54 protein-coding genes (1 of these 54 only partly in view) are annotated in these 55,311 nt (G+C 71.2%); 21 read left to right on the forward strand and 33 right to left on the reverse strand.

What is annotated here, in order from left to right:
- The first annotated feature begins 141 nt into the window (after positions 1–141).
- Entirely contained in the window at positions 142–699 is a 558-nt protein-coding gene (locus tag ACFV6E_RS09925) for a GNAT family N-acetyltransferase (protein WP_385172364.1), read from the forward strand.
- A 54-nt stretch (positions 700–753) separates the two neighbouring features.
- On the opposite strand, the gene ACFV6E_RS09930 is transcribed toward ACFV6E_RS09925, so the two are convergent.
- From ACFV6E_RS09930 to ACFV6E_RS09970, 9 genes are all read right to left on the reverse strand, one after another.
- Positions 754–2,433, reverse strand: coding sequence for a type IV secretory system conjugative DNA transfer family protein (locus ACFV6E_RS09930; RefSeq protein ID WP_385460337.1), 1,680 nt, complete (start codon positions 2,431–2,433; stop codon positions 754–756).
- Position 2,434: 1 nt separating this feature from the next.
- Entirely contained in the window at positions 2,435–3,859 is a 1,425-nt protein-coding gene (locus ACFV6E_RS09935) for an ATP-binding protein (protein ID WP_385172358.1), read from the reverse strand.
- A gap of 14 nt (positions 3,860–3,873) precedes the next feature.
- A complete protein-coding gene (locus ACFV6E_RS09940) occupies positions 3,874–5,433 on the reverse strand; it encodes an SCO6880 family protein (RefSeq protein ID WP_385172356.1) in 1,560 nt (519 codons plus the stop codon).
- Entirely contained in the window at positions 5,430–6,758 is a 1,329-nt protein-coding gene (locus ACFV6E_RS09945; RefSeq protein ID WP_385460340.1) for a hypothetical protein, read from the reverse strand. Before ACFV6E_RS09945 ends, ACFV6E_RS09940 begins: the two co-directional genes overlap by 4 nt.
- Positions 6,748–7,593: a hypothetical protein gene (locus ACFV6E_RS09950; RefSeq protein ID WP_385460342.1), complete on the reverse strand. Its 846-nt coding sequence runs from the start codon at positions 7,591–7,593 to the stop codon at positions 6,748–6,750. Before ACFV6E_RS09950 ends, ACFV6E_RS09945 begins: the two co-directional genes overlap by 11 nt.
- 234 nt (positions 7,594–7,827) lie before the next feature.
- Positions 7,828–8,136, reverse strand: a complete 309-nt coding sequence (locus ACFV6E_RS09955; protein WP_003991275.1) for a hypothetical protein — start codon at positions 8,134–8,136, stop codon at positions 7,828–7,830.
- A gap of 427 nt (positions 8,137–8,563) precedes the next feature.
- Complete coding sequence (locus ACFV6E_RS09960) at positions 8,564–8,797, reverse strand: DUF397 domain-containing protein (protein WP_385172349.1); 234 nt, start codon at positions 8,795–8,797, stop codon at positions 8,564–8,566.
- On the reverse strand, positions 8,790–8,984 hold the full coding sequence (locus ACFV6E_RS09965) for a DUF397 domain-containing protein (protein ID WP_385460345.1): 195 nt from the start codon (positions 8,982–8,984) through the stop codon (positions 8,790–8,792). Before ACFV6E_RS09965 ends, ACFV6E_RS09960 begins: the two co-directional genes overlap by 8 nt.
- An 11-nt stretch (positions 8,985–8,995) precedes the next feature.
- The gene (locus tag ACFV6E_RS09970; RefSeq protein WP_385460347.1) at positions 8,996–9,841 is read right to left on the reverse strand and encodes a helix-turn-helix domain-containing protein; all 846 of its coding nucleotides are present in this window, start codon (positions 9,839–9,841) and stop codon (positions 8,996–8,998) included.
- 207 nt (positions 9,842–10,048) lie between these two features.
- Here ACFV6E_RS09970 and ACFV6E_RS09975 point away from each other — a divergent pair, with 207 nt between their 5' ends.
- Both ACFV6E_RS09975 and ACFV6E_RS09980 read left to right on the forward strand, forming a co-directional pair.
- Positions 10,049–10,495, forward strand: a complete 447-nt coding sequence (locus ACFV6E_RS09975; protein WP_385172341.1) for an ATP-binding protein — start codon at positions 10,049–10,051, stop codon at positions 10,493–10,495.
- 60 nt (positions 10,496–10,555) lie between these two features.
- Entirely contained in the window at positions 10,556–11,338 is a 783-nt protein-coding gene (locus tag ACFV6E_RS09980; protein WP_385172339.1) for a trypsin-like serine peptidase, read from the forward strand.
- On the opposite strand, the gene ACFV6E_RS09985 is transcribed toward ACFV6E_RS09980, so the two are convergent.
- Positions 11,335–11,736 (reverse strand): VOC family protein, encoded by a 402-nt coding sequence (locus ACFV6E_RS09985; protein WP_385172337.1) that lies wholly within the window; start codon positions 11,734–11,736, stop codon positions 11,335–11,337. The two genes, ACFV6E_RS09980 and ACFV6E_RS09985, sit on opposite strands and share 4 nt — an antisense overlap.
- A 139-nt stretch (positions 11,737–11,875) precedes the next feature.
- Here ACFV6E_RS09985 and ACFV6E_RS09990 point away from each other — a divergent pair, with 139 nt between their 5' ends.
- Positions 11,876–12,925, forward strand: a complete 1,050-nt coding sequence (locus ACFV6E_RS09990) for a helix-turn-helix transcriptional regulator (RefSeq protein WP_385460350.1) — start codon at positions 11,876–11,878, stop codon at positions 12,923–12,925.
- Positions 12,926–12,988: 63 nt separating this feature from the next.
- On the opposite strand, the gene ACFV6E_RS09995 is transcribed toward ACFV6E_RS09990, so the two are convergent.
- On the reverse strand, positions 12,989–13,579 hold the full coding sequence (locus ACFV6E_RS09995) for a hypothetical protein (protein ID WP_385460353.1): 591 nt from the start codon (positions 13,577–13,579) through the stop codon (positions 12,989–12,991).
- Between the two features lie 139 nt (positions 13,580–13,718).
- Between ACFV6E_RS09995 and ACFV6E_RS10000 the strand changes: the two genes are divergently transcribed.
- The 3 genes from ACFV6E_RS10000 to ACFV6E_RS10010 all read left to right on the forward strand — a co-directional run bounded on the left by ACFV6E_RS10000 (position 13,719) and on the right by ACFV6E_RS10010 (position 17,551).
- A complete protein-coding gene (locus ACFV6E_RS10000; RefSeq protein WP_385460355.1) occupies positions 13,719–15,536 on the forward strand; it encodes a serine/threonine-protein kinase in 1,818 nt (605 codons plus the stop codon).
- A gap of 139 nt (positions 15,537–15,675) precedes the next feature.
- On the forward strand, positions 15,676–16,620 hold the full coding sequence (locus ACFV6E_RS10005; RefSeq protein WP_385172367.1) for an NlpC/P60 family protein: 945 nt from the start codon (positions 15,676–15,678) through the stop codon (positions 16,618–16,620).
- Between the two features lie 223 nt (positions 16,621–16,843).
- A complete protein-coding gene (locus ACFV6E_RS10010) occupies positions 16,844–17,551 on the forward strand; it encodes a phosphatase PAP2 family protein (protein WP_385460358.1) in 708 nt (235 codons plus the stop codon).
- Positions 17,552–17,635: 84 nt separating this feature from the next.
- Here ACFV6E_RS10010 and ACFV6E_RS10015 read toward each other — a convergent pair whose 3' ends face one another.
- Positions 17,636–19,216, reverse strand: coding sequence for an FAD-binding oxidoreductase (locus ACFV6E_RS10015; RefSeq protein ID WP_385460361.1), 1,581 nt, complete (start codon positions 19,214–19,216; stop codon positions 17,636–17,638).
- Positions 19,217–19,376: 160 nt separating this feature from the next.
- Positions 19,377–19,547, reverse strand: coding sequence for a hypothetical protein (locus ACFV6E_RS10020; protein ID WP_385172322.1), 171 nt, complete (start codon positions 19,545–19,547; stop codon positions 19,377–19,379).
- Between the two features lie 181 nt (positions 19,548–19,728).
- Between ACFV6E_RS10020 and ACFV6E_RS10025 the strand changes: the two genes are divergently transcribed.
- Both ACFV6E_RS10025 and ACFV6E_RS10030 read left to right on the forward strand, forming a co-directional pair.
- Complete coding sequence (locus tag ACFV6E_RS10025) at positions 19,729–20,571, forward strand: hypothetical protein (RefSeq protein WP_385172319.1); 843 nt, start codon at positions 19,729–19,731, stop codon at positions 20,569–20,571.
- Between the two features lie 118 nt (positions 20,572–20,689).
- A complete protein-coding gene (locus ACFV6E_RS10030) occupies positions 20,690–20,875 on the forward strand; it encodes a hypothetical protein (protein ID WP_385172316.1) in 186 nt (61 codons plus the stop codon).
- 146 nt (positions 20,876–21,021) lie between these two features.
- On the opposite strand, the gene ACFV6E_RS10035 is transcribed toward ACFV6E_RS10030, so the two are convergent.
- On the reverse strand, positions 21,022–21,399 hold the full coding sequence (locus tag ACFV6E_RS10035) for a metal-sensitive transcriptional regulator (RefSeq protein WP_385172313.1): 378 nt from the start codon (positions 21,397–21,399) through the stop codon (positions 21,022–21,024).
- 235 nt (positions 21,400–21,634) lie between these two features.
- On the opposite strand from ACFV6E_RS10035, the gene ACFV6E_RS10040 reads away from it, so the two are divergent.
- Positions 21,635–22,255: a DUF47 domain-containing protein gene (locus ACFV6E_RS10040; protein ID WP_385172311.1), complete on the forward strand. Its 621-nt coding sequence runs from the start codon at positions 21,635–21,637 to the stop codon at positions 22,253–22,255.
- Between the two features lie 7 nt (positions 22,256–22,262).
- Complete coding sequence (locus ACFV6E_RS10045; RefSeq protein ID WP_385172308.1) at positions 22,263–23,261, forward strand: anion permease; 999 nt, start codon at positions 22,263–22,265, stop codon at positions 23,259–23,261.
- A 250-nt stretch (positions 23,262–23,511) separates the two neighbouring features.
- Here the strand turns inward: ACFV6E_RS10045 and pstB are convergent, their stop codons facing one another.
- From pstB to ACFV6E_RS10100, 11 genes are all read right to left on the reverse strand, one after another.
- Positions 23,512–24,288 (reverse strand): phosphate ABC transporter ATP-binding protein PstB, encoded by a 777-nt coding sequence (pstB, locus tag ACFV6E_RS10050; RefSeq protein WP_385168394.1) that lies wholly within the window; start codon positions 24,286–24,288, stop codon positions 23,512–23,514.
- A gap of 49 nt (positions 24,289–24,337) precedes the next feature.
- Entirely contained in the window at positions 24,338–25,396 is a 1,059-nt protein-coding gene (gene pstA / locus ACFV6E_RS10055) for a phosphate ABC transporter permease PstA (RefSeq protein ID WP_385460364.1), read from the reverse strand.
- On the reverse strand, positions 25,393–26,397 hold the full coding sequence (gene pstC / locus ACFV6E_RS10060; RefSeq protein WP_385168399.1) for a phosphate ABC transporter permease subunit PstC: 1,005 nt from the start codon (positions 26,395–26,397) through the stop codon (positions 25,393–25,395). The genes pstA and pstC overlap by 4 nt, the downstream gene beginning before the upstream one ends.
- 119 nt (positions 26,398–26,516) lie before the next feature.
- Entirely contained in the window at positions 26,517–27,644 is a 1,128-nt protein-coding gene (gene pstS / locus ACFV6E_RS10065; protein WP_385168401.1) for a phosphate ABC transporter substrate-binding protein PstS, read from the reverse strand.
- Between the two features lie 406 nt (positions 27,645–28,050).
- Positions 28,051–28,482, reverse strand: a complete 432-nt coding sequence (locus ACFV6E_RS10070; protein WP_385168404.1) for an NUDIX hydrolase — start codon at positions 28,480–28,482, stop codon at positions 28,051–28,053.
- A 97-nt stretch (positions 28,483–28,579) separates the two neighbouring features.
- A complete protein-coding gene (locus ACFV6E_RS10075) occupies positions 28,580–29,794 on the reverse strand; it encodes a CHAD domain-containing protein (RefSeq protein WP_385460367.1) in 1,215 nt (404 codons plus the stop codon).
- Positions 29,775–32,141 carry an RNA degradosome polyphosphate kinase gene (locus tag ACFV6E_RS10080; protein ID WP_385168410.1) on the reverse strand — a complete coding sequence of 789 codons (2,367 nt, stop codon included), beginning with the start codon at positions 32,139–32,141 and terminating at the stop codon, positions 29,775–29,777. The genes ACFV6E_RS10075 and ACFV6E_RS10080 overlap by 20 nt, the downstream gene beginning before the upstream one ends.
- A 293-nt stretch (positions 32,142–32,434) precedes the next feature.
- A complete protein-coding gene (locus tag ACFV6E_RS10085) occupies positions 32,435–33,394 on the reverse strand; it encodes an ABC transporter permease (RefSeq protein WP_385168412.1) in 960 nt (319 codons plus the stop codon).
- Entirely contained in the window at positions 33,391–34,272 is an 882-nt protein-coding gene (locus tag ACFV6E_RS10090) for a hypothetical protein (protein ID WP_385460370.1), read from the reverse strand. The genes ACFV6E_RS10085 and ACFV6E_RS10090 overlap by 4 nt, the downstream gene beginning before the upstream one ends.
- The gene (locus ACFV6E_RS10095) at positions 34,269–35,189 is read right to left on the reverse strand and encodes an ABC transporter ATP-binding protein (RefSeq protein WP_385168417.1); all 921 of its coding nucleotides are present in this window, start codon (positions 35,187–35,189) and stop codon (positions 34,269–34,271) included. The genes ACFV6E_RS10090 and ACFV6E_RS10095 overlap by 4 nt, the downstream gene beginning before the upstream one ends.
- Positions 35,186–35,653: a GntR family transcriptional regulator gene (locus ACFV6E_RS10100; protein ID WP_385460373.1), complete on the reverse strand. Its 468-nt coding sequence runs from the start codon at positions 35,651–35,653 to the stop codon at positions 35,186–35,188. The genes ACFV6E_RS10095 and ACFV6E_RS10100 overlap by 4 nt, the downstream gene beginning before the upstream one ends.
- Positions 35,654–35,796: 143 nt before the next feature.
- Between ACFV6E_RS10100 and ACFV6E_RS10105 the strand changes: the two genes are divergently transcribed.
- The 5 genes from ACFV6E_RS10105 to ACFV6E_RS10125 all read left to right on the forward strand — a co-directional run bounded on the left by ACFV6E_RS10105 (position 35,797) and on the right by ACFV6E_RS10125 (position 40,727).
- The gene (locus ACFV6E_RS10105; RefSeq protein ID WP_385168420.1) at positions 35,797–36,339 is read left to right on the forward strand and encodes an RNA polymerase sigma factor; all 543 of its coding nucleotides are present in this window, start codon (positions 35,797–35,799) and stop codon (positions 36,337–36,339) included.
- Positions 36,336–37,382 (forward strand): zf-HC2 domain-containing protein, encoded by a 1,047-nt coding sequence (locus tag ACFV6E_RS10110; protein WP_385460376.1) that lies wholly within the window; start codon positions 36,336–36,338, stop codon positions 37,380–37,382. The genes ACFV6E_RS10105 and ACFV6E_RS10110 overlap by 4 nt, the downstream gene beginning before the upstream one ends.
- 155 nt (positions 37,383–37,537) lie before the next feature.
- Positions 37,538–38,419 (forward strand): ABC transporter ATP-binding protein, encoded by an 882-nt coding sequence (locus tag ACFV6E_RS10115; RefSeq protein ID WP_385460378.1) that lies wholly within the window; start codon positions 37,538–37,540, stop codon positions 38,417–38,419.
- Positions 38,416–39,972, forward strand: coding sequence for an ABC transporter permease (locus ACFV6E_RS10120; protein ID WP_385460381.1), 1,557 nt, complete (start codon positions 38,416–38,418; stop codon positions 39,970–39,972). The genes ACFV6E_RS10115 and ACFV6E_RS10120 overlap by 4 nt, the downstream gene beginning before the upstream one ends.
- A complete protein-coding gene (locus tag ACFV6E_RS10125; protein WP_385460384.1) occupies positions 39,969–40,727 on the forward strand; it encodes an ABC transporter in 759 nt (252 codons plus the stop codon). Before ACFV6E_RS10120 ends, ACFV6E_RS10125 begins: the two co-directional genes overlap by 4 nt.
- A gap of 110 nt (positions 40,728–40,837) precedes the next feature.
- On the opposite strand, the gene mshD is transcribed toward ACFV6E_RS10125, so the two are convergent.
- On the reverse strand, positions 40,838–41,764 hold the full coding sequence (mshD, locus tag ACFV6E_RS10130) for a mycothiol synthase (RefSeq protein ID WP_385168433.1): 927 nt from the start codon (positions 41,762–41,764) through the stop codon (positions 40,838–40,840).
- 222 nt (positions 41,765–41,986) lie between these two features.
- Between mshD and ACFV6E_RS10135 the strand changes: the two genes are divergently transcribed.
- From ACFV6E_RS10135 to ACFV6E_RS10150, 4 genes are all read left to right on the forward strand, one after another.
- Positions 41,987–43,786: a bifunctional metallophosphatase/5'-nucleotidase gene (locus tag ACFV6E_RS10135; protein ID WP_385460387.1), complete on the forward strand. Its 1,800-nt coding sequence runs from the start codon at positions 41,987–41,989 to the stop codon at positions 43,784–43,786.
- Between the two features lie 291 nt (positions 43,787–44,077).
- Positions 44,078–44,209, forward strand: coding sequence for a hypothetical protein (locus ACFV6E_RS10140; protein WP_385168438.1), 132 nt, complete (start codon positions 44,078–44,080; stop codon positions 44,207–44,209).
- A gap of 97 nt (positions 44,210–44,306) precedes the next feature.
- Entirely contained in the window at positions 44,307–44,444 is a 138-nt protein-coding gene (locus ACFV6E_RS10145) for a hypothetical protein (RefSeq protein ID WP_385168441.1), read from the forward strand.
- A gap of 105 nt (positions 44,445–44,549) precedes the next feature.
- Positions 44,550–46,301: an ABC transporter ATP-binding protein gene (locus tag ACFV6E_RS10150; RefSeq protein ID WP_385460390.1), complete on the forward strand. Its 1,752-nt coding sequence runs from the start codon at positions 44,550–44,552 to the stop codon at positions 46,299–46,301.
- Positions 46,302–46,315: 14 nt separating this feature from the next.
- Here the strand turns inward: ACFV6E_RS10150 and ACFV6E_RS10155 are convergent, their stop codons facing one another.
- The 7 genes from ACFV6E_RS10155 to ACFV6E_RS10185 form a co-directional block, all read right to left on the reverse strand.
- The gene (locus tag ACFV6E_RS10155; RefSeq protein WP_385460393.1) at positions 46,316–47,200 is read right to left on the reverse strand and encodes an immunity 49 family protein; all 885 of its coding nucleotides are present in this window, start codon (positions 47,198–47,200) and stop codon (positions 46,316–46,318) included.
- A gap of 12 nt (positions 47,201–47,212) precedes the next feature.
- Positions 47,213–49,963 (reverse strand): hypothetical protein, encoded by a 2,751-nt coding sequence (locus ACFV6E_RS10160; RefSeq protein WP_385460396.1) that lies wholly within the window; start codon positions 49,961–49,963, stop codon positions 47,213–47,215.
- Entirely contained in the window at positions 49,960–50,382 is a 423-nt protein-coding gene (locus tag ACFV6E_RS10165; protein ID WP_385460399.1) for a DUF6507 family protein, read from the reverse strand. Before ACFV6E_RS10165 ends, ACFV6E_RS10160 begins: the two co-directional genes overlap by 4 nt.
- Before the next feature lie 81 nt (positions 50,383–50,463).
- Positions 50,464–51,924, reverse strand: coding sequence for a sensor histidine kinase (locus tag ACFV6E_RS10170; RefSeq protein WP_385168453.1), 1,461 nt, complete (start codon positions 51,922–51,924; stop codon positions 50,464–50,466).
- Positions 51,921–52,652, reverse strand: coding sequence for a response regulator transcription factor (locus ACFV6E_RS10175; protein ID WP_385168456.1), 732 nt, complete (start codon positions 52,650–52,652; stop codon positions 51,921–51,923). Before ACFV6E_RS10175 ends, ACFV6E_RS10170 begins: the two co-directional genes overlap by 4 nt.
- A gap of 86 nt (positions 52,653–52,738) precedes the next feature.
- Positions 52,739–52,924, reverse strand: coding sequence for a hypothetical protein (locus ACFV6E_RS10180; RefSeq protein WP_385168459.1), 186 nt, complete (start codon positions 52,922–52,924; stop codon positions 52,739–52,741).
- A 46-nt stretch (positions 52,925–52,970) separates the two neighbouring features.
- Entirely contained in the window at positions 52,971–54,224 is a 1,254-nt protein-coding gene (locus tag ACFV6E_RS10185; RefSeq protein WP_385168461.1) for a S1C family serine protease, read from the reverse strand.
- Between the two features lie 422 nt (positions 54,225–54,646).
- On the opposite strand from ACFV6E_RS10185, the gene ACFV6E_RS10190 reads away from it, so the two are divergent.
- Positions 54,647–55,311: the beginning of a trypsin-like serine protease gene (locus ACFV6E_RS10190; protein ID WP_385460402.1), read on the forward strand. Its footprint extends 1,081 nt past the window's final position; only the first 665 of its 1,746 coding nucleotides appear in the window; it begins with the start codon at positions 54,647–54,649; the stop codon falls past the right edge of the window.

The following is a 55,311-nucleotide window of genomic DNA, read 5'->3' on the forward strand; positions in this document are numbered from 1 at the left end:
GAGTAGGACGCCGCCGAACTAAAATTAGTAAAGACAGAAAGCCCCCGCCCGGGTTGACCGGTGCGGGGGCTTTCTGCATTTCAGGGTACTTCCTGTCTTATTGAGATGAGGGTGTAGCGCCCAGGTACTACGGTGACGGGCATGAACCATGTGATCCGCCCGATACGTACCGGGGAGTGGGCAGCGGTCAAGGAGCTTCGGCTCACCGCGCTCCAGGACCCCGCCGCCCCGCTCGCCTTCCTGGAGACGTACGAGGACGCGGTGGGCCGCTCCGACGCGTATTGGCAGGAGCGGACGGACGGGGCCGCGGAGGGGCAGACGGAGCGCCAGCAGTTCGTCGCCGAGGGCCCGGACGGCGTATGGGCGGGATCGGTGACCGTACTGGTCGAGAAGGCCGGGGCGCAGGAGCCCTTCGGTGGCGTCGTCGAGCGGGACCAGGCGCACGTGGTGGGCGTGTTCGTACGGGTCGGGCAGCGGGGGAGCGGACTGATCGGAGCGCTGCTCGATGCGGCCCTGGAGTGGTCTTGGGAGCGCGGGCTCGAGCGCGTGCGCCTGTATGTGCACGAACGCAATCCGCGAGCGGAGGCCGCCTACCGTAAGGCGGGGTTCGTGCCGTCGGGAGGGACGGCGGCGGTGCCCGGGAATTCGGATGACCGGGAGCTGGAACTGGTGATCGAGCGGCCGTCCGGAATGCTTTGACCCGGCAGCCTCCCACATCCTCGGAGGCCCGGCAGCGTTGGACGTAACGCCAGGCTACGGCTGGACCGGGAGGTCGTACTGCGGCCAGCGGGAGCGGCCCTGTTCGCGGGAGCGGAGGAGGGCGAGGGTCGGCAGGCCCCGGTCGGCTCCGTTGGTCAGGAGCTCGGGGAGCTGGGGGAGCGGGGCGACCGCCGCGACGTCGTCCAGGACGAGGGTGAATGGTGGGTCGAGGCGACCGGAGGATGACCGTTCGGCCATGCGCCGGCCGCGCTCGACCACGCTTGAGGCGAGGGCCGTGAGGAGTGGCATAGCTCCCGGGTTCGCCTTGGGATCCTCGATGGCTTCACCTACCACGTAAAGCGTGCCCCCTTCGTTGACGAAGGAATCCAAGGTGAGCGCATCTGTTCGGTTTGGAGTGCAAGATTCGCGGACGTTGACGGTGAACAGCGCGGACAGTGCGCGGGCCGTCAGTTCCTGGGCGATGTCACGTCGTTCGGGGTGGGAGGTGAGCGCTGCCTCCAGCTCGCCGGCGGCGCCGGACGCCGCCTTCGGGTTCGTCCGCAGGGCCCGTACCGCGTCTTGGATCTGGGTGCCCTGGGCCCAGCGGTGGACATGGCGGAAGGCCCTGCCGTCCACGGCGGCGGCGTGCAGATAGCTGCGCAGGAGTGTTTCGGCGACGTCCGCCATCGCCTGGTCGATCTTCGCGGTGGGGCGGACCGGGGCGAGTAGCGCCGCCGCCCTGGCCGCGGCCGTCGGCTTGTCCTCGCAGCCGGCCGCGGGGGACCAGTGGAGGCGGGCCGGGGTGTCGCACAGATGCGAGGGGTCGTAGAGCAGGACGGGGCCGAGTTTTGCGCGGGCGTCCTTGGTCTCCGACCAGACCGCCGGGTCCGAGGTGATGACCAGGGCCGGGCCCTCCGCGTCCCGCACCGCCTGGACCGCGACCGGCCGACGGGTGCCTACGGGGCCCAGGACTACGGGGCCGCGGGGGGCGGGGACGGCGGCAGGTACGGCAGCGGGCACAGCGGAAGGGGCTGCGGCAGCAGGGGCTGCGACGGTAGCGGGAGTTGAGGTAGGGGGAGTGGCGGCCGCGGTGGCTGTCGGTACCGGTGCTGGTGCTGGTGTCGGCGCGGCGGTGGGCTGGGGCGCGCTCCCGGCCTGTACCGCGCCCGACGTCGGCCCGTACGCCTCTGGTCCGCCCGTGAGCCCGTATGCCTCCGTGCTCTCCACCGGACGGGCCTCAGGCGCCGCAGCCCGGCCTGTGTTCGGACCCGCGACCGGACCCGGCACCGGATCCGTGACCGTACCCGCAGCCGGGGCAGGTGCCCCGATGTCGTTGGCCAGGCGTTCCGCCTTCCGCCTGGAGCGGCCCGCCCGCCAGCGGGCGAATGTCCCCAGGACGAAGACGGTGAGGACTAGCAGGACCATCAGCTGGCCGATGAACAGGCCCCAGAAGAGGCCGTAGCCGGAGAGCTGGGAGTCCGGGGTGTCCGGCCAGGCGCCCGGTACGTCGTGCGGCTGGCCGATCAGGTGGCGCATGGCCAGCGGGGTGTGGCTGAGGGTGACGCGGTCGGGCCAGGCGCCGTGGGAGAACCAGCCAGCCAGGCCCGTCGCCGTCCACACCAGCAGGGTCATGCCGAGCAGGAAGGCCAGGACCCCGATGAGCAGGCCGTCGGGGATGCCGCCCTGACCGTCGTGCCGGTGATCGCGGCCGTGGCCGTGGTCGTCCCGTTTCATCTCACGCCACCGTGGACTCGGAGGAGTCGCCGAAGTCGCCCAGGTGCTGTTCCACGAAGGCGGCGGCCCGTTCCTCGGCCTCGAGCTCCGCGGCGAGCAGCGCGTCGTCGCCGAGGTGGTCGGCGGAGGACTCGGTCATCGCGCGGTCGGTGAAGACGAGGGGCCGTTCGGTCTCCGTGATCAGATGCTTGACCACCTGGACGTTGCCGTTCACGTCCCAGACCGCGATGCCCGGGGTCAGCGTCGGGATGATCTCGACCGCCCAGCGGGGCAGGCCCAGGACGCGGCCGGTCGAGCGCGCCTCGTCCGCTTTCTGGGCGTAGATGGTGCGGGTCGAGGCCATCTTCAGGATCGCCGCCGCCTCCTTCGCGGCGGCTCCGTCGACCACGTCGCTGAGGTGGTGCACCACCGCCACGAACGACAGACCGAGCCGCCGGCCGAACTTCAGCAGGCGCTGGAAGAGCTGGGCGACGAAGGGGCTGTTGATGATGTGCCACGCCTCTTCGACCAGGAAGATGCGCTTCTTCCGGTCGGGCCGGATCCAGGTGTGCTCCAGCCACACGCCCACGATGGCCATGAGGATGGGCATCGCGATGGAGTTCCGGTCGATGTGGGACAGGTCGAAGACGATGAGCGGGGCGTCCAGGTCGATGCCGACCGTGGTCGGGCCGTCGAACATACCGCGCAGGTCACCGTCGACCAGCCGGTCCAGGACGAGGGCCACGTCGAGGCCCCAGGCCCGTACGTCGTCCAGGGCGACGTTCATCGCCTCGGCCGACTCGGGTTCGGGGTGGCGCAACTGTTCGACGATGTCGGTGAGAACCGGTTGGCGGTCGAGGATCGATTCATTTACGTAAGCGTGCGCGACCTTCAGCGCGAAGCCGGAGCGCTCGTCGAGACCGTGGCCCATCGCGACCTCGATGATCGTCCGGAGCAGGGCGAGCTGTCCGGTCGTGGTGATCGACGGATCGAGGGGGTTGAGTCGGATGCCCATGTCCAGAGCGGCTGTCGGGTCGAGCCGGATGGGAGTTATGCCCAGCTCTTCGGCGATGAGGTTCCATTCGCCGACTCCGTCCTCGCCCTGCGCGTCGAGCACGACGACCTGGCGGTCCCGGAAGCGGAGCTGCCGCAGTACGTACGTCTTCTCCAGCGCCGACTTGCCGTTGCCTGACTCGCCGAGGACGAGCCAGTGCGGGGCCGGGAGCTGCTGCCCGTACAGCTGGAAGGGGTCGTAGATGTAGCCCTTGCCGGAGTAGACCTCGCGGCCGATGATCACGCCGGAGTCGCCGAGGCCGGGGGCGGCGGTCGGCAGGTAGACGGCCTGGGCCTGGCCTGTCGAGGTGCGTACCGGGAGGCGGGTCGTCTCGACCTTGCCGAAGAGGAAGGAGGTGAAGGCGTCGGTGAGGACGGACAGCGGATCCCGCATCAGAACATCAGCCCCTACCTGCGGATTCCGGTGGCGAACGGCAGTGTGTTCACGAAGGCGCGATGGTGCTCACGATCGCACCACTCCAGTTTCAGGTACGACTTTCCGGCCGATGCGCGGATGGTCCGCTTGTCGCGGGCGAGTGCTTCGGGGGAGCGGGAGGAGACGGTGATGTAGCCGACGAGATTGACACCGGCGGCGCCGCTGGCGAGGTCCTCGCCGCGCTGGTCGAGCCGGTTGTGGGAGGCGATGTCGCGCGGGTCGACGGTGCGGTTCATCTTGGCGGCCCGGCTGGCCTCGGCCTCGTCGTTCGTCTTCTCCGTCAGCATGCGCTCGATGGCGATCTCGGTGGGTTCGAGGTCCATGGTGACGGCGACGGTGCGGATGACGTCCGGGGTGTGCACGAGCAGCGGGGCGAGGAAGTTGACGCCGACCGGAGTCATCGGCCACTCCTTCACCCAGGCCGTGGCGTGGCACCAGGGGGCGCGGGTGGAGGACTCGCGGGTCTTCGCCTGGAGGTACGTCGGCTCCATCGCGTCGAGCTCGGCCGGCCAGGCGTTGCGCTTGGTCATCGCCTGGATGTGGTCGATGGGGTGGTCCGGGTCGTACATGGAGTGCACGAGGGAGGCGAGACGGCCTTGTCCGAGCGGTTGCCGTACACGGATGTCGGCTTCCTGGAGCCGGGAGCAGATGTCCGTCAGCTCGCGGGCCATGACGACGGCGAGTCCGGCGTCGCGGTCGAGTTTCCGGCCGCCCTGCGGCCGGGCGGCGCGGGCCATCGCCTGTGCCTCGGCGGCCAGTTCGCGCGAGTAGTGCATGCAGGCGACGAGGTAGGCGCGGTGCTGCTCGCTGCTGGTGGACACCATGGACTGGAGCTGGTTGTACGACTGCTGCAGCCAGCCGGGTGCCCGCTCGTCGCCGCGCACGGCGACGTCCTTGGCGTGCGCGTCCGGGTCGGCGGGCAGGGTGCGGGCGAGCATCTGGATCCGGGTGACGAAGCCGTCGCCGTTGGCGACGTGCTTCAGCAGGGTGCCGAAGCGGTCGACCAGGGCTTCCTGGTCCTCGCTGTCGCGCAGGCCGACGCCGGGGCCCTCGATCTCGATGGCGGCCGTGACCGTGCGCCGGTCGGCGTGCAGCAGTACGGCGATCTCGTCCGGGCCGAAGGGGGCGGCGAGCCAGCTGATCCGGCCGATGCCCGGCGGTGGTCCGACCTCGACCTCACGGCCGTCGATCCGGGTGCCGGCCTCCATGGTCGCGGAGCGGTAGGCGGTGCCCTGGCGCAGGCTCCGCTTGTAGCTGCGGTTGATTTCGAACCACTTGTAGAACGTCCGCCGCTTGTACGGCACGTAGACCGCGGCGAGGGCCAGCATCGGGAAGCCCGTGAGCAGCACGATGCGGAGGGAGAGGACAGGGACGAGGAGCCCGCACATCATGCCCAGGAACGCGCCCGCGATGATCAGCGCGATCTCGCCGGACTCGCGGTTCCGGCCGACGATCGCGTTCGGCCGGGCGCGGCCGATCAGATATGTACGGCGGGGCGTGACCGGATGGGACACGTGGGACTCGGTCGTCAACGCCCTTCACCTCCCGTGCGATTGGTGCTGCTGTTGCGGGTGTTGCCGGCGTGGGGGGTGTCGATCGGACTGCTGCGCGGTGCGGGAGCGGCGGAGGGGACATTTCCGCCGCCACCGGAGCCTCGCGAGCTGTGCGCGGCTACGCCTCCGGACGCGGGGTTCGCGGGGCGGGACTGCTGGGGGGCCTGGCCGCGGCCGCCCCCGCTGTTGCTGTCCGCGCGGGCGCTGTGGGTCTTGATGCCCTGGGCGACGAGGGTCGCGGGGGAGCTGATGACGGCGGCGGCCTTGCCTTCGGCGCCCTGCATGATGCGGTTGTTGCGGGAGTTGGCGATCTCGTCGCCGAAGCCCGGTACGAAGCGGTAGATCATCGCGCTCGCGAAGATGGCCAGCAGGACGATGGCGAGGCCCGAGACGATGGCGGCCAGCGAGTCGGGGCCGTCGTCGCTGGCCAGCGCGCCGGCCAGGCCGAGCACGATGACGATCACCGGCTTCACCAGGATGACGGCGATCATCACGCCCGCCCAGCGGCGGACGTGGCCCCACAGGTTCTTGTCGACCAGGCCCGCGTAGACGACGACGCCGAGGAGGGCGCCGACGTAGAGCAGGATGGCTCTCAGATACAGCTCCAGGTAGAGGACACCGGCCGCGAGGATGGACACCAGCGACACCAGGATCAGCATGATCGGGCCGCCGCCGATGTCGTTGCCCTTGTCCAGGGCGCCGGCGAACGTCCCGAAGAACGCGTCCGTCTGGTCGCCCGTCGTCTTCGCCAGTACGTCGCTGACGCCGTCCGTGGCGGACACGACCGTGTACAGGATCAGCGGGGTGAACGCGGACGCCAGCACCGTCAGCCAGAGGAAACCGACGGCCTCCGACAGGGCGGTGGTGAAGGGGACGCCTCGCACCGCGCGCTTGGCCACGGCGAGCAGCCACAGCAGCAGCGTCAGGATCGTCGACGCGGCGAAGACCACGGCGTACTGCTGGAGGAACTTCCCGTTCGTGAAGTCGACGTTGGCCGTCTCCTGCACGGCCTCGCTGAGCTTGTTCACGGTCCAGGACGCGGCGTCGGCGCAGCCCTGCGCGAGGGAGGAGAGGGGGTCGAGGGTGGAGGTGAGACTGTTGGACCCGCCTCCGCCGGTTCCGCCGCCGGAGCTGTCACCTTCTTTGCAGTACTTCTTGGCCGGGCCGGCGATCAGAGAACAGGGGTCGTCGCTCGGGGAGGGTGACGGATCGGCGACGGCACGGGTCGCGAGCAGTAGCGCAGCCGCCTGCGCCGCCGCGACGATGCCGGTGAGCTTGAGTGCACGGTGCTGGCTACCGGGCATACGTGAACCCTCCGAACTCCTCGACCGCCTTGCCGATCTCGTCGGCTCCGGAGACGGGGTTGTCTCCGGTGACCGGAGTCGGGCCGGTTTTCTGGCTGGTCTCCAGGACCTTCCAGTCGCCACCGCTCCAGTTGAGTTTCAAGGTCAAGGTGAACCAGCTACCGGTCACGGGGCTGGTCGAACCGTCGCCCGTAAGACCGAACAGTCCGTTGCACCAGACCTCCACGGTCGCCGTATCGGCGGCGGACGACGTGATCTTGGTGCCGACCGGCAGCGTCCGGCTGACGAAAGTGCTGCCGGAGGGCGCTCTGCCGTCCTCTTTGAGTCCGATGTTCTTGAGGAAGTCGGCCGAGTAGTCGGCGTCGAACCCGGACTGGAGCCGGTTCACGGAGCTGGGGTCGGCGACGGTCTGCACGATCACGTGCCGTTCGTCGGTGTTGAACATGCCCTCGGACCCCAGCGAAACCGCGTAATTCGCCGCCGCCGACTGCGCCCCCTGCTGGTCGTGGGCGAAGCCCGACGGGATGCCGCCGTTGCTCGTCTTCACCGGCTGCTCCCCCGTAGCCGACGTCGGGTTGCTGTCCGCCTTGTCGTTGTCGGCGTTGTCCGAAGAGGAATCGCCCCCGCGGTTGGCGAAGGCGATGGCGGCGATGAGCAGCACGATGACGCCGACGACGGTGACCAGGCTCCGGGAGGAGGAGCGGCCGCGGCGGGCGCCGCCGTAGACGTCGCCGGTCCGGTCGGGCAGCCGCGTCCGGGTCTGCCCCGCACCGCCGTATCCGCCGCCGTCACCGCGCGAGGTCTCGCCATACCCGTGATCGTCACCGAGACTCATACCGCGCACGCCCCCTCGACCTCGTACCGAAATGCCGTGTACCGAAATGCCGCGTACCGCAACGCGTAGCAGTACGACGGTAGCCGTGCTGGGAGCCGCGCGGGCGCGGTGTGGTGACTCGACATCAGGGAAACGCAACCTCAGCCGGTGGGCGCGACGGACGGATGGGTCGGAGGGAACCGGGCGGGCCCGGCCGGGACTGATGGTGCGCCAGGCCGGGCGGCCCGGCAGGGCCTAGACAGCCATGCCGTAGACGATGGTGAAGAGCGTGCCCAGTGAGCCGATGATGAAGACTCCGGTCAGGCCCGCGATGATCAGGCCCTTGCCCTGTTCCGCACTGAAGGTGTCCCGCAGGGCCGTCGCACCGATGCGCTGCTTGGCCGCACCCCAGATCGCGATGCCGAGGCAGAGCAGGATGGCGACCGCCATCACGACCTCGATCATCACCTTCGCCTCGTTGCCCAGGCTGCCGAACGGGCCCCAGTCCGGAGCGATCCCGCCGATGATGGTGTTGATGTCGCCCTTGTCGGCCGCGAAAAGCATGTAAGTCACCGCCCCTTGTGGGTTGTTCTCTCCCGCCCCTGCCACTGCGCGCAGAGGTCAGCTCATTCTCGCCGACAAAGGCGCAGTCGGATGTCGACTTGGCGTCATTGATTGGCGAATTTCGTACGTATCTCTTGTCACAGGCCCTCGCGGGGGCCTCACGGGGGCGTGTGGCGGCATGCCGGAGCACTCATGATCACTCTGTGTATCACGGCAGGTCACGCCGGGCAATGAAGTCGAACCGGAACCTGTGGTGTGGTTCCGTCGTTAACCCCTCTTACGCCATGTGCGTCCTGACGGTACGCGCCTGGCGTCGGCGGTTTCGGCCCGTTCTGTGCTGGACGGCAGCCGCCGGTTGAAGGGTAGCGCCGGATCCGGAACACGGGGGTGGCGGTCGCGGGTGCCTGACCGGTGGCCCAGCCGGTGGCTAGGGAGTCTCCTCCAGCCCCTCCACGAAGTGGTCGAATTCTCCCGCCTGCACGCCCAGCACGAAGGCGTCCCACTTCTTCTGAGTGGTGGTCACGACGGTGGCGGGATCGCTGGTCTCGCGGAGGTATACGAGGTCGTCCGGGCCGAAGGCCAGCTCGATCCAGGGACCGGGGCCCGTCGCGTCGTCCGGTGCGGCCCGGACCCATTCGAGATCCGAGGGCACGTCAGCCATGGTCAGGGGTCTCCTTGAGGGTGTGGATGAGGGTGCGGAATGCCGCGGGCGCGGCGCTGAGTATGACCCGGCGGGGGTCGGCGCTCTCCGTGAGGCGGATGGTCCCGGTTCCCGGGGCGGTGGCGACGTGCACGCAGGCCTCTCCCTCGCCGCAGTAGGAAGACTTCTGCCAGGCGGTGGTGGGCATGTCGGTTCCTTTCACAGGTCCTGGAGGATGGTGTTGATCAGATCGCGCGATTTCTCAGGTGTGAGGGCCATGTCCGCCATGCGCCCCAGGAGCACGCGGTACTTGTCGAGCTGCGCCTCGGCGTCGATGAGCGCGGAGCCGTGGGACTGGTCGAGGTGCACTGTGTCCAACTGCGGGACGGGCCCGTGGGCGTACAGGATCGACTGGCCGGAGCCGGGGTAGGCGCCGGCGGCAAAGGGGATGGCCTGGATCGTGATGTGGGCGCGCTCGGTCATCTCGAGGATGTGCCGGAGTTGGCGTTTGGTGACCTCGGGACCGCCGAACTGCATGCGGAGAGCAGCCTCGTGAATGATCGCCAGGTACGGCGTCGGATGGTCTCCGAAGAGGACGGCCTGGCGCTTGATGCGGAACGACAGCCGGTGCTCGACGTCGGGAGGCGAGAGCTCGGGCACGACCTGCCGGATGACCTCACGGGCGTGGTCATGGATCTGGAGCAGCCCCGGGATGTGGGCGGTGACTCCCGCGCGGAGGCGGGCGGCGTGGTGCTCCATCTCGGCCAGGTCGACCAGCCTGCCGGGCAGGAGACCGCGATACTCCTCCCACCAGCCCCGCTTGCGGTCGGGTGTCATGCCCGCGAGAGCCTTGATGAGGGCCTTGTCCGAGCATTCGTAGTGGCAGGCGATGGTGCGCAGGCGGTCGGGGCTCACGCCGTGGCGACCGGCCTCCATGTTGCTGACCTGGTTCTGCTTGATGCCGAGGAGCTGCGCGGCCTGTGTCGAGGTCAGGCCCGCCCGCTCGCGCAGTCTGCGAAGCTCGGCCCCCAACCTGAGTTGACGCCCGGTGGGCGTGCCTCTCATGGCCAACGTCGTTCCCCTTCGGCCCCGCTGTGTCACTCACACGCATGAACACCTAAGTGCTTTGCGTATCTCGGTCTAAGAACTTACTGCTTCGCGCTACCTTCGTCGTAGGCGCCTTACCCGGAAGCACCCCGCTCGACGGAGCGGCTGAGGTCACCGGGTCACGTGAACGAACCGTCCAACTTCGCACCGTGATCGGAGACTTCCATGGCCACCGTATCCCCGCCCTGGGCCTACACCCTCCAACTCCCGCGTGATCCACGCGCGCCGGGCGTCGCCCGGTCGACCCTCCGTACCGTGCTGGCGGCGCACGAACTCGCCGCGTTCGCGCCCACCGCCGAGCTGCTCGCCTCCGAACTGCTCACCAACGCCTACCTGCACACGCAGGGCCCGTACGCCCTCCGTATCCGCTGTGCCGAGCCGGGTCGGCTGCGCGTCGCGGTGTGGGACTCCGACCCTGTCGTCCCCGTCGCGTTCGGGGGCTCGTACCCACAGCCTGTGGACAGCGGCGCGACCGCCGAGCGCGGGCGCGGACTGCACCTCGTACGGGCCTGCGCCGACGCCTGGGGCTCCTACGTACTGGGGGACGCCGGGCGTGAGCGGGGCGGGAAACTGCTGTGGGCGGAGTGCCAGGGAAACCTTCCACGGCAGTGAAACCCCTTGTTCATGGGCTTCCGGAGACATTCCGGGCGCACTAGGGCAGAGTGAGGGGTGATGAAGCGCACCACCCGCCCCTCCGGTACCCGGCGGCATACGGTGTCCGCCGTGGTGCTGATGCTCGCTGCCGTGACCTCCTCCGTGGCGGCGGCCGACGACGGCGACGGGCCGCTCGGGGTGACCGTCGAGGCCGACGACGACGCCCGCAGCGCTCGGGTCGGGGCCCTCTTCCACAGCGCCGACCTCGACAGTGATCACTTCTGCACGGCGTCGGTCGTGCACAGTGCGGGGCGGGACCTGATACTGACCGCCGCGCACTGCCTGGACGGCGGCGGCGCGCTCTTCTTCGTTCCGGGATACCGGGACGGGCGGGCGCCGTACGGGGTCTGGGAGGTCGGGCAGACGTACGTGTCCGACACCTGGTCCGGCACCCGGGACGAGGACAGCGACCTGGCCTTCGCCGCCGTCGGGCGTCTGGCCGGCGCCGGCGTCGAGGACGTCGTCGGCGGCAACGCCTTCGTCACCGGCAGGGCGACCGGATCGACGGCCGTGACGGTCACCGGGTACCCGAAGAAGGCGGACGCGCCGATCACCTGCACGAACAAGCCGACGGCCGCCGCCCACAGCCGTACCACCCACAGCCGCACCACCCAGCAACGCATCGAATGCCCCGGCTTCCCCGGCGGGACCAGTGGCAGCCCCTGGATCAACGGGGACGGGCGGCTCGTCGGGCTGATCGGCGGCCACGAGGAGGGCGGCAGCACCGCCGACGTCTCGTACAGCGTCGTCCTGGGGGCGGAGGCGGCGGCGCTCTACCGGAGGGCGGGCGGCGCGGCCTAGCGCGCGGCGAACTTCGCGATGGCCGCCGGCGTGACCGGGGTGAAGAAGTTGACGAGGTTGCCGTCGGGGTCGCGGAACAGCAGCGCCCGGTTGCCCCAGGGCATCGTGGTGGGCTCGTTGACGAAGTCGGTGACGAAGCCGGTCAGGTTCCGGTGCACCTGGTCCACGTCGTCCACGAGGAACTCGATGATCACGCTGTGGTTCTCCGCGGGACGAGCCGAGCCCGGCGCGAACAGCGGGACCGTACGGGCGCTGCCGATCGCCAGGGTGCCGTGCGCGGTGCCGATCTCGGCGAAGTCCTCGGTCGCCCACGCCGCCCGTATCCCGGTGGCCCGCTCGTAGAAGGCGACCAGGCGCGCGATGTCGCCGGTGATGACGCGGATCGAGACGAAGTCCATGGGTATCTCCCTGCTGGTTTCCGGAGCCGTGTGCTCCCTTGTCCGGAGCGATGTGCTCCCTTTCGCCCTCGCGGGCGCCTCCGCAGGCTAGGAAAGAATGTGGACAGAACTCGTCCGGTATCGCCGTTAGGCTCACGACATGTCCCGTCCCACCGGTCGCGTCCTGGCCCTCCTGGAGCTGTTGCTGTCGGGCGGCACCCGGACGGTGGCCGAGCTCGCCGACCGGCTCGGCGTCGACGGCCGCACCGTGCGGCGCTACGTGGACCAGCTCGTCGACCTGGACGTACCCGTGGAGACGCTGCGCGGCCGCTACGGCGGCTACCGGCTCTCCCCCGGTTACCGGCTGCCCCCGCTCATGTTCAGCGACGACGAGGCGCTGGCCGTGCTGCTCGGCCTGGTCGCAGGGCGCCGGGCGGGGCTGACGACGGCGCAGGACACGGCGGGCGAGACCGCCGCGGCCAAGATCCGGCGGGTGCTGCCCCCGCACGTCGCCCACCGGCTCGGCACGCTCCTGGAGTCCCTCGACTTCACGGACCGGTCCGGCCGGCCCGACGGGTCCGAGCCCCCGGACGCCGGTGTGCTCCTGGCCCTCGCCGACGCGGTGCGCCACCGCCGGCCCGTCCGGATCAGATACGGCGACCGTGCGGGGCGGCGCACCGAGCGCACGTTCCACCCGTACGGGATCGTCGCCCACGCGGGCCGCTGGTACGTCACCGGCAGGGACGCCGACCTCGACGAGGACCGCACCTTCCGGCTCGACCGCGTCGCGGACGTCAGGGCCCTGCCGGGGGCGGGGCCGTTCGAGGAGCCCCCGGGGCCCGGTCCGGTGGAGCGCGTGCTGTCGGGCTTCGCCACCGCCGAGTACCGGTACGAGGTGACCCTGCGCGTCCACGGGACCGTGGAACAGATCCGCGCCCACCTGCCCGCGAGCGTCGCAACCGTCGCGAGCCTGGAGCAACCCGAGCCCGATTCCGATTCCGATCCCGAGCCTGCGACAGACAGAAACCCTTCAGCCGAGCGCTGGCTGCGCGTGGAGCTGCGCGCCGAGCGGCTCGACTGGCTGCCCCGGACGCTCGCCGCCCTCGACCGGCCCTTCGTCATCGAGCGCCCCGACGAACTGCGCGATCTCGTCCTCGCCCTCGCCGACCGCCTCACGGCCTGCGCCCGCGCCACCGCCCACCGGAGCTGAGCCGCCCACCGGAGCTGAGCCGGTCGCCGGAGCTGAGCCGGTCTCTGCCCGCCGCCCCGGCCGTCAGCCGCCCAGCCTCGGCAGCACGAGGAGGCTGATCAGGCCGAGCGACATCACCACACCCACGTACGAGAGCGGGCGGTGGAAGATCGGCTTGCCCTGCTCCATGACGACACCGACCGGGGACGGTGTCGGCTGCGGCAGCCTGCTGATCCGCACACGCACGTACAGGTTCCACAGCAGCGTGAGCGGCGTGAACACGAACAGGGACAAGGGGCTCCACCAGCCCCCGGCCATCGTCTTCGCCGTCATCTGCCGGTGCAGTCCGGTCGCGCACGAGCGGCACAGCGGGCCCTTGGACTTGGCGAACTCCATCGCGATGAACAGGCCGGTGTGCTGGCGGATGGTCATCTTGCGCGCGGGCTGGGCGGCGCATATCCGGCAGACGGTGGCCGGGTCGGGAGCCTGCTGCCCATAAGGATTCTGCCCATGAGGATTCTGCCCGTACGGGTTCTGCCCGTACGCCGGACCGTTCGGCACGTAATCGCCCTGCGCGGCCTGAGGGTTGCCGTAACCGCCCTGCGCGGCATAGGGGTTGCCCTGTGCGCTCGGGGCGCCCTGTGCGGGGTACGGCTGCTGGGGCGGTGTCGCCATGTGCGGTGTCCTCTCACGGATGACGTCCGGGGGGTGGTTCATAGGCGGTGCGGCACCCTATCGCCATTGCCGTCCGGCGTTCCCCCGTTCCGTCAATCCGCCATTTCGCCGAACTACGCCGTATGGCAAGGTCACTTCCGTGGAGGCACTCAGAGATCGCGATCCGGCGCTGATAGGCGCGTACACGCTGCTCGCCCGGCTCGGGGCCGGCGGTATGGGGCAGGTGTACCTCGGCCGCTCGCCCGGCGGCCGGCTCGTGGCGATCAAGGTCATCCGTGACGAGATCACGGACCATCCCGAGGCGCTGGCGCGGTTCCGCCGCGAGGTCGAGACGGCCCGCACGGTGCGCAGCGCGTACACGGCCAACCTCATCGACGCATCGCTGGACAGCGCCCCTTACTGGCTCGCCACCGAGTACGTCTCCGGGCCGACGCTCAGTCAGGCCGTCGCCGAGCGGGGGCCGCTGCCCCCGGAGACCTGCCGCGCCCTGTTCGCCTCGCTCGCCGAGGGGCTCGCGGCGGTGCACGGGCACGGCGTCACGCACCGGGACCTCAAACCGCAGAACGTGATCCTCGCCGCCCAGGGACCGCAGCTCATCGACTTCGGCATCGCGCGCGGCGCCGGACAGACCGCGCTCACCGAGGCGGGATTCTCCCCGGGCACCCCCGGCTTCACCGCTCCCGAGGTGCTGCTGCGCAACGAGGTCGGCCCGGCCGCCGACGTCTTCGCGCTCGGCGCGACGCTGGCCTACGCGGCGACGGGGCGGCCCCCGTTCGGTGCGGGCGAGCCCGCCGGGGTGAGCTACCGCGCCGTCCACGAACCGATCGATCTCGCCGGTGCGGAGCCGCAGTTGGCGGCCCTGGCCGAGGCGTGCGTGGCCAAGGACCCGGCGGCGCGGCCCGGCCTCGCCGAGGTCATCACACGCTGCGGGGTGCGCTCGGCGCTCGTCGAGGACACGTTCTACGGGTCGCTCGCGGCCCTGGGCGAGGCGGTACCGCAGACCCCGCCCGCCCAGCGCCCCGCCCCGACGCCGCCGGCCCCGACCAGCCCGCCCCCCGGCCCGCACGACTTCCCGACGGCCGGGACCCCGCACGGTTACGGCCCCGGCTACGGACCCGGTTACGGACCCGGTTACGGACCCGGTCAACCAGCCGGTTACGGGCCCGCCCACGGGTACACGCCCACCCAGGTGTCGCAGCCCGCCGCCGCCCCCGCCGCGCGCCGCCGCCGTACCGCCCCCTGGATGATCGCGGCCGCCGCCGGACTCGCGCTGGGCGTCGGCACGGCGATGGCGTTCGTCTTCCTGCCCGACGGCGACGGCGACAAGAACGACGAGGCGAAGGGCTCGGCGCGGCCCGGCGCCACCTCGGCCACGCCCACGGCCTCCGCGAGCGGCGGCTCCAAGACGCAGGCGCCCGCGTACATCGAGGCGACGGCGCCCTCACGGGACTACTGGACGGCGGACGAGGACGCCACGTACGGGCAGGGCTCGTGCAACCTGCCCGCCGAGGAGCGCAGCGCGGACGAGTTGCAGGCCTCCGTCTCGGCCGCCGGCTCGGACGCCCCGTACACCTCGGGCAAGGGCCGTATCAGCTTCCGTTTCAAGTACGCCGCCCCGAAGGCCAATGAGTCGTACTTCGTCTCGGTGGCCGTGAAGCCCCCGGACGAGATCGACTCGGACACCGGCAAGCCCTACGAGGGAGGGCTCCAGCAGAACCTCGACCTGGGGTACACCAGCAAGCCCGTCGACCTCTACGAGAAGTACCGGAGCGACCCGGACAACCCGTACGTGGAGCTGACCTACCCCGACGACTTCCAGAAGATCGTGAAGGGGAAGAAGTACAGCGACGCCATCCCCGTGGCGAACGACCCCGGCGACTGGACGGTCCTCTTCCTGCACGCCGAGGGGCCGAAGAAGTACGCGACCGTCTTCTGCCTCGGCTTCGCCGCGCGGTAGCACGCACGGCGCAGTGGTGCACACGACACGGAACCTTGGGGAATGGCCCGTAAAACCGGGCGCGGTGGGGGAGGGTTGAGACGTGCGAAAAGTACGGGTGGCCAGTGGTGTCGCGGTCGGGCTGTGCGTCAGCTTCGTGATGCTGCTCGTCGTCGGGGTGTACATGGTGGCCGGGAACCTGGCGAACGGCGTGGGCAAGGGCAGCGTCGGCCTGGCCAAGGGCGCCGTGCCGGGCGCCTACCAGACACTCGTGCAGAAATGGGGCAACCTGTGCGACGCGATCAACCCCGCCCTGCTCGCCGCCCAGCTCTACCAGGAGAGCGGCTTCGACCCGGACGTCGTCAGCCCCGCCGACGCGCGCGGCATCGCCCAGTTCATCCCCAGCACCTGGGCCACCCACGGCATAGACGGCAACGGCGACGGCAAGCGCGACATCTGGGACCCGAATGACGCGATTCCATCGGCCGCGTCGTACGACTGCGAGCTCGCGAAGTACGTCAAGGACGTCCCCGGGGACACCACGGACAACATGCTGGCGGCCTACAACGCGGGCGCGTACCGCGTCATAAAGGCGGACGGCGTACCGGGGATCAGCGAGACGCAGAACTACGTCAAGACGATCCGCACCCTGGAGAAGAGCTTCGCCGCTCCCACCACCCGGGTGGACCCCTCCGAGCAGGCCGCCACCGCGATCGCCTACGCGCAGGAGAAGCTGGGCACGCCCTACCTGTGGGGCGGCACCGGCACCGCTGAGCAGGGCGGACGCTTCGACTGCTCCGGGCTGACGCAGGCCGCGTACGACAAGGCGGGGGTCACGCTGCCGCGTGTCGCCAACGACCAGTACAACGCGGGCGCGCACCCCAGCAGGGACGAACTGCTCCCGGGAGACCTGGTCTTCTTCTCCGACGACCTCACCGACTCGCGGGCCATCAGGCATGTGGGCATCTATGTCGGCGGCGGCTATATGATCGACGCTCCGCGGACCGGTGCGGTGATCCGTTTCGACCCCATCGACACTCCGGATTACTTCGGGGCGACCCGAGTTACCGAAGATGGCGCGAAAGCATTGCCCACCAGCGTCTGAAATCGTCCAGAACCCACCCCCTGAGCTGCGGCGATGAGTCTCTCTTCGATAACGTCTGCGTGATCGTTCCGTGGAATGTGGAACGTGGTGAAGGGGACTGTGCGTTCCTTTTGGTGTAGCGCGCATTCAGGAAGCGGAGCGCGGGTCTACGACCACGGGGGCGGGACGGGCGACGCACGTACGGTGCGGTCGCGGAGGACGACGACGAAGGGGCCGCAGCGCAATGGCTGGACTCGCCGAATCAGGGTCGAACCCCGACGTCAGCCTGCTCTACGACATCAACGGCCTGGCCAAGGACGCGCCGCACTGGTTCGACCGCGGCATGGAGTTCGTCGGCGAGTACGGGCTGCTCCTCGCAATGGTGCTGCTCGTGCTGTGGTGCTGGTGGGGCGTGCGGCGCGACGGCGGGCGGAACGCCGCGCCCTCGGTGGCCGCGCTGGTCTGGGCGCCGCTCGCGGCGGGCCTCGCCGTCCTGGTGAACGTGCCGATAAGGGGCTTCGTGGAGCGGCCCCGGCCGTTCAAGGACCACGACGGTCTCGAAGTCCTGGTCACCGGCAAGAACGACTTCTCCTTCGTCAGCGACCACGCCACGCTCACCATGGCGATGGCCGTCGGACTCTTCGTCGCCAACCGGAAGTTCGGGCTCGTCGGCATAGGGCTCGCGCTGCTCGAAGGCTTCTGCCGCGTCTACATGGGCGTGCACTACCCGACGGACGTCGTCGGCGGTTTCGCCCTCGGCACGGCGGTCGCCCTGCTGCTCTCGCCGGTCGCCATGGCGCTGCTGACGCCGCTGGTCCGGGCGATCGAGCGGTCCCCGCGCGTGGGATGGCTGGTCCGGGCCCGGGGTGCGGAGCCGACGGCGGAGCAGGACCGGATGATCGCCGGTTCGGCCACGGCCGAGCGGCGGGACGACCGGGACCTGGCGGCGTAGCCCACCACCGGTACGGGGTCTGCACGGCGTAGCCCACCACCGGTACCGGCCCCCGCAGTCCGCTGCCTACAGCGCCTACAGCGCCTACAGCGCCTGCGGATACGTGAAGAAGCGGTCCGGGTCGTACCGCTTCTTCACTTCCGTCAGCCGGCTCGCCGCGTCCCCGTAGTAAGCCTGGCGCCAGTCCTTGAGCGTGGCGTCCGTGTAGTTCTGGTAGGCGGCCCCCGAGGCGTGGCGGCGCATCGCGGTGTGGGCCGAGGCGAGCCAGGACCCGGCGGCGGAGCCCGAAGTGCCCGCCTCCCAGGAGGCGATGTACTGGGCCAGCATCCGCGAACGGCGGTGCACGAAGGCCGTCGCGGTCGGCGACACCCGGTTGACCGCGCCGCCCAGCGCGGTGAGCGCGATGCTGCCGGGTCCGCCCCGGACCTCTTCCAGCTGCGTCAGCAGGGTCCGTACCCCGGCCGCCGTCAGTGAGCGGTCGAAGAAGTCCGAGCGGGCCGCGTAGGTCTCCCGGTTCAGCGCGCCCCGTGCGCTGCGGCCCGGCGTCGAACCGGGCAGATGGCACTGGGCGTCCCCGCCGAACCCCGTACAGCCCGCGTACACCTCCATCGACTCCTCGTACGAGCGCCGGCGCAGTGACACCTCGCTCGCGGAGGCGCCGATCCGGTCGGCCAGCCGGTCCACCGCGTTCTGAAGTTCGCCGTAGGTGCCGAGGGAGACGGCCGAGACCGTGACGGTGGGCGTGGAGCCGGGCGAGTTCTCCAGGTGGCAGGTGGACCAGATCTCGTCCGGCTGGTCCGGGCCCCACTCCTGCCAGGCCGTCAGCACGGCGGCGGCCCTGGACCACGGCCAGGACATCGACGCGGTCACCCCTTGTGGTGCCGGGTGGGTCCTGAAGCGCAGCTCGGTGACGACGCCGAAGTTGCCGTTGCCCGCGCCGCGCAGCGCCCAGAAGAGGTCCTCGTTCTCGGTGGCGCTCGCGGTGAGCTGCTTGCCCTCTGCCGTGAGCAGTGTCGCCGAGGTGAGGCTGTCGCAGGTCAGTCCGTAGGCGCGGGAGACGACACCGTGGCCGCCGCCGAGCGTGAGACCACAGACGCCGACGGTGGGGCACGAGCCCGCCGGTATCGTCACGCCCTTCGCGCTCAGCGCCCGGTACACGTCGATCAGTTTGGCGCCGGCCCCGACGACGGCTTCGCCGCCCGAGGCCCGGACGCTCTTCAGCGCGGAGACGTCGACGACGAGCCGCCCGTCGCCCGAGGACCAGCCGGCGTACGAGTGGCCGCCGTTGCGGATGGCCACGGGCACGTCGTGGGCGCGGGCGTAGGCGAGCGCGGTCCGTATGTCGTCGGAGTGCGCCACGTACGCGACGGCCGCGGGCTTCAGGGAGTCGAAGCGGGTGTTGTAGAGCTGCCGGGCGTCCGGCCAGGACCGGTCGCCCGGCCGTATCAGGTCGCCGTCCAGGTCCTTGGCCAGGCCCGGCCAGTCGGCGGCGGCCGGGGTGCCGGTGCTGCCGGACGAGCCCTTGCCGGTCCTCGTCGCGGTGGCCGTGGGCGTGCCGGTGCCGCGCCCGGCCGGGTCGGTGGCGGTGCCGTCGCCGCTGCACGCCGCCGTGGCCGCCGCCGCGAGCGTGACCGTGGCCGAACCGATGAACGTACGCCGTCGCATGTGCGCCTCCCGCCGGGCCCCGTGCCCTGGTGCCCGCGCCGCCCTGTGGAACGAGACGGGCACCGGGCCCGTGGGGTTCCGCCTGCCCCGTCCGTCCCGTGCCGAACGGGAGTCCGCGGGGTCGCACGGCGTTCCGGGCGTACGCGGTGGCCGCGGGAGGCTACAGAGGTGGCGCCCCGGCGTGCTTCTCGGCGTCGGTGCGCGCCAGGCTGCGGGCCCGGCGGGCCGGTCCGCGCCAGCCGCAGGAGCAGCGGGCCAGACAGAATCTGCCCTGCTCGACCGTCGTCGTGCGGTGTTCCCGGGTAGCGGTCGTCTCTTCCTGCTGCGCCACACGGCCACGCTAACCGAGCCAGGTGAACGGACGGTGAGCGCGTGACGGTGCCACCTACTCGTCGTTAATCGGGGCACATCTCGGGACATGTCGCGGGATCTGTCCTGGGACACCTCCCGGGACGCATGTCGGGACACACGAGGCCGCGCACGGACGGACCGGCTCTGGGGGTAGGCAGACGATGACGGAGCAGGAGCACAGGCGGACCGGACCGGCGGTCGCCGCCGTCGTCACCGCGGTGGGGATCGTGGCCTGCGCCACCGGGTGCGCGGGCGGCGGGGCCGCGGCCGACGCGGCGCCCACCGGCGACGACGCCCTGAAGACCCTGCACGACAGCGCCGCCGAACTGGTGCGCGCCGGCAGTTCCAGGACCCGTACGTCCATGGAGATGGCGGCCGGCGGTACCCGGGTCACCGTCCGCGGCGAGGGTGTCTACGACTTCGCGGAGCGGCTCGGCCGGCTGAAGGTGACGCTGCCGCAGGACCCGGCGGGTTCGCCCGAGCACCGGCCCATCACCGAACTCCTCGCGCCGGGCGCCCTGTTCATGAAGAACCGGGGCGCCGGGGTGCCCGCCGACAAATGGGTCCGCGTCGACACGGCCACGCTGTCCGACGGGAACCTGGTGACGAACGGCGCCACCGACCCGTTCGCCGCCGCCGAACTGCTGGGCGGGGCGCGGACCGCGGTGTACGCCGGCCGCACCGAGGTCGCCGGGACCCCGGTGCGGCACTACCGCGGCACCGCCGATCTGGGCCTCGCCGCGAAGAGCGCGCCGAAGGGCCACCGGGAGGCGCTGCGGGCGGCGGCCCGGGGCTTCGCCACCGCGCGGGTGCCGTTCGACGTCTATCTCGACGACGCGGGACGGATCCGCAAGGTCAGACACCGGTTCCGGCTCGCGAACGGGCAGCAGGAGAGCACGGTCGCGGTCGCCTCCACGACGCTGCTGTACGACTTCGGGGTCCCCGTCGACGTACGGCTGCCGGGCGGGGCCGATCTCTACGACGGGGAGATCGCCGAGTCCTAGCCGTCTGCCGGGTGTGGGGAAGCCGGTACGTGCGGGGCCGGAAATGGTCCGTTGGTGCCATGCGCGGTCTGTAGGCCGCTCCCTACTCTTGGAAGTCGGTGACGGCAGGAAAGAGGTGATGTACGTGGCTCCGGTCGGCGGTACGGCAGTTCAGGACCACGTGGCCCTCGCCGAGATCGAGCTGTGCGGAGACCTGATCATCGCGGCGTCGGCCGCCGACGAGGACCGGCTCAGCCTTGCGAGCATCGACGAGGTGCTGAAAGTGGCCGAAGAGCGCGCCTTCGACAAGGACGCGAACGACTAGACCGCCCCGCACCATCCCGAGCACCACCCCAGCGCGTGGCCCGGCCCCCGCCCCGCTGGACCACCGGGAATCAGCCACCGTCACCGGATCACATCGGATTACATCGAACCGCGGCGAAGCGTGCGGAACGGACGGCTTCCGCCGGGTCAGGTGCGCAGCAGCCTGCCGATCGCCTTCGTCGCCTCCTCGACCTTCGCGTCGATCTCGCCGCCGCCCTTGAGGGCCGCGTCGGCGACGCAGTGCCGCAGGTGCTCCTCGAGGAGCTGGAGCGCGAAGGATTGCAGCGCCTTCGTCGAGGCGGAGACCTGCGTGAGTATGTCGATGCAGTACACGTCCTCGTCGACCATGCGCTGGAGGCCGCGGATCTGGCCCTCGATCCGGCGCAGCCGCTTCAGGTGCTCGTCCTTCTGCTTGTGGTACCCGTGCACCCCGCGGTCGTGGTCGGTCACGATCCCGTGGGCGCCGGTCACGAGTTCCTGTGAATCGCCGGAGGGCGCCGTGGCGCCGGCCTCGGTGGTCGTCATCGCGTCCTCCTGCTGGTCGGTCCGCGAACCCGTCTGGTTCGCCGGTTACATATACCCCTGGTGGGTATATGGTATCGAACTTCACCGGGTATGGAGCCCTTGCCCGGTGCCGGGCGCCGGGCCCTGTGCCGACCACTCTGCCCGATGGGCGACACTGGGAGACGGCCGGTTAGCCGTGGCCGGATGATGCGCCTAGCATCAGCCTGACCGAACAAGAGGACTCCGAGGACCACACGTGCGCTTTCGTCTGACCCCCAGGGAGACGAGCTTCTACGACATGTTCGCCGCATCCGCGGACAACATCGTCACGGGCTCGAAGCTCCTGATGGAACTGCTCGGGGCGGACGCCTCCGCCCGGGCCGAGATCGCAGAGCGTATGCGGGCCGCGGAACACGCCGGTGACGACGCCACGCACGCGATCTTCCACCAGCTGAACTCCTCGTTCATCACGCCGTTCGACCGCGAGGACATCTACAACCTCGCGTCCTCCCTCGACGACATCATGGACTTCATGGAGGAGGCCGTCGACCTGGTCGTGCTGTACCAGATCGAGGAGCTTCCCAAGGGTGTGGAGCAGCAGATCGAGGTACTGGCCCGGGCGGCGGAGCTGACCGCCGAGGCCATGCCGAACCTGCGCACCATGGACAACCTGACCGAGTACTGGATCGAGGTCAACCGACTCGAGAACCAGGCCGACCAGATCCACCGCAAGCTCCTCGCGCACCTCTTCAACGGCAAGTACGAGGCCATCGAGGTGCTCAAGCTCAAGCAGATCGTGGATGTGCTGGAGGAAGCGGCGGACGCGTTCGAGCACGTGGCGAACACGGTGGAGACCATCGCCGTCAAGGAGTCCTGACCTCTCCATGGACACCTTCGCGCTGATCGTGACCATCGGGGTCGCGCTCGGATTCACGTATACGAACGGGTTCCACGACTCGGCGAACGCCATCGCCACCTCGGTGTCGACGCGGGCGCTGACCCCGCGCGCGGCGCTCGCGATGGCCGCCGTGATGAACCTCGCGGGCGCCTTCATGGGCAGCGGGGTCGCGCACACCGTGAGCAAGGGCCTGATCGCGACGCCCGAGGGCGACAAGGGGATGGGCATCCTCTTCGCCGCGCTCGTCGGCGCGATCGTCTGGAACCTCGTCACCTGGTACTTCGGGCTTCCCTCGTCCTCGTCGCACGCGCTGTTCGGCGGCATGGTCGGCGCGGCGCTCGCGGGCGGTACGACCGTCTACTGGTCCGGGGTCATCGACAAGATCGTCATTCCGATGTTCCTGTCGCCGTTCGTCGGTCTGATCGTCGGCTATCTCGTCATGTGCGCGATCATGTGGATCTTCCGCAAGGCCAATCCGCACAAGGCCAAGCGCGGTTTCCGGATCGCGCAGACGGTGTCGGCGGCCGGCATGGCGCTCGGGCACGGCCTCCAGGACGCGCAGAAGACGATGGGCATCGTGGTGATGGCACTGGTCATCGGCGATGTGCAGAGCGCCGAGGATCCGATCCCGGTGTGGGTGAAGATCGTCTGCGCGGTGATGCTGTCGCTCGGTACGTACGCCGGCGGGTGGCGGATCATGCGGACGCTGGGGCGGAAGATCATTGAGCTGGATCCGCCGCAGGGGTTCGCCGCGGAGACCACCGGGGCGTCGATCATGTTCGCCACGGCGTTTCTGTTCAAGGCGCCGATCTCCACGACGCATGTGATCACTTCGGCGATCATGGGCGTGGGTGCGACCAAGCGGGTCAACGCCGTGCGGTGGGGTGTCGCCAAGAACATCGTCCTCGGGTGGTTCATCACCATGCCCGCTGCGGCGGTGGTGGCTGCGGCCAGCTTCTGGGTCGTGAACCTGGCGTTTCTCTAGCGGCGGGGGCCGGGGTGGGGTTTTCGCCCCCTCCGCCCCTTCCCGTCCCTTGTCTCTGGGGGCTGCCGCCCCCAGGCCCCCGCTTCGGCCTGACGGCCTCGTCCTCAAACGCCGGACGGGCTGAAAACCTCAAGCGCCGGACGGGCTGAAAACGACAGGGCCCGCCCCCGGGAGCCAGGGGCGGGCCCTTTTGTGACCTCGCGGTGGCACCGCCATGCAGCACCGCGAGGGGTCTGGGGAGGAGGTCCGGTCAGCCGAAGCGGCCGGAGATGTAGTCCTCCGTGGCCTGGACCGACGGGTTGGAGAAGATGCGCTCCGTGTCGTCGATCTCGATGAGCTTGCCGGGGCGGCCGACCGCGGCCAGGTTGAAGAACGCGGTGCGGTCGGAGACGCGGGCGGCCTGCTGCATGTTGTGCGTCACGATGACGATCGTGAAGCGCTCCTTCAGCTCCCCGATCAGGTCCTCGATGGCGAGGGTGGAGATCGGGTCGAGCGCCGAGCAGGGCTCGTCCATGAGCAGCACGTCCGGCTCGACCGCGATGGCGCGGGCGATGCACAGCCGCTGCTGCTGACCGCCGGAGAGACCGGAGCCGGGCTTGTTCAGGCGGTCCTTGACCTCGTTCCAGAGGTTGGCGCCCTTGAGGGACTTCTCGACGACGTCGTTCAGCTCGGACTTCTTGTACGAGCCGTTGAGCTTCAGGCCCGCCGCGACGTTGTCGAAGATCGACATGGTCGGGAAGGGGTTCGGGCGCTGGAAGACCATGCCCACCTCGCGGCGGACGGAGACGGGGTCGATGCCCGCGCCGTACAGGTCCTCGTCGTCCAGGAGCACCTTGCCCTCGACGCGGCCGCCCGGGGTGACCTCGTGCATACGGTTCAGGGTGCGCAGGAAGGTCGACTTGCCGCAGCCGGAGGGGCCGATGAACGCGGTCACCGAGCGCGGCTCGACCGTCATGGAGATGTCTTCGATTGCCTTGTGGGCGCCGTAGTAGGCGGTCAGGCCCGATACGTCGATTCGCTTGGCCATGGGGATCACTGCTTCTTTCGAGGGGTAAGTCGGGTCGCTGATGGCCGCGTCAGCGGCCCGTCTTGGGGGCCTTCCAGCGGGCGATGGAGCGGGCCGCCAGGTTGAGGATCATGACGAAGGCGATGAGGGTGAGCGCCGCCGCCCAGGCCCGGTCGTAGGCCGCGTCCTGGCCGGTCGCGTACTGCTGGTAGATGTACAGCGGCAGCGAGGCCTGCGGGTCCTTGAACGGGTTGGTGTTGATGAAGTTCGTGCCCCACACCAGCAGCAGCACGGGCGCGGTCTCACCGGTGATGCGCGCGACGGCGAGCATGACGCCGGTGGTGATGCCGCCGATCGAGGTCGGCAGGACCACCTTGAGGATGGTGCGCCACTTCGGGACACCGAGGGCGAGGGACGCCTCGCGCAGCTCGTTCGGGACGAGCTTGAGTATCTCCTCCGTGGAGCGGACCACGACGGGCATCATCAGGATCGCCAGGGCGAGCGAGCCGGCGAACCCGGAGTAGCCCATGTCCAGGATCAGGATCCAGAAGCTGAGGATGAACAGACCGGCGACGATCGACGGGATGCCGGTCATGACGTCGACGAAGAAGGTGACGGCCTTGGCGAGCTTCCCGCGCCCGTACTCCACCAGGTAGACGGCGGTCAGCACGCCGACCGGGACGGCGATCAGGGCGGCGATGCCGACCTGCTCCAGGGTGCCGATGAGCGCGTGGTAGATGCCGCCGCCGGTCTCGGCGTCGGCGACCACGCCCATGGAGTGGGAGAGGAAGTAGCCGTCGAGGACCTTCACACCGCGCTTGAGGGTCTCCCAGATCAGGGAGGCCAGCGGGACGACGGCCACCAGGAAGCAGACCCAGACGAGGGCGGTCGCGATGCGGTCCTTGGCCTGGCGGCGGCCCTCTACGCGGGCGGCGATGCCGTAGGTGCCGAGGACGAAGAGCACGGCCGCGATCAGGCCCCACTGGACCTTGCTGTCGAGCCCCCCGGCCAGGCCGATGACCACGGCGACGACGAGGGAGCCGGCGGCGATCGCCCACGGCGACCACTTCGGCAGGCTGGCGCCGCGCAGGGTGCTGGGGCGCTTGTCGGTGACGGGTGCGGTGCTCATGCGTTGGCCCCCGAGTACTCCTTGCGGCGGTTGATGATCATGCGCGCCGCGCCGTTGACCAGCAGGGTGATGAGGAACAGCACCAGACCGGAGGCGATCAGGGCGTCCTGGCCCAGTTCGCTCGCCTCACTGAACTTGCTGGCGATGTTCTGGGCGAACGTGCCGCCGCCCGGGTCGAGCAGGCTGGCCTTGATGGTGAACTCCGGGGAGAGGACCGTGGCGACGGCCATCGTCTCGCCGAGCGCGCGGCCGAGGCCCAGCATCGAGGCGGAGATGACGCCGGAGCGGCCGAAGGGCAGCACCGCCATGCGGATGACCTCCCAGCGCGTGGCGCCGAGGGCCAGCGCGGCCTCCTCGTGCATCTGCGGGACCTGGCGGAAGACCTCGCGGCTCACGTTGGTGATGACCGGCAGGATCATGATCGCGAGCAGGATGCCGACGGTGAGCATGGAGCGCGGGGCGCCGCCCTGCCACTCGAAGATGCCGGTCCAGCCGAGGTAGTGGTCGAGCCAGCCGAACAGGCCGTTCATGTGCGGGACCAGGACGAGGGCGCCCCACAGGCCGTACACGATGGAGGGGACGGCGGCCAGCAGGTCGATCACGTACGCGATGGTGCCGCCGAGTTTGCGGGGCGCGTAGTGCGTGATGAAGAGGGCGATGCCGACCGCTACGGGGACCGCCAGGATCATCGCGATGATCGCCGAGACGACCGTGCCGAAGGCGAGGACCGCGATGCCGAAGTACGGCGGGTCGATGTTGGTGTTCCACTCGAAGGTGGTGAGGAAGTTGCCCTCGTCCTTGCCGATCGCGATGGCGGCCCGGTAGGTGAGGAAGACCGCGATGGCGGCCATGATCACAAGCAGGAAGATGCCGGAACCACGGGAGAGGCCGAGGAAGATCCGGTCTCCGGGTCGGGTGGCGCCGCGGGCGGCGCGCTTCTGCTCGGCGGCGGGAGGAGTCGGTGGGGGAGGTGCTTGAGTGCTCTGCGTAGATATGTCCATCAGGATTCTCCGGTCTGCGGAGCCGGGACGGATCGGCTCCAGGCGGCGGTGCACCGGACGGTGCGGCCCGCCCCCCGCGGCCCTCAGGGGCCGGGGAAGGGGCGGACCGCACGCTCAGGTCAGCTCAGGCCCGAGATGGTCTCGCGGACCTTCGTGATGATCTCGTCGGGGATCGGCGCGTACTTGGCGTCGGCCAGCTGCTTCTGGCCGTCCTCGCTCGCGATGTAGTTGAGGAAGGACTTGGTGGCCGGCAGGGTGTCGGCCTTGTTGCCCTTCTCGCAGACGATCTCGTAGGTGACCAGGGTGAGCGGGTAGGCGCCCTCCTCGGTCGGCTTGTAGTTCAGCTCCAGGGCCAGGTCCTTGCCGGTGCCGGCGACCTTGGCGGTGGCGATGGCCTTGGTGGCGTTCTCGACGGTGGCCTCGACGGGCTCGGCGGCCTCGGTCTTGAGGTTCACCGTGCTGATGCCGTCACCGGCGTAGGAGAGCTCGAAGTACGAGATCGCGCCCTCGGTCTGCTTCACCTGCTGGGCCAGACCGGAGGAGCCCTGCGCGGACTGGCCGCCCTTGGCCTGCCAGGCCTTGCCGCCCTCGTACTTCCAGTCGGACGGGGCGACGGCCTTCAGGTACTTGGTGAAGTTGTCCGTCGTGCCGGAGTCGTCCGAGCGGTGGAAGGTCTGGATCTTGGTGCTGGGAAGCTTCGCGTCGGGGTTCAGCTTCTTGATCGCCTCGTCGTCCCACGTGGTGATCTTGCCGTCGAAGATCTTGGCGATCGTCGAGGCGTCCAGCGCGAGGTCCTCGACGCCCGGCAGGTTGTAGCCGATCGCGATGGGGCCGCCGACCATCGGCAGGTCGATGGCCTGGCTGTCCGTGCAGACCTTCTTGGAGGCGGTGATCTCCTCCGCCTTCAGCGGCGAGTCCGAACCCGCGAACGCGGTCTGGCCCTGGGTGAACGCGGTGACACCGGCGCCCGAACCCGTCGGGTTGTAGTTGATCTGCACGCTCTTGCAGGCGGCCGAGTACGCCTTGATCCAGGCGTCGATCGCGTTCTTCTGCGCGGAGGAGCCGGAAGCCTGGAGCTGGCCCTTGGCGTCGTCGCACTTGATCGAGCTGTTGGCCGCCGCGGAGGTGTCCGAGCCCTCGCTGCCGCCGGTGTCGTCCGAGCCGCACGCCGTGAGGGCCAGGGCGCCGGAGACGGCGACGGCACCGAGCGAGAGGGCGCGAAGCCGGTTCTTGCGCTGAAGCTTCACTTTCGGGAGTTCCTTCCAGGAGCCGCCGACAGGTGGCGGCGTGCGAAGTCGGTGTTATGCGGAGGTCGTCTCCTAGGAGCGGTCCGCACCGGGTAAGGCCGAAATTAGGCAGAACAGGTGAAGGCGCCGATGGGCGTAAATGAACGGAGGGTGAACCCCTGCGGACGGTGCGGTGAGGTCACGGAAGGCTTACGTCGCGGACACAGGGTGGTTTCCGACCCCTCGTGTCCCGGCGGTAACAGTAGGCAACGGGAAGCAGCCGCCGAGGTTGCCCGCGCGTGCCGCGCACCGCATGCATCCGGACGTGGGACGGCACCTTCCGCGGCCGTCCGGACGTGGGACGGCACCGCCCGCGGCTCCCGGACCGGCCGGGAACCGCGGGCGGTTGTCGGCGCCCCGGCCGGTCTCAGGTCAGGTGCAGCGCGTCGAGCAGCGCGCCGACCAGGGTGCGGTCCCTGGACTGGGTCAGCCGGTTGCGGGCCGCGACCGGGGAGAGCCAGATGATCCGGTCGACCTCGCGGTTCGGCGCGAAAGCGCCGTCCGTCGCCTCGGCGGCCCAGTAACGGACCTCCTTGGGGCGGTCGCCCACCGGATAGCGGACCGTCGGCAGCCGGGCACCCGGCGCGGCGGTGTACCCGGTCTCCTCGGCGACCTCGCGCAGCGCGCCCGCGAGCGCCTCCTCGCCGGTCTTCAGCTTGCCCTTGGGATGCGACCAGTCGTCGTACTTGGGCCGGTGGACCAGACAGATCTCCAGCTCGCCGGTGACGGGGGAGCGGCGCCACAGGACGCAGCCCGCCGCCCGGATCGTGGTGCCTGCCGTGTCGGTCGTATCGGTCATGGGTGCTCAGCACTCCTCTCGTACGCGCGTCCCGTGCGGGTCGTCGTCCAGGGGCGCCGCGGATGCGGTCGGATCCTCCGGGCCCCCGGTTTCCCCGCTAGGAGGCGTTCACCGCTTCCTTCCGCCAGGACTGCTGGAACGCGAACCTGGCCGCCTCCACCTCGTGCCGCTGGTCGGCGTGGAGCACCCCGAGCGCGTACGCCGTCGCCGGGGCGATGCGCGGGGTGCGGGCCGCCGCCGACGCGGCCGACGCCGCCTCCGCGGCGTCGCGGTGCAGGTTCAGGGCGCGGCCCGCGGTGAGCAGCTGCGTGTCCACGGGGACGTCGCCGCCGCACAGCACCTCCTGGGCGTAGCGGTGCAGCCGCAGCAGCAGGCGGACCTGGTGCCAGGGGGCGTCCTGGGGCTGCGGCGCGGTGTCCGGCGACAGGCCGTGGACCAGGGCCTCCGCGTTGTACGGGTGGCCCGCCGTGACCAGCGGCAGCCCGGTGACCGCGTCGCACAGCCGTTCCCCGGCGGCGGCGGCCAGCGGGCGCAGCTCGGCGGCGGCCGCGGCGGAGGTCAGCGGGACCTCGCTGGCGAGGACGGCGACGCTGTCGGCCACCGCGTGGAAGCGTGAGGAGCCCAGCGCCTGGAGGGCGGCCGAGTGGGCCCGGGTTCTGGCGAGGGTGAGCTGGCGGTCCAGGAGGGCGCCCGCCTTGGCGGCGCCCACGGTGAGCTGGCCGCGCTCCGCGCCGCCGGCCGGGCGGCGCGGCCCGGCGGGGGAGGCGTCCTGACCGCCGGCCCGTGTACGGGGGCCGGGCGCGGCACCCGTCGCCGTACCGGCGGCCCCGTTCGCCAGGGCGGCGACGGCCGGACGGGCGGCCGGTACCGCCGAGCCCGACAGCCGGTGCAGCGCGAGCAGCAGGCGCTCCAGGCGGGCCGAGTACGCGTGCTCCCGGGCCAGCGTCCCGGAGAGCCAGGCCAGCTCCGGGCGCATGGACTCCGACCAGTCCGCGTCGAGCAGCGGGCGGAAGGTGTGCAGGCTGCCGCTGATGCGGCGGGCCGAGCGGCGCAGGGCGCGCGCCGCGTCGACGGACTCCTGTGATCCGTTCGCCGCGCCGCCGGTCTCCCGGTGCTGGCGCAGCGCCCGGAGGAACTCCGTGGCCTGGGCCCTCAGATAGCCCGCGAGGGCGTCCCCCAGGGGGATGCCTCCCGGTACGGGGGCACCCTCGCCGGGTTCCGCCGCGCCGATCGGAGCCGCGCCGAGCGGGGCAGCACGTTTCGGCGGGGTCCCGGCCATCGGGTCCGAGGAATCAAGGTGTCGCTGTGCCACGCCGGCGCCTCCGGGCGTCTATGAGCATCTCCTGGACGTTGCGCAGGGGCTGGCCGTCCGCGTCGTGCGAGTGGCGGGTCCACTCGCCGTCGGAGCCCAGGTGCCAGGAGGAGGTGGTGTCGGACATGCCGGTCTCGAGGAGCCGGTTGAGAGCGGCCCGGTGGGCCGGGTCGGTGACCCTGACCAGTGCCTCGATCCGGCGGTCGAGGTTGCGGTGCATCATGTCGGCGCTGCCGATCCACACCTCGGGCTCGCCGCCGTTGCCGAAGGCGAAGACCCGGGAGTGCTCCAGGAAGCGGCCGAGGACCGAGCGGACCCGGATGTTCTCGGAGAGGCCCGCCACGCCCGGACGGACGGCGCAGATCCCGCGGACCCAGACGTCGACCTGCACGCCGGCCTGGGACGCGCGGTACAGGGCGTCGATGACCGCCTCGTCCACCATCGAGTTGACCTTGATGCGGACGTAGGCGGGGCGGCCGTCCCGGTGGTGCTGGATCTCCTTGTTGATCCGCGAGACCAGGCCGTCGCGCAGGGACCTGGGCGCGACCAGGAGCCGGCGGTAGGTCTCGCGGCGGGAGTAGCCGGAGAGCCGGTTGAACAGGTCGGAGAGGTCCGCGCCCACCTGCGGGTCGGCGGTGAGCACCCCCAGGTCCTCGTAGAGGCGGGCCGTCTTGGGGTGGTAGTTGCCGGTGCCGACGTGGCTGTACCGGCGCAGCGTGTCGCCCTCCTGGCGGACCACCAGCGACAGCTTGCAGTGTGTCTTCAGGCCGACGAGCCCGTAGACGACGTGACAGCCGGCCTCCTCCAGCTTGCGGGCCCACTTGATGTTGGCCTGCTCGTCGAAGCGCGCCTTGATCTCGACGAGCACGAGGACCTGCTTGCCGGACTCGGCGGCGTCGATGAGGGCGTCGACTATGGGGGAGTCGCCGGAGGTCCGGTACAGCGTCTGCTTGATGGCGAGCACGTCCGGGTCGGCCGCCGCCTGCTCCAGGAACGCCTGCACGGAGGTGGAGAACGAGTCGTACGGGTGGTGCAGCAGGACGTCCCGTTCGCGCAGCGCGGCGAAGATGTCGGGAGCGGACGCCGACTCGACCTCGGCGAGGTCCCGGTGGGTGCCCGCGACGAACTTCGGGTACTTCAGCTCGGGCCGGTCCAGGGCGCCGATGCCGAAGAGGCCGGTGAGGTCCAGCGGCCCCGGCAGCGGATAGACCTCGGCCTCGCTGATCTTCAGCTCGCGCACCAGCAGATCGAGCACGTACCGGTCGATGGACTCCTCGACCTCAAGGCGTACCGGAGGCCCGAACCGCCGCCGCATCAGCTCCTTCTCGAGCGCCTGGAGCAGATTCTCGGCGTCGTCCTCCTCCACCTCCAGATCCTCATTGCGGGTGAGCCGGAAGGTGTGGTGCTCGAGCACCTCCATCCCGGGGAACAGCTCCTCCAGATGGGCCGCGATGACGTCCTCGATGGGCACGTAGCGGTCCGGGGAGGCCTCCAGGAAGCGGGAGAGCAGCGGCGGCACCTTGACGCGCGCGAAGTGCCGGTGCCCGCTGACGGGATTGCGGACCACGACCGCGAGATTCAGGGACAGACCCGAGATGTACGGGAACGGGTGTGCGGGGTCGACGGCCAGCGGGGTCAGCACCGGAAAGATCTGGTGCCGGAAGAGCGTGAAGAGGCGGGCCTGCTCCTTGTCGGTCAGCTCGTTCCAGCGGACCAGGTGGATGCCCTCCTCGGCCAGCCCCGGGGCGACGTCCTCCTGGTAACAGGCGGCGTGCCGGGCCATCAGCTCGCGCGAGCGGGCCCAGATCATCTCCAGTACCTCGCGGGGCTGGAGCCCGGAGGCGGAGCGGGTGGCGACGCCGGTGGCGATCCGGCGCTTCAGCCCGGCGACGCGCACCATGAAGAACTCGTCCAGGTTGCTGGCGAAGATCGCGAGGAACTTCGCCCGTTCGAGCAGCGGGGTGTCCGGGTCCTCGGCGAGTTCGAGCACCCGCTCGTTGAACGCCAGCCAGCTGCGCTCCCGGTCCAGGAACCGCCCCTGCGGCAACCGGTCGCCGTCCTGCACGGTGTCTTCGTACGTGTCGAGGTCGGCGTCGATGTCGGGCTCGAGGTCGGAGACGGTGGCCGCCACGGTGTGCGGGCGGTGGGCGGCTATGGAGCCCACGGAGGGCTGGGGCTGCTGGTCCTCTGCCGGGGCGCTGGGCTGCTTCATGGCACCATTCTTCCGCGCCGGCGGCGACACGGGCGCGTCGGAACGCGCGGGCGGGAGCGCGGCGACCAGGCGACCGCTCCTCCCGGCCTTCCCGTTCTCCGGGGGCGGGGTGGGCTCGGGCACGGCGGGGTTCATTCGCCGAGGGTCGCAAGGCCGTCTGAATCGATGGTTACGGCGACATGACGTGCGGGATAGCGGGGAGCGGCTCGCGGGCGTCTACAGGGGCGGGGATTCGTCCGGCTTCGGGGAGGTGTGGGGCGGGTGTGCCCGTTAGGGGGTGGGGGGTTGGCTGTGTGCGGCTCCGCCGCGCGGGCGCGACCGGCCACGGCGGGCCCGCACCCGCCGACGGCGCACCGGTCCCCTCCCGGAGGGCGCCGCCACGCACGGGGACCCGACGCCGGGGCCGGTCGATCCGCACGCCGGGCTGGTCAGGCCGTACGTCGGCGCAACAGCCAGAACGCGCAGCCCGTCGCGAGAACGGCCACCGCCAGCACGACCCCGGTCTCCACGAGATGCAGCGGCCAGTAATGGGACTCCGGCTGGTACTCCACGTACGTGGCGGACAGACCGCGCCCGGCCAGGCAGCGCTCCAGCCCTTCGGACGTGACGTTGCTCCCGCAGTGGACCCCCTCCCGGTGTGCCCCGGAGGCGGTGATCGCCCCCCAGCCGAGCTCGTGCGCTCCCTCGGGCACCGCGGAGGGATCGCTGACGGCGGCGACCCGGGACGCCGAGGGCCACAGGTCCCAGCGGAAGATCAACAGCACGGAGTACAGCACGAACAGCAGGAACAGCGAGGCGGCCAGCGCGGGCAACGCCCTGCGCAGCACGATCCCGGTCAGCGCGCCGAGCGCCAGCGCGCACAGGGCGTACGCCACCACCAGCGGACCGCGCGCCGCGAACACCGTGACGGTCGACCAGTCGTCGCTCATCAGGTTCCGGTGCGCGGACCAGGCCCACCGGTACGTCACGACGAGCACCGTGCCGCTCGTCACCAGCAGCAGCGCCGGCCAGGCGAGCTTGGCGGCCAGCCACCGGGTGGGGGTCACGGACTGGGTCCAGGCGAGCTCCGCGGTGCCGTTCTCCAGTTCGCGGCCGGTGAGCGCGCCGCCCGCGAACGCGGCCACGACCAGGAAGCTGAAGCAGATGAAGGTGCCGATCCAGCCGATCCGCTCGCTGTAGGCCATCGTCTCGGGCACGGAGCAGGTCGAGCGGCGTGCACAGGAGGCCTGCTCCCGCAGGGCCGCGTCCGCGGTGACCTCGTTGGTCCATACGAGTACGGCGACCACGGCCGCCACGAAGCTGCCCCAGGTGATCAGCGCGCCCCGGTGCAGGCGCAGCACGGTCCAGGACAGCCCCGACGGGCGCAGGACGGCGGGCAGGGTGCTCATGCGGTGGTCACTTTCCTGCGCAGGGCGTAGAAGGCGAGGGCGACGACCAGCGCCGTGACGGCGAGGAGCACGCCGGTCTCCAGGAGCTGGCGCGGCCAGTAGTCGGGCGACGCCAGGTAGGTGCGGTGCGGGCCGCCGCGCACGGGCAGCTCGGGCAGCTCGCCGTACACCGTGCTGTGCTGGAACGGCCAGAGGCGGCCGCGCATCGCGCTGATCAGGTACTGGAGGACGGCGGCGACCGCGAGCGCGGGCAGCGCCCGCCCGATCACCAGTCCGCAGAGGGCGCCGACGGCCAGGCCGAGCAGCGGCAGCGCGACGGTCGACGGGCCGATCGAGAAGTACAGCTCGCGCGGCGAGTAACCGGCGATGAGAAGGCCGTTGTGCGCGGACCACAGCAGCCGGTAGAGCACCACGAGCAGGGTGGTGCCGGCGGTGAGCAGGACCGCGGGCACGGCGAGCTTGGCCGCCAGCCAGCGGACCGGTCCCGTCGACTGGCTCCAGGCGAACTGCGCGGTGCCGTTCTCGATCTCGCGGCCGGTCAGCGAGCCGGCCGCGAACAGCGGCACGACGAAGGCGGCCATGCTGATCAGCATCTGCGGCTGGTAGAAGAGCGTGTCGTAGGCGTACTTCGCCGTGTCCCAGCCGCCCGGCGGGTAGTAGCCGTACGTGTCGAACTCCTCCTGCGCGTTCGTCGCCCCCGGCCCGTACAGCCACAGCAGCAGTGCCGCGGTGATGAACATGTACGCGAGCCAGATCCACAGGGCGTGGCGGTGCAGGCGCAGGACGGTGCGGACGAGTCCGCGGGTGCGGGACAGCGCGCGGGGCGCGGCCGGCCGTACGGAGGTGGTGTTCGTACCGGCGTTCGTGGTGGCGTTCACGCGTGCACCGCCCCGGTCCGCGGGGCGGTGCTCGGGGTGAGGAGCGGCGGGGCGTCGGGTGCGCGGAGGTGGGCGAGGAGCAGCTCCTCGAGGGACGGTTCCGACGCCGCCCAGCCGTCGCCGACCGGGCCGTCGTGGCGGATCAGCGCGGTGAGTCCGCGCCCGGTGGCACGGGACTCCACGACGGTGTGCGGGGCGAGGTCGGCGGCCGTGCCGCGCCCGGTCACCAGGGTGTGCGCGCCGAGCAGGTCGTCCATGCCGCCGCCGAGCCGGATCCGGCCGTCGCCCAGGAGCAGCAGGTGGTCGCAGGCGTCGGCGAGCTCGGTGACGATGTGCGAGGACATCAGGACGGTGGTGCCGTGCTCGGCCGCCTCCGCCATCAGCGTGCCCATCAGCTCGTGCCGGGCGAGCGGGTCGAGGTCCGCCATCGGCTCGTCCAGCAGCATCAGTTCGGGGCGCTTGCCGAGCGCGAGGGCGACCGCGACGCGGGTGCGCTGGCCGCCGGAGAGCTTGCGGATCTTCGACGCGGGGTCGAGGGAGCCCTGCTCGATGATCGACGCCGCGTGGGCCGCGTCCCACCGGTCCGGGTTGAGCTCGGCGCCCATCCGCAGGGTGTCGGCGATGCTGAGCTGCGGGTGCAGGGGCTTGTCCTGGGCGAGGTGGGCGACGCGGTCCCGGGCCGCGCCGGGTGCGGTGCCGAGGACGGTGAGCGAGCCGGCGGTGGGCCGCAGCAGCCCGGCGGCGAGCGCCAGCAGGGTCGACTTACCCGCGCCGTTGGGACCCACGAGAGCGCTGATCCGCCCGGCGGGCAGCCGGAAGGAGCAGCCGTCGAGCGCCGCGCCGCCCCGCCTCCCGTACCGCATGACGAGCCCGGACGCCTCCATGGCGACGGCCGGGATGGTGCTGTTGGAACTCATCGGTCCCCCTTCGGGATCGAAAGCTGCTCGCCGCCGGGCGCGGCCGGGTCGTGCTCGTCGGGCGTGGCCGGGTATTGCCCGTGGTGTACGTCCGGGAAGTGTTCGTCGAGTACGGAGGCGAAGAGCGCGGCCGCGTCCTCGCGGTCCAGGCCCGCCGCCCCGGCCCGCCGGGCCCAGTCGGCCAGTTCACCGCGCAGCGGGGAGTCGGCCGGGGCGGCGCCCAGGGAGCGCCGCACGAACGTGCCGAGGCCGCGGCGGGCCTCTACCAGGCCCTCGCGTTCCAGCTCGCGGTACGCCTTCAGAACGGTGTTGGGGTTGATCGCCGTGGCCTCCACCACCTCGCGGGCGGTGGGCAGTCTGTCCCCCGGTTCGAGGAGCCCGAGCCGCAGTGCCTGTTTGGTCTGCTGGACGATCTGGACGTAGGTGGCGACGCCGGAGCGCCGGTCGATGCGGTACTCGACCACCCCTTCCACCACCCTTTCACTAATTGAGTAGTGAAAGGGTGGTGGAAGGGGTTGGTGATGTCAAACGCGCAGGTGAGAGGGGTGGCGCGAGATTGATGAGGCTGATCGTGAACCGATCGAGGGGGCTCGTCCGATGATGAGACGTGAGGGATACGAGAAGTGACGGGGAGCTGCTGCGGGCCATCGCGGCGGACGAGGACCGGCACGCCTTCGAGGAGCTGTACCGGCGATACGCGCCCTGGCTGACCGCACGGCTGCGCGGCCGGTGCGCCGACGCCGGGATAGTCGACGACGTCGTGCAGGACACCTTCCTCGCGGTGTGGCGCGGCACCGCCCGCTTCCGCGAGGAGGGGGACGCGGCCGGCTGGCTGTGGCGCGTCGGCTCCCGCCGGCTGATCGACGCGCTGCGCGGCGACGGCGCGCGCGGCCGGCTGCGCCAGACGCTGGCCCGGCTGCGCCACCGCCACGAGGCGTCCGCCGAGGACCGGGTGCTGTCGGGCGTGGAGCACGGCGACCTGGCCGGCGCGCTGACCCGACTCTCGCCCGAACTGCGGGCGGTCCTCCAGGCCACGGTCGTCGACGGACTCACCACCAGAGAAGCGGCCGTCCTCCTGGGCATCCCACCCGGCACGGTCAAGACCCGGGCTTCACGCGCCCGCAAACAACTGCGGGAGGCACTGGCATGAGCGACACGAACGGGACGAGCGACGTGAACGACAACAACCCCGGGCAGCGTGTGAGGGGGAACATGAGCGGGGAAACGGAAGAGCGGCGTGCGGGCGCCGACCGCACCGTCGCGGGCGCCGGCCACACGACGCCGGGCGCCGACCGCACGACGCCAAGCGCCGGCCGCACGGCCGCAGGCGTCGGACGCACGGCCGCCTCCACCGGGTGGCACGTAGACGGGGACGACCTGCGGGCCTACGCCCGGGGCGAGCTCGCGGCGCCGCGGTTGTGGTCCGCCGACACCCACCTCGCGGCCTGCGCGCGGTGCCGCGAGGCGTTGGCCGACGTCACCGACCCGGTCGCGCTGGACGAGGGCTGGGCCCGCATCGACGCCGCCCTCGACGCACCACGCCCCGGCCCCGTCGAGTCGCTGCTCACCCGGTGCGGCGTCGCCGACCACACCGCGCGGCTGCTCGCCGCCACCCCGGTGCTGCGCCGCGCCTGGCTCGCGGCGGTGGCCGCCGTCCTGCTGATGACCGTCGCGGCGTCCTACTCCGTACGGACCGCCGAGTCCCCCACCCTGTTTCTCGCCCTCGCGCCACTGCTCCCGCTCGCCGGCGTCGCGCTGTCGTACGGACCCGTCCTCGACCCGACGTACGAGATGGCCGTCGTCTCGCCGACGCACGGCTTCCGGCTGCTGATGATCCGCACGGTCGCCGTGCTGGCCACCGGCATCGGGCTGAACGGCCTGGCCACCCTCGCCCTGCCCGGTTACGGGCTGCGGGCCCTCGCCTGGCTGCTGCCCGCCCTCGCGCTCACCGCGCTGGCCCTGGCGCTGACCCCCCGCCTCGGACCGGTGGTCGCGCCGGTGCTGACGGGCGGGGCGTGGACCGTGCTGCTGATCGTCGCCCACAGCAGGGGCGAGGAGATCCTTGCGCCCTTCACGGCGGCCGGACAGGGCGTCGCGGCGGCGGTCACGGCCCTCGCCGCCGGACTGCTGTACGCGGTGCGCGACCGCTTCGACGCGACACCCGGCCCACTGTCCCCCAGAGGCGCCCGATGACCCCCGCCGGGCCCGCGGCGGACCCGTCCGATGGGCCCCGTCGAACCCCGCGGCTGACCCTCCTGACGAGCCCGTCGAGCCGCGGCCGCCCCGCCACCCCCCTCACCACTTAACCCCTCGCCCACTCACCGCCCCACTCACCAAGGGAGTGCCGCATGACCTCCGCCTTCACGGGGGCGACGCCCACCGTCTCGGCCGCCGGGCTGACGTACCGCTACGGGGGCACACGCGCCCTCGACGACGTGTCGCTGCGGCTCGGTGACGGCGTCACCGGCCTGCTCGGGCCGAACGGCGCGGGCAAGACCACCCTGCTGCGGGTCCTGGCGACCGCCCTGCCCGCCGACCGCGGGACGTTCACCGTGCTCGGCCACGACCCGGGCACCGCGGCCGGCCGGCAGGAGGTGCGCCGCCGCCTCGGCTATCTGCCCCAAGCCCCCGGCTTCCACCCGGACTTCACGGCCTTCGAGTTCGTCGACTACGTGGCGATCCTGAAGGAGCTGACGGACCGCGGCGCCCGGCACGCCGAGGTGCGCCGGGTGCTCTCCGCCGTCGACCTGGCCGAGGTCCGCGGCAAGCGCATCAAGCGGCTCTCCGGTGGCATGCGGCAACGCGTGGCGCTGGCCGCCGCACTCGTCGGCGACCCCGGCTTCCTCGTCCTGGACGAGCCGACCGTCGGACTCGACCCGGAGCAGCGCATGCGCTTCCGGGAGCTGATCGCGCAGGCGGGCGAGGGCCGCACCGTGCTGCTGTCCACCCACCAGACCGAGGACGTCGCGATGCTCTGCCACCGGGTGATCGTGATGGCCGAGGGCCGCATCCGCTTCGAGGGCACCCCGGCCGAGCTGACCGAGCGGGCGGCGGGCCGGGTGTGGAGCAGCGCGGAGCGCGACCCGGCGGCGAAGGTCGGCTGGCGCACGGGCACCGGCACCTTCCGCCACGTCGGCGACCCGCCCGCGGACGCCGACCTCCTCGAACCCACCCTGGAGGACGGCTACCTGCTCACCCTCGACGGCGCGGGCACGGAGGTGACGGCATGAGCGGCACGGTCGTACAGGCGGCCCCCACGGGGGTGGAGCCGCCCGCCACGGACCGGCGGCGCCGCACGGCGGCGGTCCTCGCGCTCGCCCGCTTCGAGGCCCGCGAACTGGTCCGGCAGATCCCGGTGCTCGTCTTCTTCCTCCTGTACGTGGGCTACACCTGCTGGACGCTGTGGTCGGGGCGCGAGGGCATGGACGCCTTCCCGGCGCTCCAGGACGCCGACCGGGAGACACAGGCCCGGCCCCTGCTCGTCGGCATAGCTCTGTTCGTCTGCGTCAACCGGGCCGTGCTGCGCTCCCGGCGGCGCGGTACCGACCGGCACTTCGACGTGCTGGTGATGGAGCCATGGCGGCGCACCGTCGCCCATGTGCTGTCGGCCGTACCGTTCGCCGTGGCCACCGCGCTGGTCGTCCTCTTCGATTTCGTCTGCACGGCGCTGAAGCCGGGGGCCATCGGCCACGGTTCGCCCGCCGAGCTGGCCGTGGGCCCGCTGACCGTGCTCCTGGGCGCGGTCGCCGGGGCGCTGCTCGCGCGGCTCTTCCCCTCCGGGTTCGCGGCTCCGCTGCTGATCGTCGGAGCCCTGGTCCTCGCTTCGCTGGCGTCCACGCAGGTGGCGGACGAGCACTGGGCGCAGTGGCTGTGGCCGGTCGTCGCGGAGGGCGGCTCCGATCCGTTCCCGTCCGAGCTGGTGGGCCGCCCGGCCGCCTGGCACGCGCTGTACCTGGCGGGACTCGTCGTGGTGCTGGCCTGCACGGCGGTGCTGCTCAGCGGCGGACGTACGCGCGCGGTGCGGGCGGTGGCCGTCCTCGCGCTGGTCGCCACCGGCGCCGGGATCGCCGGGCAGTCCCCGGGCGACCCGGCCTCGCTGGCCGCGGCCCGCACCGAGGTTTCCGTCTCCCCGGAGAAGACGCAGTCCTGCCTCACGCACGGCGGGTCGAAGTACTGCGCCTTCCCCGAGTGGAGCGACCGCACCGCGGACTGGGCGGCCGTCGTGGACCGCGTGCAGACGCTGGCGGGCGGCGCAGCCGGCGGCCGCGAACTGACCGTGCGCCAGCGCCTCGAAGCGCGGTACGGGCTCACGGACGACAGCGCGCTCGACCCGTCCCGTACGCCGGGCCAGGTGACCGTCGGCACCCGCTGGGGCGGCAACCGGGTCCCCGAGTTCGCGGTCGCCGTCGCCGCCGTCCTGGTGGCGGGCGACGAGAAGTCCGCGGAGACCGTCTGCGACGCCCGCATGGTGATGGTCGCCTGGCTCGCGCTGGGCGGCGAGCAGGACCCGCTGACCACCTTCCGCCACGTCCGTCTCGACGACAGCATCAGTGGCTCCGCCGTCATCCTCGCGCCGACCGGGGCACTGTCGATGACCGCGCAGCAGACCGCGGTGGTGCGGGAGTTGTTCGAGCAGCCCCGCTACGGCGTCACCGCCAAGGTGAAGGCCCACTGGGCGGAACTGACGGCCCCCGGGACGACCACACGCCGAGCGGCCGAGCTCCTGGACGTGAAGACACCGACCGATGAGCCGGCGACCGAGGAGGAGAAGTGCGGGGAGTGAGGCGGAGCCCGAAGGACGATCCGGAGCGCGGCACACCGGACTCGGCGCGGCCGGCCGCGGCGCGACGACAGGACCCGATGTCACCAGCGCTGATACGGCAATTGGCGCGCCCCGTCTCGCGGACCGTGCCCTGGGCGGCGATCGTGGCCGGCGGGACGCTGGGCCTGCTGCTCGCCTGGATCCCACGGGGTCTGGTGGGAGAGGCCGACGCCCGGCTGTGCCTCACCTTCCTGCGGGCCGCGATGCTCACCTTCGCCCTGGGCCTGGCGTTCCTGTTCGACGACCCGGCGCGGCACACCACGGCCGCCGTCCCGGCCCGCCGTCCGGTACGCGCCGGGCTGCGGGTGGCGCTGGCCGCGCCCGTCGCCGCCGTCTGGTGGGCGGCGGCCGTCGCCCTGATCCCGGCCGGCGGGCGTCCGCCGGTGGGCGCGGTCACCCTCGAAGCGGCGGCCGTGGCCGTCCTGGCGCTGGCCGTCGCGGCGGCCGGTGTGCGGTTCTCGGACGAGGCCCGCCCCGGCGCACGGGCGTCCGTGACCCTCCTGGTCGTGGCCGTGGCGGCGCAATTGCTCGTACCGGACCGGTGGAGCCCGTTCGTCACCGTGGACGACGACCGCTGGAGCGCCGCACATCACCAGTGGGCGGCTCTGCTCGCGGCGAGCGTCCTGGCCTGGGCGGCCGCGGTGAGGGAACCCCACCGCCACCACCGCATACGCCTCCCGCGCCGCGCAGCCGCCCCCCGACCGTCCACACACTGACCGCCCCGACCACTGACCGCCCCGACCATCAACGACCCTCACGGCCCTCGACCGTCAACGGCCCCCGGCCGCGCCCCCCAGCAGAGCGCCCCAGGCAGGACACCCCAGGCTCAAGATTCCGTGCGGTACATCAGGTCCGTCTCGTGGGTCCGGAAGCCGAGTCGTTCGTAGACGGTGACGGCCGCCGTGTTGTCGGCGTCCACGTAGAGCATGGCGGTCGGCAGGCCCTGGGCCGCGAGATGGCGCAGCCCGATGGTGGTCAGGGCCTTGCCGAGGCCGCCGCCCTGGGAGCCGGGGCGTACGCCGACGACGTAGACCTCGCCGAGCTGTTCCTCGGCATGGACCTTCGTCCAGTGGAAGCCGATCAGTTCGCCGTCGCGGAAGGCGAGGAAGAAGCCGGCCGGGTCGAACCACGGCTCGGACGTGCGGTCGTCCAGGTCGCGCTGGGTGAGGGAACCCTGCTCGGGATGGTGCGCGAAGGCAGCGGCGTTCGCGGCGAGCCAGGCCGCGTCGTCCTCACCCGGCACGTAGGCGCGGACGGTGACCCCCTCGGGCAGCTTCGCCTCGGGGAGTTCGAGGTCGGTCAACGGGCGGCGGAGCTGGCGCAGTTCGCGGAAGAGCGTCAGGCCGAGGACCTGGGCGAGATGGCGGGCGGCGGAGTGTCCGCCGTGCGCCCAGACGCGCAGCCGCTTGCCGGAGGCGGCGAGCAGCGCGGCGCCCAGCGCCCGGCCGTGTCCGTGGCCGCGGTGCTCCGGGTGCACGACCAGTTCGGCGGCCGGCGCCTCGACCGGGTCGGTGTCCTCCAACTGCGCGTAGCCGAGCAGCTCTTCGCCGACGGTCAGCAACAGGTGCGAGACGCCCGCGCGCTCGCCGCCGCGCAGTTGCAGCCGTCCCTGCTCGGACACCGCCTGCTGGCCGTCGGCGCGCGCCGCGTCCGACAGCAGTCCGAGCACGGCCCCGGCCTGTTCCGGGGTGAGCGCGGAGAGGGTCTCGATCGATCGGCGGGAGGCGGCGGGTGCGGTGTCGTCGCTGGTCATGGATACGAGGGTACGGCGCGCCGGGGACCGTACAAGGAGCCGGGCGCGGGCGGCCGGACGATGGCAACCAGTCCGTAACCCGGATCCTCTGTTGCGCTACGCGCGTTGAATCTAGGCTGCGCAAGCCACAGCCTCACCTGGGCTCCCGCACAGATCTCCGACAGATCTCCTACAGGTCTCCAGGGGCGCAGGTGCACAGGTCCCATACAAGGGGAGAACCCAATGCCGTCGATGCTCCGGCACAGACGAACCCATCGGATACTCGCGGCCGCCGCGGGCCTGGCCACGATCGGCGGCCTCGCCGCGGCGATGCCCGCCAGCGCGGGCCAGGACCACGCGACCGCACGGCACCACCACGGCAGCGGCCGCTACCAGGACGTGCAGCTGCTGTCCTTCAACGACCTGCACGGCAACCTGGAGCCGCCGACCGGTTCCTCGGGCCGGGTCACGGAGACGCAGGAGGACGGCACCACCAGGACCGTCGACGCGGGTGGCGCCGAGTATCTGGCCACGCATCTGCGCCAGGCGCGCAAGGGCAACAAGTACTCGATCACGGCCGCCGCCGGTGACATGGTCGGCGCCTCCCCGCTGCTGTCCGGCCTCTTCCACGACGAACCGACCATTGACGCGCTGAACAAGCTCGACCTGGACGTCACCAGCGTCGGCAACCACGAGTTCGACGAGGGCGCGCAGGAACTGGCCCGCCTTCAGAACGGCGGCTGCCATCCGACGGACGGGTGCTACGACGCGAAGAAGAAGTTCAAGGGCGCGGACTTCCCCTACCTCGCGGCGAACGTCACCGGCGAGAGGACCGGCAAGCCGATCCTCAAGCCGTACTGGGTCTGGCAGAAGAGCGGCATCAAGATCGGTTTCATCGGCGTCACCCTGGAGGGCACGCCGGACATCGTCTCCGCCGAGGGCGTCAAGGGTCTGAAGTTCGGCGACGAGGTCGAGACGATCAACAAGTACGCCAAGGTGCTGCGCGCCCAGGGCGTGAACTCGATCGTCGCGCTGATCCACGAGGGCGGTGCCCCCGCGTCGGCCTCGTACAACTACGACTGTGACAGCCCGGGCGCCGGTGACGGCATCTCCGGACCGATCGTGGACATCGCCAAGGACGTCAGCCCGTCGGTGGACGCGCTGGTCACCGGCCACACGCACCAGGCGTACGCGTGCACGATCGACGACCCGGCGGGCAACCCGCGCACGGTCACCTCGGCCGCGTCCTTCGGCCGGCTCTACACCGACACCACGCTGACGTACGACCGCTGGACCGGGGACATCGCGCGTACGGCGGTGAAGTCGGCGAACCACGTGGTCACGCGTGACGTGGCGAAGGCCGCCGACATCACCGGCCTGATCTCCCAGTGGCAGACCCTGGCCGCCCCGGTCGCCTCCCGCCCCATCGGCTACATCGCGGGCGAGATCGGCAACACCGGCACCGAGTCCCCGCTCGGCGATCTGATCGCCGACGCGCAGCTCGCCCACGCCAAGTCCCTCGACCCCGAGGCCGACATCGCACTGATGAACCCGGGCGGCATCCGCGCCGGGCTCACCTACACGGCGAGCGGCAGCGAGGGCGACGGAGTGGTGACGTACGGGGAGGCGTACACGGTGCAGCCGTTCGCCAACACCGTGAACCTGGTGGACCTCACCGGCGCCCAGGTGATCACCGCGCTCCAGCAGCAGGTCAGCGGCGCGAACGAGGCATCGCCGAAGATCCTCCAGATCTCCTCCGGCCTGACCTACACCCTGGACCTCACCAAGTCGGGCGCCGCCCGCGTGGTGACGGACTCCGTGAAGCTGAACGGGGCGGCCATCGACCCCGCCGCCACCTACCGCGTCGCGATGAACTCCTTCCTCGCGGGCGGCGGCGACGGCTTCACCGAGCTGGGCAAGGGCGGGAACGTGCTGGTCGGCAGTGACGACCTGGCGGCGTTCGAGTCCTACCTGACGGCCAACTCCTCGGCGTCGGCGCCGTACCCGGTGCCGGGCGCGGACCGCATCACCATCGTGAAGTAGGCAAACGGGAAGAACAGCACAGCGGGGCGCGGCCGTTTCGACGGCCGCGCCCTTTTGTGTTTTCGCTCGGTAAGTTATAGGTGAGTCGCGTAATAAATTCTGTGTGAGTTGCAGGTCGGTTCCTCAAGATGCCTGAAATCTTGTCTCAGTGGCTATTCATCGAGGTCTAAGCGGAATTGGCCTTTTCGGCTCCCGGCGTCCCGTAGTGTTTTCCATGTCGAAAGCGAACAGCGTTTACGGCGAAGGAAAGCCCGAAGTCCCCCTGAGTTCAGGGGAGAGAAGGAGAACACCATGAGCTTCCACAAGGTCGCCCCCGTCAAGAACAACCGCAAGGCCGCCGCCCCGAAGCCGGCCCGCAAGACCCAGGCCAAGGCGCAGCCGAAGGCGAAGCGCGCCACGCGCCGCCCGGTCGGCCACAAGTAATCGGCCGCAAGCAGCCGACGCCCCTTCCGCGGCAGCGGATAAACGGCAGTTCAGTAAATTCCGGTTCAGTAAGAGCCGCATCAGAGAGGGACATCACATGAGCTTCCACAAGGTCGCCCCGGTCAAGAACAACCGCAAGGCCGCCCCGGCCCCCAAGCGTGCCCCTCAGCAGCAGGCCAAGGCGGAGAAGGCCGCCGCTCCCAAGCGCCGCCCGGTCAGCCGCCAGGGCCGCTAGCAGCCCGCCACGAGGCGGGGCCCCGGAATCGTCCGGCGGCCCCGCCTCGGCCGTGTTCGGAGAAAGTAAGAAACAGGAGATGCGATATGCGGGAAGTGACGTGACATGCGGGAAGTGAAGAAGACCTTCGCGCGCTTCTGGCCGCTGACCCGCGGCGACCGCGGGTGGCTGGTGCTGATCGTCGCCTGCGTGGTCGGGTCCGCGCTCGCCGAGACCGCGTCGATCCTGCTCTTCGCGGAACTCACCGACCACGCGCTGCAAGCCGGTTCGCTCTCCGCCTTCTGGGGACCGGCCGGGGCCTGGCTCGGCGTCGCCGGCCTCGGCGCGGTCGTCGGCTACCTCGGCAATTCGCTCGCCGTGTGGACCGCCGAGCGCTTCGTCCTGCGGCTGCGCGCCGGAGTCTTCCGCCACGTCCAGGACCTGCCGCCGCACTTCTTCCAGCAGCACCGCAGGGGCGACCTGGTCGAACGGCTCACCGGTGACGTCGAGGCCATCGAGCAGATGGTTGTCTCCGGCGTGGTCGGCACCGTCTCGGCCGCCTTCTCCGCCCTGTTCTACGCCGCCGCCGCGCTCTGGCTGCGCTGGGACCTGGCGCTGGCCACCTTCGTCCTCGCCCCGCTCTTCATCCTCGCCGCCCGCCGTTTCGCCGGCCGGATCAAGGCCGCCTCGCAGGACGAGCGGGCCGCCGACGGCGCGATCACCGCCGTCGTCGAGGAGTCCCTCGGCAACGTGGTGCTGACCCAGGCGTACAACCGCCGGCGCGCGGAGGAGAAGCGGCTCGACCGCGAGGCGCGCGCCTGGCTGCGCGCGTCCGTACGGGGCGCGCGGGCGAGCGAGATGTACGAGCAGGCGGTCGAGGTCGTCGAGACGCTCTGCGTGCTCGCCGTGATCGGGCTCGGCGCCTGGGAGATCTCCCAGGGGCGCATGTCGCTGGGCCAGTTGCTCGCCTTCGCCGCGTTCCTCGGCTACCTCTACCCGCCAATCCGCAACCTCGGTCAGCTCGGCCTGACGCTCACCGCCGCCACGGCCGGCGCAACCCGCCTGACGGAGATCCTCGACGCCGAGCCCGCGGTCACCGACCCCGCCGCCCCCGTACGGCCCTGGCCCGTGCACGGCTGGGTCGGCTTCCACGACGTGTCCTTCGGCTACCCCGGCGCCGCCCGGCCGTCCCTGTCCGGCGTGTCCTTCACCGCGGGCCCCGGCGAACTAGTCCTGGTCACCGGCCCGAGCGGCGCCGGCAAATCGACCCTCGCCAAGCTCCTGACCCGCTTCTACGACCCCGACGCGGGCGCGGTCAGCCTGGACGGCGTCTCACTGACGGACGTACCCCTGGAATTCCTGCGCGAGAACGTCGCGCTGCTGCCGCAGGAGACGCTGATCCTGCGCGGCACCGTCCGCGAGAACATCGGCTGCGGCCGGCCCGGGGCGAGCGACACCGAGATCGAGGCGGCCGCGGCGGAGGCCGCGGCCCACGAGTTCATCACCGCGCTGCCCGACGGGTACGACACCGTGATCGCACCCGGCACCGCGACCCTCTCCGGCGGTCAGCTCCAGCGCGTCGCGATCGCCCGCGCCATGCTGCGCGCGGCCCCGGTCCTCGTCCTCGACGAGCCCACCGCGGGCCTCGACGCGGTCGCCGCCCGCCGCGTCGTCCAGCCGCTGCGGCGCCTGATGTCCGGCCGTACGACCATCATGATCACCCACGATCTGAGCCTGGCCCCGGACGCGGACCGCATCCTGGTGGTGGCCGGCGGCCGCCTGGTGGAGGCGGGCACCCACGCGGAGCTGCTGGCGAGGGGCGGCACGTACGCGGCCCTGGCCGCACCGGACGCGCTTCCTCACCTCTCCCTGCACTAGGGAGCGGGTACGGCTCAGGTGTCGATCTCGCCCCGCCAGGCGAAGTCCAGCAGCGCCTTCGGCAGGTACTCCGACTCCACCTCGACCGGCAGACCGCGTTCCTTGGCGAGACAGGCGATGGCGAGGGGGCCGAGGGCCACGAAACCCCGATTGCTGATCTGGCGGTCGTCGTCCCAGGTCCAGTACGTCTTGTGCCAGTTGAGCGCGTCGACGAGCGCCTCGTTGAACTCGGCCGGGTCCGCCCGCAGGACCCGGTAGAAGAGGATGATCGGCGGATACAGGATCAGCGACATCTCGTTCTGGTCCGCGTAGCGTGCCGAGTCCGGTCCGGTGCCGTCCACGGCGGCGGTCAGGTGGGTCGCCACGTCGTCCCGTCCGAGCCAGAAGCTCTGGAGGGTCTCGACCCACGAGTAGATGTACTCGTCGAGGGTCGCGCCGGACTCCCGCAGCAGCGAGACGGGCACCCGGGCCAGCTCGTTCAGCCGCTCGACGTCCCGGCAGACCAGCGCGAGGTAGAAGGCGGTGACCCAGGAACCGGCGTTCACGTGCGGCTGCGGTCCGGTGGTCGGGAGCTGCCGGTCCTTCTCCTTGATCCGGCACGTCACCGTGGAGCCCTCCGGCCGGGAGGCCATGGCGAACCAGGCGGAGCCCACCTGCATGGCGGTGACCCACGCCTCCCAGGTCTCGAACTGGGAGGCGTCCGGGTCCACCTCGCACCGGGCGTTGGCCAGGGCCAGCGCGGTGCTCAGGGCGCGCGCCCTGAGATCGGGCGAGCTGTCGAACTCCTCGAGCTGCCAGTTGACGGTCTCCGTGAGCCCTTCCAGCCCCGCTGCCGTGTCGATGTCGTTCTCGACGTCGATGCTCGGGGGATAGCCATGGCGGGGAATGCGCGTAACCACTGCCGTACTCCTCTAGTAAATCTTGAAGTGATCGAGGCTGGCTCCAGCGTATTTGCCGGTGTTCTCCGTGGCCTTAACCATGACGTACTGGAGCTTGCCGCTCTTGAGAGCCTGGCTTATCTGGCGGGCGAGCATGGCGTTCGTCACGGGCTTCCCCGAGCTGTCCCGGATCACGTTGCCCGCGCTGTCCTTCGCCAGCAGGCCTCCGCGCTCGGTCATCTCGGCGATGATCGTCTCGATGTACGGCCGCGTGCCCTGCTGGACCATCCAGTTCTCCGCGGAACCGGCACCCCGTCGCCAGATCGGCCTGGCCTTCGGCGCCTTGGCCTCCGCGATGACGAGGGAGCCGTCGTCGAGCCGGTAGAGCTGGTCGAACATGTTCGCCCCGTTGGGCGTCTTCGGCAGGTCGATCCACTGAGGATGCTGGTCGGCGAACGCCTCCGGGATGATGTGCCGCATGGCGGCCTGCTCGCCGAGCGCCTCGGCGATCGAACTGTTGGCCTTGTTCAGCTCCGGCATCTCCGCGGTGAACGCCTGCTGCGCCTTGTTGAGCTCCGCCAGGTGCGCCGCGTCAGGAGTCTTGTTGTACGCCTGCTCCGCGGCGATGAGGGCGTTGGCCACATGGCGGTTCTTGGCCGCCTTGTTGAGGTCGTCGAGCTCATGGAGCGGCGCCGTGTCCGCACCGAACGGGCTGTGGGGATCGGGGTAGCTCTTCGCCCCCGGCTTGGCCGGCAGCGAGTCCTTCGAGATCCAGCTGCCGTCCGAGTCCTTGGCCAGGATCGGCAGTTCGTTCCCGTGCTCGTCCAGCGTCATGACGCTTCTGCGGTGGCCGTCGGAGCGGTAGAACGTCTCGAACCAGCTCTTGCCGGTGTGGGGCAGCGGCGTCGGATCGTTCGCCTTCTTGATCTGCTCCTCGACGATCTTCTTGGCCTCTTCGGGCGTCCGCTCCCGCGCGGGCTGCTGCCCCTCGTCCCCGGCGCGACCGGCGTCACCGGCGGCGTCGTCTCCGGCGCGACCGGCGTCACCGGCGGCGTCGTCTCCGGCGCGACCGGCGTCACCCGCGGCGTCGTCCTCGGCATGACCCGCGTCCGCCGCCTCGTCCCCGGTCCGGCCCAGGTCGTCCAGGCCGCCCGTGTCACCGCTGCCGGCTCGGCCCGCGTCGCCCGCGGCGTCGTCGCCCGCGCGGCCGACGTCGTCGAGGCCGCCGAGACCGCCGCCGCCCCGGCCACCGCCGCCCCCACGGCCGACCAGTGTCTCGCCGAGGGAGTCCACGCTCCGGCCGCCGGGCACGGTGACCGTGTCCGCGCCCCGGCCCGCCGTGGCCGCCGACTCCGCCGCGTGCGTGCCCGCGCCGACGCCCACGAGCTGCGGCTGCTCGGTGCGTACGCCCGCGGGCTCCTCATGGCTCGCCTGGGCGGCCCGCTCCGGCGCCGTCCCCTCGTGCTGGACGGAGTCCAGCGACTCCCGGACCGTGCCGTCCACGTTGTGCAGCTGGAGGGTCTCGGTGTTGAGGTAGACGACCTCGCCGTTCTCCTCCAGGCGGACGCTGTTCTCGGGGGTGAGGCCCGCGGGCAGTTCGTCGAGCTTCGCGGGGTCCTCGGCGATCCGGTAGGCGTTGTCGCCGAGCTGCACCCAGGTGCCGTTGGTGACGCCCTTCAGGCTGGCCATGACGTCACCGATCCTGGTGAAGCCCGCGCCGACGCCCTTGGCGATGTACGTCATCGGGTCGACGATGCGGCCCGCCTTGCCGGCGAAGGAGATCGCCTTCGCGATGGCGCCGGTCTTGGCGGCGGTGCCGGAACCGCCGGTGAAGACCGTGGTCAGGACGTTGAAGGTGACCGCGCCCGCCGCGCGCGAGGGGTTCTTGCCCCACTCGTCCCACGCCACCAGCGCCTTGCCGGTCTCGACCACCGCGGTGCGCGAGTCGCGCAGCCAGGACGGCAGCTTGTCGTCCGGCATCAGCCAGTAAGCGGTGCCGACGATCGGCATGCCGGTGATGACGATGCCGGTCAGCAGCTTGCCGAGACCCGTCCACGCCTGGCCCGCCGCGTCCCAGCCGTCGAAGCCGACCAGCGTGCCGAGGCCCTTGATGGTGCCCCACACACCGTCGACGAAGAATCCCTTGGTGAAGTCCCACAGATGCTCGTGGATCATGTACCAGGGCGTGGACTCCTCGACCGGGTCGCCCCAGGGCAGACCCTCGGCGTTGTTGAGGTCCTCGGCCCGGTAGCCGTACATGTGCTCGCCGTTGGAGCCGTCGTTCAGCGTCAGCGGGGTGCCGCCGACCAGCGCGACGATCTTGTTGTAGCAGGTGCGCTCGGCGGCCTGGAAGGCCGCCCAGGCGGCGTTGACCTCCTCGCGCCGCCCGTTGTTCTCGTCGACCTTGTCGCCGTCCTCGCGCCAGTCGTCGTCGTCCGCGATGCTGCGCGCGAAGGCGGCGGCGTCGGTGCGCAGGCTCTCGAACTTGGCGACCAGCGGCCGGATCTCCGCCGCGTACGTGCCGAGCGCCGAGGCGACCGTGCCCAGTTCGGTGCAGAGCTCGTCGCCCGCGGTGGCCACGGGCGCGGTGGTGGCGAACAGCTTGTCCGCCTCGGGCGCCTCGTAGAAGGAGGACAGGCCCTGGAAGCGGGTGTCGATCTGGCTGCCGGCGTCCCACAGGTCGAAGGCGTCCGTGCTGAGCGCGCTCACGTCCTTCTCGAGCTGCTCCAGATCACCGGTGAACTTGGGGATCTCGTTCGGGTCCAGGGCGGTCTGGTCGCTCATTTACCGCCCCCGGTGTTCGCACCCGGCAGATCGATCTTCGGTTCCTTGAGCGCTTCCTTCTGGGCGTCGGCGGCCATGTCCAGGTCGCCGTGGTTGTAGGCGTTGGTGGCCTGGGCGGCACCCTGCACGGAGTTCACAGTGCGCTGCGCCATGAACGCCAGCTTCTTCTGCCGCTCCGACAGGTACTCGCTCAGCGCGGCGGCCACCGGGCCCACCGGCACGCGCGGTGTGCCGGGCACCACGGGGCCGACCATCGGCCCGTGGAACTGCCCGCCCGGTACGGCCGTGCCCGCCGAGGCGGCGGCACTGGCCATGTTCTTGCCGAGGGACGTGGCGACCTTCTCCAGGTCGCCGCCCGCCTCGCCCGTGGTCGTCAGCGTGGCCTGCACGCCGACGGGATCGATGTCCCACCCCGTCATCCCAGCCCCCGTCCAGCCGTTGACAGACACCTTGCGTGGTTCGAGCCCAGTATTGGGCCGTTGCAGCAAAGTTGCTCCTGATTATGAGAGTTCAGGAGGGGGCGTTCCGGTTCCCGGCAGACGGATGACGGCCAGTGTGCCGCCGCCCTCGGCGGGCGCGAGCGACACGTCGCCGCCCGCCTGCTGCACCGTCCGCGCGACGATCGAAAGACCGAGCCCGGAGCCCGGCAGCGCGCGGGCGGACGGGGAGCGCCAGAACCGGTCGAATACGTGCGGGAGTTCGTCGGCGGAGATGCCGGGTCCGTGGTCGCGCACGGTCAGGACGCCTTCACCCAGGGAGACGTCGATGGCGCCGCCCTCCGGGCTGAACTTCACCGCGTTGTCCAGGATGTTGACGATCGCCCGCTCCAGCGCGGACGGCTCCGCGCGCACGTACCAGGGCTGTACGTCCGCCCTGATCGTCAGCTCCGGGCCGCGCAGCCGTGCCCGGCGCAGTGCCGCCTCGACGGTGTCCTGGAGCGCGACCACCTGGGCGCGGTCGGCGGGCTGCCCGGAGTCGGACCGCGACAGCGTCTGGAGGTCGCCGATCAGCTCGGCCAGTTCGGTCATCTGCGCCTTCACGGAGGCGAGCAGCGCCTTGCGGTCCGCCGGCGGGATCGGGCGGCCGGTCTCCTCGCTGCGGGTGAGGAGTTCGATGTTGGTGCGCAGGGAGGTGAGCGGGGTGCGCAGCTCGTGGCCGGCGTCGGCGATGAGCTGCTGCTGGAGCTCGCGGGAGCTGGCCAGCGACGAGGTCATCGAGTTGAAGGAGCGGGACAGGCGGGCGACCTCGTCCTCGCTGTCCTCCTCGACGGGGATGCGGATGGTGAGGTCCTCGGTGCGGGCGACGTGCTCGACCGCCTCGGTCAGCCGGTCCACCGGGCGCAGGCCCGCACGGGCCACCGCGAGTCCGGCGGCCCCGGCGCCGACGACCCCGATGCCGGAGACGGCGAGCAGCAGCAGCGCCAGTTCGTTCAGCGTGGACTCGGTGCCGCGCAGCGGGAAGGCGATGGTCAGGGCGGCGTCGTCGACGATCTCCTGGCTCATGCTCCCCGGCCGGGTCACGCGCAGCGGCACGGTCAGCACCCGCACCGAGTTGCCGTCGCTGTCGGTGCCGTTGTGCAGGGTGTACGCGCCGAGTTTGGGGCTGCTCGCGATCGCCTTGTCGCCGGAGGTGACGTCGACCGACCCCGCCGAGGAGTCGAAGACGCAGGCCGTGCCGTCGGCCTTGAGGATCTGGATGTAGTACTCGGACCGCGGGCGGAAGCCCTCGCCGCTGTCCGGGTCCAGGGTGCAGTTGTTGGCGGTGGTCTGCGCGGCGTTGTACGGGATGGGCTGCTGCTGCGACTTCAGGTCGTTGTCGACCTCGGCGTACAGCTTGTCGTGGACGATGAACCAGCAGGTGACGGAGACCGCGGCCACTCCGAACGCGACCGCCGCGGCGACCAGCAGGGCCAGCCGGGAGCGGATCGGCAGGGAGCGGATGCGGCGCAGCGCCCTGTTCACTCGGCGCCGCCCGAGCGCAGGACGTACCCCACGCCCCGCACCGTGTGGACCAGGCGCGGCTCGCCGCCGGCCTCGGTCTTGCGGCGCAGGTACATGACGTACACGTCCAGGGAGTTGGAGCTCGGCTCGAAGTCGAAGCCCCAGACGGCCTTGAGGATCTGTTCGCGGGTGAGGACCTGGCGCGGGTGCGCGAGGAACATCTCGAGCAGGGTGAACTCGGTGCGGGTCAGCTCGACCTGCCGCTCGCCCCGGGTGACCTCGCGGGTGGCCAGATCCATGCGCAGGTCGCCAAAGGTGAGCGCGTCGTCCTCGGGGGCGCCGACCGCGGTCGCCGCGTAGGAGCTGCGGCGCAGCAGGGCCCGGATCCGGGCGAAGAGCTCGTCCAGCTCGAAGGGCTTCACCAGGTAGTCGTCCGCTCCCGCGTCGAGACCGGTGACCCGGTCGCCGACGGTGTCGCGGGCGGTGAGCATGAGGATCGGTGTGGTGGTGCCGGCGCCGCGCATCCGGCGGGCCGCCGTCAGCCCGTCCATACGGGGCATCTGGATGTCGAGGACGACCAGGTCGGGCTGGTAGGCGGTGGCCTTCTCCAGCGCGTCCGCGCCGTCCACGGCGACCTCGGTGTCGTATCCCTCGAAGGCGAGGCTGCGCTGGAGTGCTTCGCGGACCGCCGGCTCGTCGTCGACGATCAGGATGCGCTGGGTTTCACGGTCGCCTTCGGCGGGGCTCATGGCGTTTCGTTCCTCGGGTGCGGTCGGACGGGGAGGGCTCCTTCAGCCTCGCACGTTTCGGCGCTGCTCAGGTCCTGGTGAAAGGTTCAGCCGCGGACGGCCGCGGTGCGGCGGCGGCCGGCCGGGCGGCGGGCCTGGCGGGCGGCGGACGGTGCCAGCTCGGGGGCCCGCGCGGCCGGCGGGGTCAGTTCGAGGGCCACGGCGAGCGCCAGGCCGTAACCGGCCGGGTCGCCGCCGTCGGTGACGCCGTGGTGGGTTGTCTGCTGGATCATGCGGACCTCCTGGAGTCCTGGGTCACTGGCCCCGGTGCGGGACGGCTCAGCTGTCGGAGCCGCCGGCCCGCAGGGTGTCCAGGTCGGACTTGACGGTGTTGATCGGGATGGCGAAGCCGAGGCCGACGCTGCCCGCGCTGGAGGAGCTGGACGAGGAGTCGGAGGCGGAGTACATCGCGGAGTTGATGCCGATGATGTTGCCGTTCATGTCGATGAGCGCGCCGCCGGAGTTGCCCGGGTTCAGCGAGGCATCGGTCTGGAGGGCCTTGTACGTGGTGGTGGAGGAGCCGGTGTCGCCGTTGAACTCCTGGCCGCCGAACTCGAACGGCCACTGGCCGCTGCCGCCGCCCTGGCCCTGCCCCTGCTGCTGGCCCTGGCTCTCGTCGGTGGAGACGGTGACGTCCCGGTCGAGCGCGGAGACGATGCCGCTGGTGACGGTGCCGGTCAGGCCCTCGGGGGAGCCGATCGCCACGACCTCGTCGCCGACCGCGACCTGGGAGGAGTCGCCGAGGCTCGCGGCGGTCAGCCCGGAGGCGTTCTCCAGCTTGATCAGCGCCAGGTCCTTCTTGCTGTCGGTGCCGACGACCTCGGCGGTGTAGGACTTGCCGTCGCTGGTCGACACCTTGATCGACGAGGCGCCGGAGATCACGTGGTTGTTGGTGATGATCTCGCCGCCGCTGGTGATGATCACGCCGGAGCCGGTGGACTCGCCGGAGCTCGAGGTGGCGCTGATCTCCACGATGCTCGGGCTGACCGCCGCGGCGACGGCGGAGACGCTGCCCTTCTTGCTGGCCGGCAGCACGCTGGTGCTGGCGGTCGTCGTGGTGCTGTCCTTGCCGGTCAGCGTCTGGAAGGCGTACGCGGTGCCGCCGCCCACGGCCGCGGCGGCGATGGCCACGGCGGCCAGCAGGGCGATCGGGCCCTTGGCGCGCTTCTTCGCCGGAGCGGGGGCGCCCGCCGGGTCGAGGGGCGCGGCCGTGAGGACCGCGGTGGAGGCGGCGGCGCCGGGCTGACCGGCGGCGTATCCGTCGGCCGCGTATCCGCCGTCACCGGCGCCGTTGCCGCCGCCGCCCTGGCCCGGGGCCGGCCACACCGTGGTGCCCGGCTCGACGGCGACCGGCGCGGCCGGCTGGTACGCCGGCGGGGGCGGCCATTCGGGGTTCACTGGAGCGGGGTTCACAGGAGCGGAGGCCTGCTGCTGGGGGTACGCCGACCGCTGGTCGTCGCCCTGGACGTACCCGGACTGCTCGCCCTGCTGGGGGTGCTCGTACTCGCCGCTGCGGCGGAAGCTCTCGGTCATGGGAATAAGACTGAAGCCCGATCATGAGAGCTCGCTGAGTGGCCGCTGAGAAGCCCGACAGAACCGCGTATGCCCGATATAAAGCCGGTCGGCCCGGCAAACGGGAGGTTGCCACGGGGTGAGGGTGCGGAAGGCGGCGGACGAATACTTGACGGCGTTTGTGAAGCCCCTGTGCACGCCGCCGCGATCTGCTTACGATCACCCGGCCGGAGGGGGGCTCCGCGGTCGCACCTGTGCCAACTGGCGCCGAACAGGGCTGGGTTGGTCATGCCGTCCGCGTCGACGCGGGCGTGTCGAGGCGGCTGCCAGGTGCTGTGCGTCGTACGCCCGCCTCGGGCCCTGATGATCCTGACGACTCACACCACCCATCCCAGGAGCCCTGAGTGATACGTGCCCTGCGTGACCGCTGGAGACGCCCCGCCATGGTGTTGCCCGCGGCCGCTCTCACGCTGGCGCTGAGCTGCGCCGGCGTACTCGCGGCGCAGCCCGCGCTCGCCGCGGACACCCCGCCCGGCCTGTCCGGCGCGCCCGCCGCCGCCCCGTCCGGGGCCCCCGAGCCGACCGCCTCGGACACCGAGCTGCGCCACCGGGTCGTCGAGGCCGCCAAGGACCGGACCGCGCCCGAGAAGCCCGCCGACTCCGCCAAGAGCACCGAGTCCGCGAAGAAGACGCCGTTCATCATCGGCGGCAGCACGACCGGCATCTCCAGCGCGCCCTGGATGGTCCAGCTCGCCTACTACGACAGCGCCACCGACGAGGGTTACTTCTGCGGCGGCACCCTGGTCGCCCCGAACAAGGTCCTCACCGCCGCCCACTGCGTCGCCGGCCTCGACTGGGTGAACAACGGCGCCGTTCTGGCGGGTGCCACCGGCCTGTACGACGACACCACCGGCACGGTGGCCGGCGTCTGGCGCCAGTGGAACCACACGAACTACAACGCCGACACCGCCAAGAACGACGTCGCGGTCCTCACCCTGGACCGGCCCCTGGAGCAGCAGTGGCTGCGCCTGGCGGCCTCCAACGACAGCGCGCTCTACAAGGCCGGCACCAGCGCCACCGTCTACGGCTGGGGTGTGACCTCCGGCGC

This window comes from Streptomyces sp. NPDC059785 (genome assembly GCF_042732375.1).
Lineage (GTDB): Bacteria > Actinomycetota > Actinomycetes > Streptomycetales > Streptomycetaceae > Streptomyces.

Excerpts from the sequence above, each read along its gene's own strand:
- ACFV6E_RS09960 (WP_385172349.1), bottom strand. The coding sequence starts at position 8,797 with ATGGCTGACGTGCCCTCGGATCTCGAATGGGTCCGGGCCGCACCGGAC.
- ACFV6E_RS09970 (WP_385460347.1), bottom strand. The coding sequence starts at position 9,841 with ATGAGAGGCACGCCCACCGGGCGTCAACTCAGGTTGGGGGCCGAGCTT.
- pstC (WP_385168399.1), bottom strand. The coding sequence starts at position 26,397 with ATGGACATATCTACGCAGAGCACTCAAGCACCTCCCCCACCGACTCCT.
- ACFV6E_RS09945 (WP_385460340.1), bottom strand. The coding sequence starts at position 6,758 with ATGCCCGGTAGCCAGCACCGTGCACTCAAGCTCACCGGCATCGTCGCG.
- ACFV6E_RS09965 (WP_385460345.1), bottom strand. The coding sequence starts at position 8,984 with ATGCCCACCACCGCCTGGCAGAAGTCTTCCTACTGCGGCGAGGGAGAG.
- ACFV6E_RS09950 (WP_385460342.1), bottom strand. The coding sequence starts at position 7,593 with ATGAGTCTCGGTGACGATCACGGGTATGGCGAGACCTCGCGCGGTGAC.
- ACFV6E_RS09975 (WP_385172341.1), top strand. The coding sequence starts at position 10,049 with ATGGCCACCGTATCCCCGCCCTGGGCCTACACCCTCCAACTCCCGCGT.
- ACFV6E_RS10150 (WP_385460390.1), top strand. The coding sequence starts at position 44,550 with ATGCGGGAAGTGAAGAAGACCTTCGCGCGCTTCTGGCCGCTGACCCGC.
- ACFV6E_RS10010 (WP_385460358.1), top strand. The coding sequence starts at position 16,844 with ATGGCTGGACTCGCCGAATCAGGGTCGAACCCCGACGTCAGCCTGCTC.
- ACFV6E_RS10045 (WP_385172308.1), top strand. The coding sequence starts at position 22,263 with ATGGACACCTTCGCGCTGATCGTGACCATCGGGGTCGCGCTCGGATTC.
- mshD (WP_385168433.1), bottom strand. The coding sequence starts at position 41,764 with ATGACCAGCGACGACACCGCACCCGCCGCCTCCCGCCGATCGATCGAG.
- ACFV6E_RS09930 (WP_385460337.1), bottom strand. The coding sequence starts at position 2,433 with ATGAAACGGGACGACCACGGCCACGGCCGCGATCACCGGCACGACGGT.
- ACFV6E_RS10070 (WP_385168404.1), bottom strand. The coding sequence starts at position 28,482 with ATGACCGATACGACCGACACGGCAGGCACCACGATCCGGGCGGCGGGC.
- pstB (WP_385168394.1), bottom strand. The coding sequence starts at position 24,288 with ATGGCCAAGCGAATCGACGTATCGGGCCTGACCGCCTACTACGGCGCC.
- ACFV6E_RS10115 (WP_385460378.1), top strand. The coding sequence starts at position 37,538 with ATGACCTCCGCCTTCACGGGGGCGACGCCCACCGTCTCGGCCGCCGGG.
- ACFV6E_RS09925 (WP_385172364.1), top strand. The coding sequence starts at position 142 with ATGAACCATGTGATCCGCCCGATACGTACCGGGGAGTGGGCAGCGGTC.
- ACFV6E_RS09935 (WP_385172358.1), bottom strand. The coding sequence starts at position 3,859 with ATGCGGGATCCGCTGTCCGTCCTCACCGACGCCTTCACCTCCTTCCTC.
- ACFV6E_RS10175 (WP_385168456.1), bottom strand. The coding sequence starts at position 52,652 with ATGAGCCCCGCCGAAGGCGACCGTGAAACCCAGCGCATCCTGATCGTC.
- ACFV6E_RS09980 (WP_385172339.1), top strand. The coding sequence starts at position 10,556 with ATGAAGCGCACCACCCGCCCCTCCGGTACCCGGCGGCATACGGTGTCC.
- ACFV6E_RS10145 (WP_385168441.1), top strand. The coding sequence starts at position 44,307 with ATGAGCTTCCACAAGGTCGCCCCGGTCAAGAACAACCGCAAGGCCGCC.
- ACFV6E_RS10085 (WP_385168412.1), bottom strand. The coding sequence starts at position 33,394 with ATGAGCACCCTGCCCGCCGTCCTGCGCCCGTCGGGGCTGTCCTGGACC.
- ACFV6E_RS09985 (WP_385172337.1), bottom strand. The coding sequence starts at position 11,736 with ATGGACTTCGTCTCGATCCGCGTCATCACCGGCGACATCGCGCGCCTG.
- ACFV6E_RS10180 (WP_385168459.1), bottom strand. The coding sequence starts at position 52,924 with ATGATCCAGCAGACAACCCACCACGGCGTCACCGACGGCGGCGACCCG.
- ACFV6E_RS09955 (WP_003991275.1), bottom strand. The coding sequence starts at position 8,136 with ATGCTTTTCGCGGCCGACAAGGGCGACATCAACACCATCATCGGCGGG.
- ACFV6E_RS10160 (WP_385460396.1), bottom strand. The coding sequence starts at position 49,963 with ATGAGCGACCAGACCGCCCTGGACCCGAACGAGATCCCCAAGTTCACC.
- pstA (WP_385460364.1), bottom strand. The coding sequence starts at position 25,396 with ATGAGCACCGCACCCGTCACCGACAAGCGCCCCAGCACCCTGCGCGGC.
- ACFV6E_RS10015 (WP_385460361.1), bottom strand. The coding sequence starts at position 19,216 with ATGCGACGGCGTACGTTCATCGGTTCGGCCACGGTCACGCTCGCGGCG.
- ACFV6E_RS10005 (WP_385172367.1), top strand. The coding sequence starts at position 15,676 with ATGCTGCTCGTCGTCGGGGTGTACATGGTGGCCGGGAACCTGGCGAAC.
- ACFV6E_RS10185 (WP_385168461.1), bottom strand. The coding sequence starts at position 54,224 with ATGACCGAGAGCTTCCGCCGCAGCGGCGAGTACGAGCACCCCCAGCAG.
- ACFV6E_RS10080 (WP_385168410.1), bottom strand. The coding sequence starts at position 32,141 with ATGAACCCCGCCGTGCCCGAGCCCACCCCGCCCCCGGAGAACGGGAAG.
- ACFV6E_RS10140 (WP_385168438.1), top strand. The coding sequence starts at position 44,078 with ATGAGCTTCCACAAGGTCGCCCCCGTCAAGAACAACCGCAAGGCCGCC.
- ACFV6E_RS09995 (WP_385460353.1), bottom strand. The coding sequence starts at position 13,579 with ATGGCGACACCGCCCCAGCAGCCGTACCCCGCACAGGGCGCCCCGAGC.
- ACFV6E_RS09990 (WP_385460350.1), top strand. The coding sequence starts at position 11,876 with ATGTCCCGTCCCACCGGTCGCGTCCTGGCCCTCCTGGAGCTGTTGCTG.
- ACFV6E_RS10110 (WP_385460376.1), top strand. The coding sequence starts at position 36,336 with ATGAGCGACACGAACGGGACGAGCGACGTGAACGACAACAACCCCGGG.
- ACFV6E_RS10025 (WP_385172319.1), top strand. The coding sequence starts at position 19,729 with ATGACGGAGCAGGAGCACAGGCGGACCGGACCGGCGGTCGCCGCCGTC.
- ACFV6E_RS10135 (WP_385460387.1), top strand. The coding sequence starts at position 41,987 with ATGCCGTCGATGCTCCGGCACAGACGAACCCATCGGATACTCGCGGCC.
- ACFV6E_RS10035 (WP_385172313.1), bottom strand. The coding sequence starts at position 21,399 with ATGACGACCACCGAGGCCGGCGCCACGGCGCCCTCCGGCGATTCACAG.
- ACFV6E_RS10120 (WP_385460381.1), top strand. The coding sequence starts at position 38,416 with ATGAGCGGCACGGTCGTACAGGCGGCCCCCACGGGGGTGGAGCCGCCC.
- ACFV6E_RS10030 (WP_385172316.1), top strand. The coding sequence starts at position 20,690 with ATGTACGTGGCTCCGGTCGGCGGTACGGCAGTTCAGGACCACGTGGCC.
- ACFV6E_RS10165 (WP_385460399.1), bottom strand. The coding sequence starts at position 50,382 with ATGACGGGGTGGGACATCGATCCCGTCGGCGTGCAGGCCACGCTGACG.
- ACFV6E_RS10095 (WP_385168417.1), bottom strand. The coding sequence starts at position 35,189 with ATGAGTTCCAACAGCACCATCCCGGCCGTCGCCATGGAGGCGTCCGGG.